Consider the following 55509-nt stretch of genomic DNA (forward strand, 5'->3'; position numbering starts at 1 on the left):
ACGGTCGTGACGACAAAGCGGCGCGCGCTCGGCCGCGCCCAGTCGGGCGCCGCCGCTGCCGGCTCCGGCGAAGCTGCGATGCCCCGGCCACCGCCCGTCCCGCCAACCCAATGCGGGACCGCTCCGGCGGTTGCGGCCAGGACGATGATCAGCGGAAACGGGATTTTCAGGAAAGCGATGCCGACGAAGGCGGCGAGCGCGATCAGCGCCATCAGCGGCCCCTTGATGGCGCGTCTCGACACTCTGATCAGCGCTTCCAGAACCACGGCGAGCACCGCCGCCTTGAGGCCGAACAGCAGTCCCTGGACGAGCGGCACGTCGCCGGCGACGAGATAGGCCGCCGACAGGGCGGTGATGACCAGCGCGCCGGGCAGAACGAACAGGATACCGGCGATCAGCCCGCCCCGCACCCCGTGCCCCAGCCAGCCGGCATAGGTGGCAAGCTGCATCGCCTCGGGGCCCGGCAGCAGCATGCAATAGTTGAGCGCGTGCAGGAACCGCGCCTCGTCGAGCCATTTCTTCTCCTCGACCAGGATGCGATGCATCAGCGCGATCTGGCCGGCCGGCCCGCCGAAGGACAACAGGCCGATGCGCGCGAAGGTCGCGGTCGCCTCGGCAAGGGAAGGCTCATTGTCAGGCCGCGTGGGTTCTTGTGTGCTCATGCGGATATCACCGGCCCGCCGTGCATGTCGGCGCCGGGACGGCGACACCGGCCGCTACGCGCATCGTAAGCATCAAGCGTCTTTCAGGTTGCGAATGCTCGTCGCCCTCGACAACCGAAAGACGCCGCGACAGGGCCGCACCTCGACGCCGCGCCCTTTGAGCGGACCAGATCGAGTCGGCACCCGCACAATGGCCACGAGTTATGACGGCGCCAAGTCGTGGACGTGAAAATTCTCGATCGGCGCATGGCGGAAAGGCCTGGCCGTCCCTGCGGCATCGTTTTCCGGTCCGGTTCGTCGTCCCGGCACGCGTCAGAAGGTCGGCTCCACATCCCGGAACGCCTCGCGCACGGCCTCCACCATGCCGTCGACCGCGGCCCCGTTGGAGCGCGGATTGCGGTAGAGCACCACGCGCGAGGTGTCGATGTCGCAGAACCCATCAGCCGGGCCGAGTTCACGGCAATCCGGCGGGATGTTGCTGCGCGAGATGGGCGCGATCGCCAGTCCCGAGGCGACGGCCAGCTTCAGCCCGCCGCTGGTGTCGCTGCGATAGGCGACACGATAGTCGAACCGGTTCTGCTGCAGCGAGCGCATGGCGAACTCGGTGCACCAGCCGCTGGATTCATAAAGCGCGATCGGCAGCGGCCGTTCCAGATGCTGATTATGCTCGTCCGAGGTCACCCACACGGTCGGATCGATCCGCAACGTCTCGCCGCTCGGATTGTCTTCCCATTCGAAGACGATGGCCAGATCGAGCTGATTGGCCTTGAGCGCGGTCAGATTGCGGGCGGACGGTCCGTAATGGGCGGTGATGTCCACTTTCTGGTGAATGCGGGCGAAACTTCCGAGCGCCTGCGACAGAACCGAATATCCGTATTCCTCCGGCACGCCGATACGCACCAGGCCGCTCAGCGACGGCGCGCGGAACGAGGCCTCAGTCTCCTCCAGCAAAGCAACGACCCGGCGCGCATAAGGCAGAAGCTGTTCGCCCTTGCGGGTCATCGCAACGCCGCGCGAACCGCGTTCGAACAATTGCTCCCCGACGGTTTCCTCGAGCCGCTTGACCTGCATGCTCACTGCCGATTGAGTCCGGCCGATACGGTCCGCCGCATAGGTGAAATTGCCGGTATCGGCCACCGCCACGAATGTGCGCAACTGATCGCTGTCGAGTTGGATCGGACATCTCCACCATCAGATTTTCTGATGCCAGACATAACTGCAATTCGTTTGAAACATGTCAAGCGCGGACCTATCTCATGGCCAATCCAACGCATGAGGTGGTCGCCATGGCCCTCGCACTCGAACTGCCGACAAGAACCAGCTGGTTCGCCCGACTGAGAACAACCCTAACCGCGCCGGCCACCCCCGCGCTCGACGCGCCGACGCGCGCGCTGCTGGCAAAACGCGACGACCGGCTGTTGCGCGATATCGGCCTCAGCCGCGCCGCGCTTGAAGGCCAGGACGCGGTTGTTTTCGACGACCTGGCGCGGCAGCGCCGGCTCTGGCAGCTTTGACGCCCGTCTACCGCCAAACGATGCCGGCCCTCGCAAGCGAACATGCCGGTCGTGAAGAACGGTTCTCGATGGCGGCGTAAGCAAACGCCTGAAGGAACTGCGGATCGGACAGTTTCGGGAGACCTCACTCTCCTCGCTTCCCGCCGGCTTTCGGGCCGGCGGGTCTTTTTTTTGTCCGCTCAGGGATCGTAGTCGGCATCGGTCACAGGCTCCTGCCACGCCACCGTCTCGCCATCGAGCGCTTCCTGCATGGCGATATGCGTCATGCCGGTCTTCGGAGAGGCGCCATGCCAGTGCCGCTCGCCGGGCGGGATCCATAAGGTGTCGCCGGGCCGCAGCTCCACGATCGGACCGTCCTGGCTCTGCGCGCGGCCGAACCCCGACACGACGTAGAGCGTCTGGCCGAGCGGATGCGTGTGCCAGTTGGTGCGCGCCCCGGGCTCGAAATGCACGGCGAGCGCGCGCAGGCGCGCAGGCGCCTCCGCCTCCACGATCGGATCCTGCCACACCGTGCCGGTGAACCAGTCGCCGGGCGCGCGTCGGGACGGCCGCGTGCCGCCGGAAAAATGTTTCATCGCCGCTCTCTTTCTTCTCGCGTTCGGTTCTGTCGGATTTGGACCCTCAAGCACGGTGCGCGTCAAGCCGCGCCGTCTCAACGAGGGTTCCGCCGATCGAGACCGCGCCGGATGCCTCCCGCGGTGCCCGCAGGCTTCTTGCCTTTTCCGGCATGTTCGCCTATAGCACCGCCACCCGCGTAGACACCCTTGGAGGCAACGCGGCGGAAGGCCGCCCGACCGGCGGCTTTCGACGTTTACGGCACTGGCCCAGCCACCCGTGGACGCTCCAGCAACGCGAAAGGAAAAGCCATGAGCGAGAGCTATGAGCTCACGGCCGAGGCGCGCGAACGGGTCGGTAAGGGGTCCGCCCGCGAAATTCGGCGCAACGGTAAGATTCCCGCCGTCATCTACGGCGAAAAGCAGCCCCCGCTGCCCATCACCCTGCCCTACAAGGACGTGCATCTGCGCATTGCCGCCGGCGGGTTCATGACCACGCTGGTCACGATCAATATCGACGGCAAGAAGGTTCAGGTCCTGCCCAAGGACTACCAGCTCGATCCGGTGCGCGATTTCACCATGCATGTCGACTTCCTGCGCGTCGGCAAGGGCACGATCGTCACGGTCAACATCCCCGTTCATTTCGAGAACGAGGAGGAGTGCCCCGGTCTCAAGCGCGGCGGCGTGCTCAACATCGTGCGGCACGACATCGAATTCACCTGTCCGGCGAACGCGATCCCCGACGCCATCACCGTCGACCTGACCGGTCTCGAGCTCGGCGATTCGATCCATATTTCGGCCGTCAAGCTGCCGGAAGGCGTGAAGCCGACGATTACCGATCGCGATTTCACCATCGCCACGATCGCGGCTCCGGCCGGCCTGAAGTCGGAAGAGGACGCGGAAGCGCCCGAGGCGCCCGAGACCGAGATCGTCGGCGAAGAGAGCACCGACGGCGAAGGCGAGAACGAGGCGGAATAGGCCCGGCCTGCCGGGAGTGTGCGAGCAGTGCTGATTTTTGCTGGCCTCGGCAATCCCGGCCCAAAATACGAGAACAACCGGCACAATGTCGGCTACATGGCGGCGGACGCGATAGCCCGCCGCCATTCCTTTTCGCCCTGGTCGAAGAAGTTCAAGGCCGAGATCGCCGAGGGCCGGCTGGCCGGGGAAAAGGTGCTGCTCGTCAAGCCGCAGACCTTCATGAACCTGTCCGGCCAGGCGATTGGCGAAGCGTTGCGCTTCTACAAACTTTCGCCCGCCGATCTGGTCGTGTTCTACGACGAACTCGATCTTGCCGCCGGCAAGGTCAGGATCAAGACCGGCGGCGGGTCGGGCGGCCATAACGGCATCAAGTCGATCGACGCCCATTGCGGCAAGGACTATCGGCGCGTGCGCATCGGCATCGGCCACCCCGGCGACAAGGCGCTGGTCCACAACCACGTGCTCGGCGATTTCGCAAAGGCCGACCAAACCTGGCTCGAGCCGCTGCTCGACGCCACCGCCGACAGCGCCGCCCTGCTTGCCAAGGGCGACGACAACGGCTTCATGAACAAGGTGAGCCTGGCCGTGCCCGGCGCGGCAAAACCGGCGCGCCCGGCGGACGCGACGGCCAAGACGCCCCAGGCCAAGGGCCAGAGCCATATCCGTCAGGCCCGCCCCCAAACCCCGACAACGCCACTGCCCGAAAGCGGGCCGATGGCGGCGATGTTGAAAAAACTGTTCGGCAAATAGGACGACCGGCACATAGCCTGCGCGGCGCAGTTTCGGCACCACCGGCGGGTGCTGCGCCCGCCAGGCGGAAAGACCTTGACGATCATCAATCCTTTCGCCCATACGCCGGGGCGATTTCTGGCACAGGACCTCTGCACCATGGGTTTCAAATGCGGTATTGTCGGGCTGCCCAATGTGGGCAAGTCGACACTTTTCAACGCCCTGACCAAGACCGCGGCCGCGCAGGCGGCGAACTATCCGTTCTGCACGATCGAGCCGAATACCGGCGAGGTGGCGGTGCCCGATCCGCGCATGGCCCCGATCGCCCGGGTGGCCGGCTCCAAGGAACTGATTCCGACCCGGATCTCCTTCGTCGACATTGCCGGCCTGGTGCGCGGCGCGTCGAAGGGCGAAGGGCTCGGCAACCAGTTCCTGGCCAATATTCGCGAGGTCGACGCCATCGTGCATGTGCTGCGCTGCTTCGAGGACGACGACATCACCCATGTCGAAGGCCGCATCGATCCGGTTGCCGATGCCGAGACGGTCGAGACCGAACTGATGCTCGCCGACCTGGACAGCCTGGAACGGCGCATCGTCCAGACCCGCAAACGCGCCACCGGCAAGGAGAAGGAAGCCATCGCGGCACTGCCGATGATGGAAAAGGCGCTCGCGCTCCTGCAGGACGGCAAGCCGGCGCGTCTGCTTTTGTCCGGCATCGCGGCGGAGGATTTGCGCATCCTCCAGACCTTGAACCTTCTGACCTCGAAGCCCGTGCTTTACGTATGCAACGTCGCCGAAGGCGACGCGGCGACGGGCAATGCGGCCAGCGCCGCGGTCGAGGCGATGGCCGCGGCGCAGGGCGCCCGCACCGTCGTCATCTCGGCCGAGATCGAGGCCGAGGTCGCCCAGCTGCCGGACGCGGAAGCAGCGGAATATCTCCAGGCGATGGGGCTCGAGGAGCCCGGCCTCGACCGGTTGATCCGCGAGGGTTATGCGCTGCTCGACCTGATCACCTTCTTCACCGCCGGCCCGAAGGAAACCCGGGCCTGGACCGTGATGAAGGGCGCGAAGGCGCCGCAGGCCGCCGGCGTCATCCACACCGATTTCGAGCGCGGTTTCATCCGCGCCCAGACGATCGCCTATGACGATTATGTCGGCCTCGGCGGCGAGACCGCCGCCAAGGAAGCCGGCAAGGCCCGCGACGAGGGCAAGGAATATGTCGTCCAGGACGGCGATGTGATGCTGTTCAAATTCAACACGTGAGCGTCCGCCCACTTTACGATGCCCGGCCGCCGGTTCATTTTGGCCGGCCATGAACACCCAGTCCCATATTCTGATGGGCGCCGCGTTTTTCGGCCGTCCCCTGCCCCGCCTGGCCTGGGCGGGGGCCGCCGGCGGCATCCTGCCCGACCTGCCGATGTACACGTTCGTGGCCGTGCTCGGCCTGCTCGGCTATTCGGTTTCCGACATTTTCGATCGCCTTTACTGGGAACCATGGTGGCAGATCGCCAATGCGATCGGGCATAATTTTCTGCTCTGGGGCACGCTCACGATCGTCGCCGCGCTTGCGGTTGCCCGGTCGCGCACCGGCCAGCCCCCGGCGCCCTCTCCCGCGCCCGATAGCGAAACGGCCGGCGCCGCGGCGCTCGTCTTCGCGTTTTCGGCCTCCGCCCTGCTGCATTCGCTGATCGATTTCCTCACCCATCGCGCCGACGCGCACATGCATCTCTGGCCGCTGTCGGACTGGCGCTTCCGTTCGCCGGTGTCGTATTGGGATCCGGACTACTACGGCAACTGGTTCGGCCTGTTCGAGGCCGCGCTCGGCGTCGCGCTGATTGTCGTGCTTTTCCGCCGCTACCGCGCGCTGCCGCTGCGTGCCGGATTGCTGGTCGTGCTCGGACTTTATGTCGCCGTACCGGCCTTTTTCTACCTCACCCATCACGGATGACGCCGGCGCCCGCTCTGGCCCCACCGAACGCGCCGCGATAGCGCTTGCGCAGCGGCCGCAAACCGGCGAAAACCCGTTCGCACTTGAACAGGTTTTGCGATGACGGACACAAAGATCGCCTATGAGGATTTCGAGGTCGGCGGCACGATCGAATTCGGTCCGCGCGCCGTGCTGGCCGAGGAGATGATCGATTTCGCGACGCAGTACGATCCCCAGCCCATGCATCTCGACCAGGCTGCCGGCGAGGCCAGCCTGCTCGGCGGGCTCGCAGCCTCCGGCCTGTTCACCGCCTCGATCTTCATGCGCATGATGTGCGACGGCTACCTGCTCAATTCCACGTCCCAGGGTTCGCCCGGGCTCGACTATGTCAATTTTCGCCGTCCGCTGATGGCCGGCGACACGGTGCGCGGCCGCACGACGGTCCTGTCCAAACGCGAATCGGCCTCCCGGCCCGGCCTGGGTTTCGTGTCCGTCAAACACGAGCTGTTCAACCAGAACGACGAACTGGTCTGCGAGATGGCCAATACCGGCATGTTCTTGATGCGCGACGGCGGGGCGGCGGCATGACCCTCGACGCGGCACTGGCCATCGGCGAAACCATCACGCTCGGCCGTCACACCTTCGAAGCCGACGAAATCAAGGCGTTCGCGTCGAAATACGACCCGCAGCGTTTTCACGTCGACGAGGAGGCGGCCAAGGCGAGCGTGTTCGGCAGATTATGCGCCTCGGGCTGGCATACGGCCGCCATGTGGATGAAACACAACGTCGCCTCTTTTCCGGCCACGGCCGAACGGGCGCGGGCACGCGGCGCGACCCTTACCTTCGGTCCGGCCGCCGGGCTGCGCGAGTTGAAATGGCTGAAGCCGGTCTATGTCGGCGACACCATCACCTTCACCCGCACCGCCGAAAGCCACCGCGCGCTGGTGTCGAAACCCGGCTGGCGGCGGCTGTCGAGCCGCTGCGAGGCCCACAACCAGAACGGTGAACCGGTGATGCGTTTCGTGTCGCTGACGCTGGTGAAGGCCGAGTAGGCTCAGCCGCCGTCGACGCGCCGGCGCGTTTCGGCGTCGACCAAGGCGCGCAACCGGCTGAGCAGCGGATCGCGGCTGGTCTGCGCCACGCCGTAATCGAGATTGAACGCGTAATCGAAATCCGGCGCGTTGCGGCCGATCAGGTGCTGAAGCATCGTCTCCAGCTTGTCGAATCCCTTGGCCAAGACCGCCTCCGGCGACGTGGCGGCATTGTACTCGTCCCAGAGCGCCAGCATCTCGGCGCGCAAATCCTCCGGCAGCGGCGCGCACAACGTTTCCAGATCGGCGCGTTCGCGTTCGGCCCGGCCGTCGTCGCCGGCCTGGTGGATGGCCGGCACGTCGCCGGAAATCGCCTCGCCGAGATCGTGGACGATGCACAGCTTGAGCAGCCGCAGCAAGTCGCGACCGGCCAGCTCGCGCTCGAACAGAAGCGCCAGCAGGCACAGCCGCCAACTGTGCTCGGCCGTGCTTTCGGCACGCCCCTTGCTGGTCACGCCGCTGCGCAGCGTATCCTTCAGCCGCTCCGCCGCCTGGACGAAGGCGATGATCCCGGCAAGGCGTTCGGTGTCGGCGGGCGCAGGTGATTCCATCGCTTCAGGCTAAGACCGATGGAGCCGAAAGGAAATCGGCGGCGCGCGAAGATGTCTGCACTGGCGGAAGCGCAGGCGCTGAGCGCCGATACGCTCAATGTCCCTCGTACGAGATCAATGTGCGGACCGGAACGTCGAGCGCCTCGAGCTTCGCCCGTCCGCCGAGCTCCGGCAGGTCGATGACAAAACAGGCCGCCACGATGTCCGCCCCCATCTGCCGCAACAGCTTGGTCGCGCCCTCGGCCGTCCCGCCGGTCGCGATCAGGTCGTCGACCAGGATCACCTTTTCCCCCGCCTCGACCGCGTCGCGATGCATCTCCATCTCGTCGATGCCGTATTCGAGGCTGTAGGCGACCCGCACGGTCTCGTGCGGCAGCTTGCCCTTCTTGCGGATTGGAATGAAGCCGGCCGAAAGCTGGTGCGCGATCGCGCCGCCGAGGATGAACCCCCGCGCCTCGATGCCGGCGATCTTGTCGATCTTCGTGCCGGCATAGGGATGGACGAGTTCGTCGACGGCGCGGCGGAAGGCGCGCGCATTGCCGAGCAGTGTGGTGATGTCGCGAAACTTGATGCCCGGCTTCGGATAATCGGGAATCGTGCGGATCGCGTCGCGAAGCGTATTTTCCAAACTGGTCTTCATGGCCCCTGCCCCGTTGCAGGACAGTTTTGACGGCAGCGGCGGCAAAAGAAAAGGGCGCACGCGGCGCCCTTTTCTGAAATCAACGGATAAGTCGCCCGCTCAATGCTCGATCTGCGACCAGATCTTGCGCTTGGTGAGATAGACCAGGCCGGCGAACAAGAGCAGGAAGACCATCACGCGGAAGCCGGTCTTCTTGCGTTCCTCCATATGCGGCTCGGCCGCCCACATCAGGAAAGCCGACACGTCCTTGGCATACTGATCGACGGTCTGCGGCGAGCCGTCGTCATAGGTCACCATGTCGTCGAACAGCGGCTGCGCCATGGCCAGCGACGCACTGCCGAGGAAATAGGGATTGTAGTAGGTGCCTTCCGGGACGTTCAAACCCTCCGGCGGGGTCTCTTCGTAACCGGTCAGCAGGGCATGGATATAATCCGGGCCGGCCTCGGCGTACTGGGTGAAGACGTCGAACACGAAGGTCGGGAAACCGCGTTCCACAGCCCGCGCCTTGGCGATCAGCGAAAAGTCGGGCGGGGCCGCCCCGCCATTGGAGGCCGCGGCGGCTTCCGCGTTCGGGAACGGCGCGGGAAAATAATCGGCGGGAATGGCCGGGCGGTCGAACATATCGCCGTTTGAATCCGGGCCGGCCTGCACGGTGTACTCGGCCGCGAAAGCCTTCACCTGCGCTTCGGAATAACCGAGATCGTGCAGCGTGCGGAACGAGACCAGATCAAGCGAATGACAGGCCGCGCAGACTTCCTTGTAGACTTTCAGGCCGCGCTGGAGCTGCGCCTTGTCGTAGGTGCCGAACGGGCCGGCAAACGACCAGTCGAGCTCTTTCGGCTTCTTGATTGGGTAATGGGCCGGCTCCGCCTCGTTGCCGGCGTCCTCGGCCGCGAGCGTCGGCCCGGCCAGTCCGGCGAAGACGAAGGCGAGCGCCGCGAAACCGCTCAGGATGGTCTTCATGCGGGAATTCCTTTCAAGCTTCACGGTCCTCGCCTCAGGCATTCTTGTCCGGCGCCGCATTGGCGCCTTCCGGCAGCGCGGCCGCGCTTCCGGCATTGCGCGCCAGTACGGCCTCGGTGATCGATCCGGGCAGCTTGCGCGGCGTTTCAAGCAGGCCGAGCACCGGCATGATGACGATGAAGAAGGCGAAGTAGTAGAGCGTCGCCAACTGCGCCATCACGACATAGGCCCCTTCGGCCGGACGCGAGCCGAGCCAGCCCAGGAAGATCGAGTCGAGCACGAACACCCAGAAGAACAGCCGGTACCAGGGCCGGTAGGCGGCCGAACGCACCTTCGAGGTATCGAGCCACGGCACCACGAACAAGACCGCGATCGCGCCGAACATGGCCAGCACGCCGCCGAGCTTGGAATCGATCGGGCCGATATTGAAGGTGATCGCCCTGAGGATGGCGTAGAACGGCAGGAAATACCATTCCGGCACGATATGGGCCGGCGTCTTCAGCGGGTCGGCCTGGATGTAGTTGTCCGGATGGCCCAGGAAGTTGGGAATGTAGAAGACGAAATAGGCGAACACGATGAAGAACACCACCATCGCGAACGAATCCTTGATGGTCGCGTAGGGCGTGAAGGCCACCGTGTCGGTCTTCGACTTGACCTCGATGCCGGTCGGGTTGGTCTGGCCGGTCACGTGCAGAGCCCACACATGCAAAACGACCACGCCGGCGATCATGAAGGGCAGCAGGTAATGCAGCGAGAAGAAGCGGTTGAGCGTCGGGTTGTCGACCGCGAAACCGCCCAGCAGAAGCTGCTGGATCCACTCGCCGACCAGCGGGATGGCGGTGAAGAAGCCGGTGATGACGGTCGCGCCCCAGAAGCTCATCTGGCCCCACGGCAGCACGTAGCCCATGAAGGCGGTCGCCATCATCAAGAGATAGATGATGCAGCCCAGGATCCACAGCAACTCGCGCGGCGCCTTGTAGGAGCCGTAATAGAGCCCGCGGAAAATATGGATATAGACGGCGACGAAGAACATCGACGCGCCGTTGGCGTGCAGATAGCGCAAGAGCCAGCCGGAATTGACGTCGCGCATGATCTTCTCGACCGACGCGAAGGCGAGCCCGGTGTCCGACGCATAGTGCATGGCCAGCACGACGCCGGTCAGGATCTGCGCGACCAGCATGATCGAGAGAATGCCGCCGAACGTGTAGGCGTAATTCAGGTTGCGCGGCACCGGATAGGCGACGAAGGAATCGTACATCAGCCGCGGCAGCGGCAGACGCTTGTCGATCCAGCGTTCGAATGCGGTGTTGGGTTTGTAGGTGGAATGTCCGCCGGCCATAATGCTCTTCCCCAGGTCCTCAGCCGATCCGAATGGTGGTGTCGGAAATGAATTCGAAGATCGGCACGGCCAGGTTTTCCGGCGCCGGGCCTTTGCGGATACGTCCGGCCGTATCGTAGTGCGACCCGTGGCACGGGCAGAACCAGCCCCCGAACTCGCCGGCCTGGCCGAGCGGCACGCAGCCGAGATGGGTGCACACGCCGACCATGACGATCCAGTTCTCCTTGCCCTCGCCGGCGGAGCGGTCGATATCCGTCGCCGGCGCGTCAGCCGAGATGTTTGCGTTGCGGGCGACGGGGTCCTTGAGATCCTCAAGCGCAACGCCCCTGGCGGCCTCGACCTCTTCGGCCGTGCGGTTGCGGATGAAGACCGGCCTGCCGCGCCATTTGGCGGCAACCGACATGCCCGGCTCGATCGCCGACACGTCGACCTCGATCGTCGACAGGGCAAGGGTGGAGGCGTCCGGACGCATCTGGTCGATAAACGGCCAGGCCACGGCACCGGCGCCGATCACGGCCGCCGTTCCGGTCGCCACATAAAGAAAATCCCTGCGATTGGGATCGTGGGTTTCGTTGACGCTCACAGGTCCTGTTCCTCTCGCGATTGTGAGCCGCACCCCGCACCCCGGCATCCCGGATCGGGGTTGCCCGTGCGCATGCGCACGGACGGGCTGGAATCCCGGCAATTGGCGATGGTTTCTAGGCGCGATGGTTTCGCTTGTCCATATGATTGCCGAACAGGTGGGCAGTTTGTCGCGGGCTTTTTTGGCGCAAGCCGAACGATCGCCGGCGTGACGCCGGACCGCGCGCGCCCGCGCGGCTTTTTCCACAGCGGCAACCGGCTATCGCGCACCAAGTCGCGCCAGCACCTCGCGCGGAATGGCGTATTCGCGGATCACGTCCTCATGCCGGCGCAGGCCGCACAATTCGCGCTGGATGAAATAGCCGTGGACGGCATCGGCCGCCGCCTTCAAGGCCTGCCGGCGCTCGGGCGCCGCCCCGCCGACGCCGCGCAGCCTTTCGAGCGCCTTTTCCACCTTGTCGCCGGCTCGACCGAGCGCGGAGGCCTTTTCGGCCAGAATATCGACGTCGAGCGCAAGCAGCGGCGAATTGCCGGCGATCAGGTGGCCATCGGGGGAACGCCGGACCAAGCCCGCCTACTCCGCCGCGACACGGCCCGGCAGGAAGCCGCCCGACTGGCGTTTCCACAACTGCGCATAAAGACCGCCTTTGGCCACGAGTTCGGCATGGCTGCCGTCCTCCACGATGCGGCCTTCGTCGAGCACGACCAGCCGGTCGAGCGCGGCGATGGTCGACAGCCGGTGCGCCACCGCGATCACCGTCTTGCCCTCCATCATGCGCTCCAGATTGTCCTGGATCGCCGCCTCGACCTCCGAATCGAGCGCCGACGTCGCCTCGTCGAGGATCAGGATCGGCGCGTCCTTCAACATCATCCGCGCGATCGCGATTCGCTGGCGCTGGCCGCCCGACAGCTTCACCCCGCGCTCGCCGACATGGGCGTCGTAGCCCGTGCGCCCCTTCTGGTCGGCGACATCGACGATGAAGTCGTGCGCGGCGGCGCGTTTGGCCGCCTCGACGATCTCGGCCTCGCTGGCGCCCGGCCGGCCATAGGCGATATTGTCGCGGATCGAGCGATGCATCAGCATCGGCTCCTGGCTGACCACCCCGAACTGGGCCCTGAGCGAGCCCTGGGTCAGGGTGCGGATATCCTGGCCGTCGAGCAGGATGCGCCCGCCCTCGACGTCGAACAGCCTGAGCATCAAATTGACGATGGTCGTCTTGCCCGCGCCCGACGGCCCGACCAGCGCCATGCGCTCGCCCGGCCTGACATGCAGGTCGAAGCCGTCGATCACGCCCGCCCCCTTGCCGTAGTGGAAGGTGACGTCTTCGAAACGGATATCGCCCTTTGCGCGCGCCATCGTCGCCGCGTCGTCGGCGTCGCGGATCGCCGGCAGCACGGAAATCGTGCCGGTCGCGTCCTGGATGGTGGCGTAGGAGCGGATCAGGCCGTTGATGTTGAACATCATCCAGCCCGACATGTTGTTGAGCCGGAAGACCAGCCCGAGCGCGGCGGCGATCGCGCCGGTCGAGATCGTGCCTTGCGTCCAGTTCCAGATCGCGATCGTACCGACCGAGGCCATCATCGCGCCGTTGAGGAAATTCACCGCCGCGCGCACCGTGGTGATGGCGCGGGTGAGCCGCACCACCGCGTTGAAGAAACCCTCGAGCCCGTCGCGCACGAAGGCGTGCTCGCGCCGGCCCGAATCGAACAGCTTGACCGCCACGATATTGGTGAAGGCGTCGACCAGCCTGCCGTTGAAGATCGAGCGCTGGTCGGCCGTCGCGCGTCCGGCGCGCCGCAGCCTGGGCAACAAATAACGGATGATCAGCAGATAACCGCAGAACCACACCGCCACCACCAGACCCATCAGCGGATCGAGCGCCACCAGCAGCGACGTCGCCAGGATGACGAAGGTGAGGAACGACCAGATCGACTGCAGCACGGAGACGATGAAATCGCCGACCGCCTCGCCGCCCTGCATGATCTTGGTGGCGATGCGTCCGGCGAAATCGTTCTGGTAGAATTCGTAAGGCTGCTCGATCACGCGACGAAAGGCCTGCCAGCGCACCATGGCGAAAAAGCCCGGTACGATGACCTGCTGCTCCACGATCGCGGCACCGACCATCACCGAGGCGCGGATGACGAAGACGAGCAGAAGAAGCCCGACAAGTTCCGGCCAATGCTGGGCGAACAAGGTGGCCGGCTCCGCCCTGTCGAGCAGGTCGACCAGCCAGCCGATCGACCAGTAGAGCCCGGCGTCGACCGCGCCCACCAGCCCGCCGGTGATCAAAAGCAGCACGAACGGCCACTTCGCCTGGCGGGCGAAATACAGGATGAAACGCCAGGCGTCCTTGGGCAGGACCTCCTGTTCGGTATCGTGAAACGGATCGATCACGCCTTCGATCCGCCGCCAGAAGCGGTCGGGCTTGTCGTCCTGCGAGGCGGGATGCCTATCCGTCGATGCCGTCATTGGCCTTGTTTATCCGAGCCCTTGTCTATCCGATTGCGTCTCCATCCGTCCCGCCCGAGGGAGCGGGGACGGATGGAGTTCGACCGCGTTTCACTCCGCGGCCTGCGCCGCTTCCAGATCGAGGAAGCCGCCGGACTGTCGTTCCCACAATTGGGCGTAGAGCCCGCCCTGCGCAAGCAACGCCTCATGCGTGCCCTCCTCGATCACGCGCCCCTTGTCCATCACCACCAGCCGGTCCATGGCCGCGATGGTGGACAGCCTGTGCGCGATCGCGATCACCGTCTTGCCCTCCATCAGCCGATAGAGGTTTTCCTGGATCGCCGCCTCGACCTCCGAATCGAGCGCCGAGGTGGCCTCGTCGAGAATCAGGATCGGCGCGTCCTTGAGCATGACACGCGCGATCGCGATGCGCTGACGCTGGCCGCCCGACAGTTTCACGCCGCGCTCGCCAACATGGGCGTCGAAGCCTTTACGCCCTTTCGGGTCGGTCAGATCGGCGACGAAATGCAGCGTCTCCGCCTTCGCCGCCGCGTCCAGCATCATGTCCTCGGTCGCGTCCGGCCGGCCATAAAGGATGTTGTCGCGCACCGAGCGGTGCAGCAGCGAGGTGTCCTGCGTGACCATGCCGATATTGGCCCGAAGCGAATCCTGGGTGACCTCGGCAATATCCTGGCCGTCGATCAGGATGCGTCCGGCCTCGATGTCGTAGAACCGCAACACGAGATTGACCAGGGTCGACTTGCCCGCGCCCGAGCGGCCGACAATGCCGACCTTCTCGCCTGGACGGATCGCAAGCGACAACTGCTCGATGACGCCCTTTTCCTTGCCGTAATGGAACCGGACATTGTCGAACACGATGCTCCCTTGCGAAACCTCGAGCGGGCGGGCGTCCGGCTTGTCCTCCACCAGCCGCGGCAGCGAGATCGAGTTGATGCCGTCGCGCACCGTGCCGATATTTTCAAACAGCGCCGACAATTCCCACATGATCCATTGCGACATGCCCCACAGCCTGAGCACCAGGCCGAGCGCGACGGCGATAGCGCCGACCGTCACAGCCTCGGCGAGCCACAGCCAGATGCCTAGCGCACCGACCGCAAACAGGCACAGCGAGTTCAGGACGTAGAGCACGCCGTAAAGCCCGGTCACCAGCCGCATCTGCCGGTAGACCGCGTCGAGGAAGCTGGCCATGCCGTCGCGGGCGTAGCTCGCCTCGCGATTGGCGTGCGAAAACAGCTTCACCGTCTGGATATTGGTGTAGCTGTCGACGACGCGGCCGGTCATCAGCGAGCGGGCATCGGCCTGCACTTCCGCAACGCGACCGAGCCGCGGCACGAAATAGCGCATCAGGAAGATGTAGGCGACCAGCCACGCCGCGATCGGGGCCGCCAGCCGCCAGTCGGCCACCGCCACGATGAACAGCATGCCGGCGAAATAGACGGTGACGTAGTTCAGCACATCAAACAGCTTGATGACGCATTCGCGCACGGCGAGCGCGGTCTGCATCAGCTTGGTTGCGATGCGCCCGGCGAACTCGTCCTGGTAGAAGGTCATCGACTGCTTGAGCAGGTAGCGGTGCACCTGCCAGCGGATGCGCATGGGATAGTTGCCCATCAGCGATTGCTGGCTGACCAGCGAGTGGAACCACACCATCAAGGGCAGCGCAAACAGCACGACGGCGCCCATGCCGGCGAGCTTCCAGCCCTCCTCGTCGAGAAAGGTGGCGCGGTCCTTTTCCGCCAGCCAGTCGACGATGTTGCCAAGGAAGGAAAACAGCCATACCTCGGCGATCGCGATCAGCGCCATCAGGATCGCGGCCGGCACGAGAGAAGGCCAGGCGCCACGCGTATAATGCAGGCAAAACGCCATCAGCGTGCGCGGCGGCTCTTCCGGCTCGTCCGGCGGAAACGGATTCAGTCTTTGTTCAAACCAGTGAAACATGGTTGGCCTCGAAAAAATCAATATAGGTCGAAAGAACGCCGGCAGGTGCGGTCGAAACCCCCGTGCTGCCAGCACGTGTCAGGAGACGCTTCGGTGCTCGACAACAGATCCGGCTCGCGCGCCGCACCCCACGGTGCCGCCGCCGCGATCGCAAGTGCGAGCGCCACAAGGCTCGCGGCGACAAGCGTACCAGCCAGCAGCGCCGACAAATTCGCGCCTGTGCGGTCGCGCGGGATCAGATGGGAGGCAAACGGCAATGACATGGATCGAATCCTTCGAGGTCGGGAACGGGACCCGGCGGGATTCGAAACGTGGCAGCTCTACATCTTAGGAAGCGTCGACCCGAAATCCGCCGTCAGGCGTGATATCCGCCCATGGGGCAGACTGTGGATAGCAACATCATGATCGCCATATCTGCCTCCGCGGTTCGGGTTGACGAGGACGGTCATATAGCCTTTTTCGACCATGGAAACCAGCGTCATATTTTAGTGTTCTCTCATCCGCCGGCCGCTGTTGCCGATCTGCCACGCCTTTCGCGGAGCACGCCATGAACGATACCGACCGCGGGCCGCGTCTCGCCCTCTACCAGCCCGACATTCCCGGCAATACCGGCGCGATCCTGCGGCTCGGCGCCTGCATGGGCATGGCCGTCGATGTGATCGGCCCGGCCGGCTTCGACCTGTCGGACCGGGCGCTGAAGCGCGCCGGCATGGACTACCTTGCCATGGCCGCGCTCACCCGGCACGACGACTGGCCGGCCTTCGCGGCCTGGCGCGAAGCCGAGGGTCGGCGTCTGGTGCTGTTTACCACCCGCGCCACCCTGCTCTATACGCAGCTGGCGTTTGGACCCGGCGATATATTGCTGTTCGGGCGCGAAACGGCTGGCGTTCCCGATGCCGTGCAGGCGGCGGCCGACGAGCGCGTGCTTGTCCCCATGCCCGGCGGCGGACGCAGCCTCAATCTGGCCATGACGGCGGCGATGGCGGCGGGCGAGGTCCTGCGGCAGATCACGGCGAACTGAAGAACGGGGACGCGCCGTTACCCAATCACGGTCGCTGCTAATCGGCCGTCGGCAGGCGGCGCATGGTGAATTCGATCACGTCGCGCGGACGCTCGCACCAGCTTTCGATCGCGGTCCAGTAGGCCTGCTTCGGCCAGCGGTCGAACCATTCGCGCGCTTTCGCCCGCGCATCCGCGCGCGGCAGCACGAAGGTTTCGCGCAAAAACCCGTCGCGCGGCAGGCGTTCGCCGTGGCTGCGATGTTTGTCGAGCCTCTTCTTAAGCCCGTCGAGGGGCGGTCTCGGCGGTGTCCGCACGCAAAGCCTCTCCCAAGATCGGCCTCAAGCCTAGGATCGAATCCGCGCCAAGGCGAGTCTTTTCGTGTCGCCGGGCGTCGTGCGGCGATCGGCGGGCTGGCCTCCGGGCGCGCATGGCTCTATGGGCTTGGCAGGATCGAGGACCAGCGAGGACGCGCCATGCAACGCCCGGAGATTCCCGCCGACATGCCGGACGGCATCGAAGACAAGAAGGAGGCAGCCAGAAACTGGTTCGAAAGCCTGCGCGACCGCATCTGCGCCGATTTCGAGGCGCTGGAGGACGCGCTGACGGGCCCGCTTCGCGAACGCCCGGCCGGCCGCTTCGAACGCAAGCCCTGGCAGCGCGATGGCGGCAAGGGCGGCGGCGGCGTGATGTCGATGATGCACGGCCGCGTCTTCGAAAAGGTCGGCGTGCACACCTCGACCGTTCATGGCGAGTTCTCGCCGGAATTCCGCAAGCAGATCCCAGGCAGCGACGAGGATCCGCGCTTCTGGGCCTCCGGCATTTCGCTGATCGCGCATCCGCACAATCCCAACGTGCCGGCCGTGCACATGAACACCCGCATGGTGGTGACGGCCAGGCAATGGTTCGGCGGCGGCGCCGACCTGACCCCGGTGCTCAACCGGCGCCGCACCCAGGAGGATGCCGACGCGCGCGACTTTCACGCCGCCATGCAGGCCGCCTGCGCCCGCCACGAGGTCGCCGATTATCCGCGCTACAAGAAGTGGTGCGACGAGTATTTCTTTCTGCCGCATCGCAACGAGCCGCGCGGCATTGGCGGGATTTTTTTCGACTGGCTGCATTCCGCCCCGCAGGCTGGCGGCTGGGAGGCCGATTTCGCCTTTACCCGCGAGGTCGGCTCCGCCTTCGCGACGATCTATCCCGAGCTCGTGGCCCGCAATGTCGACACGCCCTGGAGCGAGGCCGACCGCGAGGAACAGCTTGTGCGGCGCGGCCGCTATGTCGAGTTCAACCTGCTTTACGATCGCGGCACCACGTTCGGCCTGAAGACCGGCGGCAATGTCGACTCGATCCTGTCCTCCATGCCGCCAATGGTGAAATGGCCGTAAGATCCGGGCCCCACCGCCAATCGTGATCGCGCCGGGGGCAACGATTGGCCCGATTTCGTGTTATTGTGGACGAACCCGCACGCAGAACGGATCCAGGAGGAAAACCATGAAGGAATATCATTGCGGATCGCTCGTTCCCGGCTGCGAATGGCATACCAGGCACGAGGACGAGGCGGAGATCATGCGCCGGGTCGTCGAGCATATGCGGCTCGACCATGGCGAGGAGGTCATCCGCGAAACGATGGTCGAGGCCATCCGCTCGCGCATCGAAAAGACGCGCAACGCCGCCTGACGCAATTCAGCGCGTGCGCCGCCGCGCCCGGCAATGAAGTTGCCGGGCGCCGTCAGGACAGGATGGTCTGTTTCATGTCCGCCGCGCGGGCAAGCAGCGCGTCGCGATCCAGAACAAATCCCGAATCGATCCAGATTTCTTCCAGATCGCGCAGCGCATTGCCCATTTTCGGGCCGGCGGGAATGCCGATCGCGATCAGATCGGCGCCGCCGAGCGGAAAGTCAGGCATCGTCCAGCCGTCGAGGAATTTTTTCAGCCGGTAATAGCCGCCGGCCTCGATCATCGCCGTGTCGTCGGTGACGGCGCGCGCCCGCGCCGAGGCGAGCGCCAGCCGCAGCCGGTCATCGAACCCGGCGCGGCCGGCCCGGTAGGCGAGCCGCGCCAGTTCGGTTTCGCTCGCCGTGTGGTCGATCTGCGGCGTTGCCGCCCAGGCAACCAGCCGGTCGCGCTCGGCATTCGCGAGTTTCAGCCGCTGCGCCAACGCGGCCATGCGCGGCGCGTCCGGCGGTACGATCGCTGCCAGGCGCATCAGCGGTTCGGCCGGCCAGCCAAGGTCGCGCTCGGCCCGGACAAGGCCGTGAATGGCGTCGATGCCCCATTTTTCGCTCTCGGGAAGGATGGCCGTCAGAACGCCGGCCTGGCGCATCCACAACAGCGCGCGGGAAGGGTCTTCGGCCGCCAGCAGGCTCTTCAGCTCCGACCACACCCGTTCGGCCGAAAGCGTGTCGAGCCCCTGCTTGAGCCGCGCACAGGCTTTTAGCCCCGCCGCGTCGGGCCGGCCCGAGCCGTAGCGCGCGAAAAACCGGAAAAACCGCAGGATGCGCAGATAGTCCTCGCGGATGCGGGCCTCGGCGTCGCCGATGAAGCGCACAGCGCGGCTGTCGATGTCCGTAAGCCCGCCGACCAGGTCGACGATACGTCCGTCCGCTTCGGCGTAAAGCGCGTTGATGGTAAAATCGCGCCGCTCGGCGTCGGCCTGCCAGTCGCGCCCGAAGCGGACCCTGGCGCGGCGTCCGTCGGTTTCGATGTCGGCCCGGAGCGTGGTGACCTCGTAGGCGGCGCCGTCGGCGATGACGGTGATCGTGCCGTGCTCGTAACCGGTCGGCACGGCCTTGTAGCCGCCGCGTTCGGCGCGCGCCACGGTCTCGTCGGGCAGGCAGGTGGTGGCGATGTCGACATCGCCGACCGCCTCGCCCAAAAGCGTGTTGCGGATCGCCCCGCCGGCAATCCGCGCCTCCTCGCCGCCCTCCGACAACAGGGCCAAGAGACGCTGCAGGGCCGGCGCCGCAAGCCAGGGCGCGGTGTCTGCGATCGAAACCGGTGTCACGCGTAGAGCCTTTCGTAAACCGTGCGGATGATCCCGGCGGTAATGCCCCAAATATACCGCTCGCCATGCGGCATGGTGTAGAAAAACCGTTCGCGGCCGTTCCACACCCGGCTTTCGCGGCGATGATTGGCCGGGTCCATCAGGAAGCGCAGCGGCACCTCGAAGGCGTCGTCGACCTCGGCGGGATTGATGGTCATGTCGAAGCCGGGGCTGACCGTGGCCAGCACCGGCGCGATCCGATAGCCGCTGCCAGTGACGTAATCGGGCAGGCGCCCGACAATGTCGACATGGCCGGGGTCGAGACCGATCTCCTCGCGCGCCTCGCGCAGGGCGGCAAACTCCGCCGTGGCGTCGTCGGGATCGATGCGCCCGCCCGGAAAGGCGACCTGGCCGGAATGGTTGCGCAGCGCTGCCGTGCGCGTGGTCAACAACAGCGTCGCCTCCGCGCCGCGGTCGATCACCGGCACCAGGACCGCAGCGTCGCGCAGCCTGTTGCCCAGGATCATGTCCTTGAGCGCGGGGTTGAGCACGTGATCGCCCAGTTCGACGGTATGCGGCGCCTTTTCGCGAACCGCGCGGCGGCTGAATTCGGCCGCCGTATATTCGGTGGCGTGACACAGGTCCATCGCTACGCGCTCAGCCGTTCGAGCTCGGCCGCCGGCATGATCGGGAAGACGACGCCGCCGGAGCGCACCGCAAACATCGTCTCGCCGTCGACCTCGATCTCCTCGCCGATCTCGACCAATTCGTACATCACCGCCCGCGCCACCAGCGCTTCCAGCCGCCCGCGCACCAGCAGATAGGGCTTGAGCCCGCCGGTCTCGTCTTCCAGCACGAAACGCAGCGGGTGGGCTTTTCCGGCTTCCACCACATCGCCGACATTGGTGCGGAAGGTGAGCGTGCGGTCGTCGCCCGTGCCCGACGCGGCCAGTTCGACCGCCAGGAACGGCGCGTCCTCGACCTTGATCTCGACCTTTTCCACCGGAGTGACGAGATAGGTCTTGCCGTCGTCGTCCTTGCGCAGAACGGTGGAAAAAAGCTGCACAAGCGGCATGCGCCCGATCGGCGTGCCCATGTAGAACCAGGTGCCGTCGGCACGGATCTCCATGTCGATGTCGCCGCAATTGGCGGGGTTCCAGCGCTCGACCGGCGCAGCCCCCTTGCCGGCCCGCGTGGCGCGCGACACCAGCGCGGCGAGCGACGCGGCGTCGCCGGCCTCGTTCAACCCCTTGCCTTTTTCCCCGGATTGATCGGTCATGGTCACGAAATAGTCACTGTCGTTCCGCTTGTCAGCCACTTTGGCCGTTTTAAGTTTAAGGTGCATATACCGAAGCGGCGCGAATCGGGAGATCATGCCGCCAGTGACGGTCGATCAGCGAAGGGAAAACGGATGGGCGTCACGGTGAAGCAACAGGCGATCGACGAAAAACAGATGATCGCCGCGGCGGAAGGCGCGCTGGCCGATATTTCGCGCACGCGAGAGGCGGTCGGCCGGGTCGTTTTCGGCCAGGAGACGGTGGTCGAACGGACCATGGTCGCGATCCTGGCAGGCGGACACGCGCTGCTTGTCGGCGTGCCCGGACTTGCCAAGACCAAGCTGGTCGAGACACTGGGCACGGTGCTGGGGCTCGATTCCCGCCGCATCCAGTTCACGCCCGACCTGATGCCGTCCGATATTCTCGGCTCCGAGGTGATGGAGCAGGACGACAACGGCAAACGCTATTTCCGCTTCATCCCCGGCCCGGTCTTCTCCCAGCTCCTGATGGCCGACGAGATCAACCGCGCCAGCCCGCGCACCCAATCGGCGCTGTTGCAGTCGATGCAGGAATATCATGTCACCGTGGCCGGCGCGCGACACGACCTGCCCGCCCCCTTCCACGTGCTCGCGACCCAGAACCCGCTCGAGCAGGAAGGCACCTACCCGCTTCCCGAGGCCCAGCTCGACCGCTTCCTGATGCAGGTCGACATTCTTTATCCCGATATCGAAGCCGAGCGCCGCATCCTTCTGGAAACCACCGGCGTCGAGGAGGCGAAGGCCGAAAACGTGCTGTCGTCGCAGCGCCTGCGCGAAATCCAGGCGCTCATCCGCCGCATGCCGGTGCCCGAAAGCGTCGTCGAGGCGATCCTCGATCTGGTGCGCTCGGCGCGCCCGGGCAATGGCGATGCCGCGACCGACAAGCATGTCGCCTGGGGTCCGGGGCCCCGCGCCAGCCAGGCTCTGACCCTGTGCGCGCGGGCGCGGGCGCTCTATGACGGGCGGCTTGCCCCGTCGGTCGACGACGTGCACGCGCTGGCCGAGCCGGTGCTGCAGCACCGCATGGCGCTGACCTTTTCGGCGCGCGCCGAGGGCATGAACGTGCGCGACGTGATCGCGAGGCTGGTGAAAGAAGGCAGTTGATGGCGGCGCCGATAGGCCAGGCGGCCACCCCGGTCGCACCAAGCGATGCACTGGCCCGGGGACGGTCGCGCGCCGCCCTGATTCCCGATCTGCTGGTCGACGCGCGCCGTATCGTCAACACGGTGATCGCCGGCTGGCACGGCCGGCGCCGGCGCGGCATCGGCGAGAATTTCTGGCAGTTCCGGCCCTATGTCGAGGGCGAGGCGACCGCGCGCATAGACTGGCGCCGCTCCGCGCGCGACGATCAGCACATTTTCGTGCGCGACCGCGAATGGGAAGCCGCCCATACGGTGTGGCTGTGGGCCGATCCCTCGCCCTCGATGCTCTTCCGCTCCGCCAGCGCCTCGGTGTCGAAGGATTCGCGCGCGCTGGTCCTGGTGCTGGCGCTGGCCGAATTGCTGTCGCGCGGCGGCGAACGCATCGCCTGGCCCGGCCTGTCCGACCCGTTCGTGGCCCGCAACGGCGCCGAGCGCCTCGCCTCCAGCCTGCTGCAGGCCAAGACCGTGCCCGACCGGCCCGAGCTTGCCGCCATCCGCCGCTTTTCCGACATCGTCATCGCCAGCGATTTTCTCGATCCCGTCGAGGAAACCATGGCATGGCTCGACGTGCTGGCGCGCCGCGGCGTACGCGCGCATCTGATCGAGATCGCCGATCCGGCCGAGGAAAACTTTCCTTATGCCGGACGCACCGAGTTTCGCGATCCCGAAACCGGCGAAAAACTGACCGCCGGGCGGGCCGAAACGCTGGCTGAGGACTATCGCCACGCCTATCTGGCGCGCCGCGAGGCCCTGGCGGCCTGGTGCAAGCGCCTGTCGTGGAGCTACACGGTCAATCACACCGACAGGCTGGCCTCGGAGGCGCTGGTGCAGGTCCATCTGGCGCTGAGCGCGGGTTTCGCCCGCTCGGCGGGGGGGCTGCGATGAGTTTCCTGGCGTTCGGCCAGCCTCTGGTGCTGCTCGGCCTGCTGACGCTGCCGGTCATCTGGTGGCTGCTGCGCTTGACCCCGCCCAAGCCCCAGGCCGAGATCTTTCCGCCGCTGCGCATCCTGGCGCGGGTGCTGAAAAAGGAGGAGACGCCGCATCAAAGCCCGTGGTGGCTGACCCTGCTGCGGCTCGTGATGGCCGCGCTTGTGATTGTCGCGCTCGCCGAACCGCTCTTCCGGCCGCGCGAAAAACTGCAGACCGCCGGCGAGGCGCTGGCGCTGGTGATCGACAATGGCTGGGCGGCGGCGACCGACTGGGACCTGCGCGTGGCCACCGCCGAACGGCTGATCGCCGACGCCGCTGCAAGCGGCGCGCCCGTGGTGCTGGCGCTGACGGCCGAAAAACCGAATGCCGACATCGGTCCGTTCGACGCCGAGGAGGCCCGCAACCGGCTGCGCGCGGCCGAACCCAGACCGGTGCCGGTCGACCGCGCCGCGATTTTCGGCCGCGTGGCCGGCGCTTTGGACGCCCTGCCCGCCGCGACGGTCGCCGTGCTGTCGGACGGGCTGGCCAGTGCCGGCGACGAGGCCGCCTTCGCGCAATTGCTGGGCGGAACGGCCAGCGAACTCATCTGGATCACGCCGGAGCGGCTGGCCATGATCGGCCTGACCGCGACCGAAAACCGCCCCGACCATTTCGCGGTCACCGCGACGCGGGCGGCAGCCGATACCGGTCCGCGCCAGGTGACGGCCGGCGCCTTCGACGATCGCGGGCGCCGCATCGCCGACACGACCTTCGCTTTCGCCCCGGGCGAGACCGTCGCAACGGCCGAATTGCTTGTGCCGTTCGAACTGCGCAACGATTTCGCCGCCATCCGTGTCGACGGCGAGAACCAGGCCGCCGCCGTCAGGGTCCTGGACGAAAACGCCAAGCGCCGCCGGGTCGGACTGGTCTCGCAGGCCGAGGGCGACCAGGCCCAGCCGCTGCTGTCGCCGCTCTATTACATCGAACGCGCGCTGGCGCCGTTTGCGGACCTGGTCGAGGCGCCGACCTTTGACCTCGCCGAGGCGATCCCCGACCTGCTCGATCAAAAGCCTGCCCTGATTGTCATGGCCGATGTCGGCACCCTGCCGGACACGGCCCATCGGGCGCTGATCGAATGGGTCGAGGGCGGCGGAACGCTGGTGCGTTTTGCCGGCTCCCGGCTGGCCGCGGCCGACAAGGACGACGAACTGCTACCGGTCCGCCTGCGGCTCGGCGAACGCGCGCTCGGCGGCTCGCTGACCTGGACCGAACCACAGCCGGTGGCCGAATTTCCACCCAACGGACCGTTTGCCGACCTGACGCCGCCGCGCGACGTCACCGTCACCCGCCAGGTGCTGGCCGAACCGACGCCGGACCTTTTCGACAAAACCTGGGCCAATCTCGCCGACGGCACGCCGCTGGTCACCGGCGCGGCGCGCGGCGAGGGAACGATCGCGCTGTTTCACGTCACTCCCGAGGCGACCTGGTCCAGCCTGCCGATCTCCGGCAGCTTCGTCGACATGTTGCGGCGCCTGGTGCAGATGTCGCGCAACCAGGGCGCGATCGAGGCCGCCACCGGCGGCAATCCGCAGACGCTGGCGCCGTTTCGCATGATCGCCGCCGACGGCACGCTGGCGCCGCCGCCCCCCGACGCCAGGCCGCTCGCGACCGGCGGCGCACAGGCGGTGACGATCGAAAACCCGCCCGGCCTCTACGGCACCGAGGAAGGGCTTCTTGCCCACAATCTGCTTGGCGCCGAGGCCAAGCTCGTCGCAATCGCCCCCCCGGCGACGGATCTGCCCGTCTCGACCTCCGCCTATGCGCTCGACCAGTCGCGCGACCTGCGCGGCCCGCTAATCGGGCTGGCGCTGGCGCTGATGGCGCTGGACACGCTGGCCGTGTTCTGGATCGGCGGCATGTTTGCCCGCCGGCGGCGCGCCCTATCCAAGGTGGCGGGCGCGGCGTTTCTGGCCGTCGCGCTCGGCGCCGGTCTTTTGGCCGGTGGCGGCGGCGAGGCCGCAGCGCAGGACGCCAGGCCGGGCGATGCCGAGGCGATCGCCGCGATCTCGACCACCCGTATCGCCTATGTGCTGACCGGCGACGCCGCGATCGACGCCGTCAGCCGCGCCGGCATCGCCGGGCTCTCCCGCTTCCTGATCGACAAGACCGCGCTCGAGCCCGGTCCGCCGGCCGGCGTCGACATCGCCAATGACGAGCTGGCGTTTTATCCGCTGATCTACTGGCCGGTCGATCCGGCCGCGCCGATGCCCTCGCAGGCCGCCATCGCCCGCATCGACGCCTATATGCGCCAGGGCGGTTCGGTGCTGTTCGATACGCGCGACCAATATGCGACCGGCTTCGATCTGTCGGGCGCGGCAAGCCCGGCCACGCGGCGGCTGCGCGATATTCTTTCCGACCTGAACGTGCCGCCGCTCGAGCCGGTGCCGGAGGACCACGTGCTGACCAAGTCCTTCTATATCCTGCACGACTTCCCCGGCCGCTACGCCGGCGGTCCGCTGTGGGTGGAGGCCTCGCTCAACGCGCAAAGCAGCGACGGCCGGCCGGTGCGGACCGGCGACGGCGTCTCGCCGATCCTGATCACCGCCAACGATCTGGCCGGCGCCTGGGCGATCGACGCCAACGGCGATCCGCTGTTGCCGACGGTGCCGGCCGATCCGATGCAGCGCGTCTACGCGCTTCGCACCGGCGTCAACATCATGATGTACATGCTGACCGGAAACTATAAGTCGGACCAGGTGCACGTGCCGGTCCTGCTCGAACGGCTCGGGCAGTAGGAGCGGCTGATGAACTGGTCCCTCGCCTTCGAACCGCTCCTGTCCTGGCCGCTTATGGCGGCCCTCGCCGTGCCGATGGCACTGCTTGCCCTTGCCGCGCTCTATTTTCGCCAGCGCGGCGCGCTGTTGCGCGTCGCCGCCTTTGCCGCCCTGGCGCTCGCGCTCCTCAATCCGGTCCTGCTCGACGAGGAACGCGACCCGCTGCAAAGCGTGGTCGCCGTCGTCGTCGACCGCAGCCAGAGCCAGGATATCGGCGCGCGCCAGGCCACCACCGACCAGGCGGTGGAGGCGTTGAAGGCGCGCCTCGGCCGCTTCAGTCAGTTCGACGTGCGCGTGGTGGAAGCCGGCCGGGCGAGCGAGGCCGACGACCGCACCCAGACCCGGCTGTTTTCGGCGCTGGAAAGCGCGTTCCGCGACGTGCCGCCCTCGCGCATCGGCGGCGCGGTGATGGTCACCGACGGCCAGGTGCACGATGTGCCGGGCGCCTTCGACGGCCTGCCGGGCCCGCTGCATGCGCTGATCACCGGCGACCAGGGCGAGCGCGACCGTCGCGTGCATTTCGTCAACGCGCCGCGTTTCGGCATTGTCGGCAAGCCGCTGACGATGTCCTACCGCGTCATCGGCACCGGCGAGGATGGAACCCCCGTCGACGTCCGGGTGTCGATCAACGGCGAACAGGTTGCGCTGGAGCGCGCCATCTTCGGCTCGGAAATGCCGCTTGAGATCACCGTGCCGGGGGCCGGGCGCAACATCGTGGAACTGTCGGTCGAACGTGCCGACGGCGAGATCACCGACACCAACAATCGTGCGATCGCGATCGTCGACGGCATTCGCGAGAACCTGCGCGTTCTGCTGGTATCGGGCGAACCGCATGCCGGCGAGCGCACCTGGCGCAACCTTTTGAAATCGGACGCGGCGGTGGACCTGGTACACTTCACCATTCTGCGCCCCCCCGAAAAACAGGACGGCACGCCGATCAACGATCTGTCGCTGATCGCCTTTCCCACTCGCGAATTGTTCGTGGAGAAGATCAACGATTTCGACCTGATCATCTTCGACCGCTATCAGCACCGCGACGTGCTGCCGATCCTGTATTACGACTACATCGCGGAATATGTCGAACGCGGCGGCGCGCTCTTGATCGCCGCCGGCCCCGAATATGCGGGCGAGCAGTCGATCTCGCGCACGCCGCTGATGTCGGCCCTGCCGGCCCTGCCGACGGGAACCGTGATCGAGGAGGCGTTTTATCCGCGCCTGACGGAAACCGGCGCCCGCCACCCGGTGACGCGCGGGCTGGAAGGCTCCGGCCAGGAACCGCCAAACTGGAGCCGCTGGTTCCGTCTGGTCGGCATTTCGCGCCCGCTGGGCGACATCGTCATGAAGGGACCGCGCGAGGAACCGTTGCTTTTGCTCAACCGCAATGGCGAGGGCCGGGTCGGCATGTTCCTGTCGGACCAGGGCTGGTTGTGGGCGCGCGGCTTCGAGGGCGGCGGCCCGCATGTCTCGCTCTACCGCCGCATCGCCCACTGGCTGATGAAGGAACCGGAGCTGGAAGAGGAGCGCCTGACGGCGGCCGGGCGTGGCATGACGCTGGAAGTGAACCGGCAGACGATGAGCGAGGAGGCCGGCGCGGCGCGGATCATCACCCCGTCTGGCGCGACGATGGACCTGCCGCTGGTCGCCGGCAAGCCGGGGCTTTTCTCCGGCAGCGCCACGGTCGAGGAAATCGGCCTTTACCAGGTCGCCAATGGCGATCTGACCGCGCTCGCCCATGTCGGCCCGGTCAACGCGCCGGAATTCGCCGAAACCGTATCGACCCCGGACGTGCTGCGGCCGGCGGCCGAGGCGACCGGCGGCGGCGTCCGCCGCCTTGCCGGCCTCGGCGGGCGGCTGGCGATGCCCGGCATCGTTCCCGTGCGCGCCGGCGCCGAAGCGTCCGGACGCGACTGGATTGGCCTGCGCACGACCCGCGACAGCGTGCTCAAATCGGTCAACCGCGTGCCGTTGTTCGCCGGCTTTTTCGGCCTGGCGCTGCTGCTGTTCGCCTTTAGCGCCATGTGGTATCGCGAGGGACGCTGACGCACGAGGGCCAGCCCACGCACGGGATCAGCCCTGGCGCGGATCGCGCCCACACACGCTACGCCAGAACCGCGTGATCGGCGTGAACCATCACGCCTTGCAGCGCATCGAGCGCGCCCTCGGAAATCTCGTGGATCAAAAGCCGGTTCGGATCGACCGGGCGCGGCATGACGATGCGCCGGGCCGGAATGCGCCGGAAGCCGAGCGGGCCGTAATAGGGTTCGTCGCCGACCAGGATCACCGCTGGCGCCCCCGCCGCGCGGGCCGCCTCGATGGCGACGCGCACGAGCGCGCGTCCGATCCCCCTGTCCTTGAAGGCCGGCTTCACGGCCAGCGGACCGAGCAGCAACGCCCGTCCCGAACCGGCCGCCACCCGGGTCAGCCGAACGGTAGCGACCACCTGCCCGTCGTGGACTGCGACAAACGACAAGGCCCGCTCATGCGGACCGCCTTCGCGGATCTTGTAGGCCGCGCGGGCATAACGACCGGGCCCGAAAGCTTCCGCGTTGATGTCTTCGATGGCGTGATCGTGTTCGGCCGTCTCGGCCAGATAGGCAATGTCGAGCATGATAATCCGTATCGCAAAGCGGTGACGACAGCCGCCCGTGGGCGGAAAGCGAACGCGGCTAGCCGCGCGGGCGTGGTCGTCGTCGCTGGATACGGTTCATGGCTGATTTTTGCCCCCTTGGAAAAATCCAGCTAGCACCAATTCGCCCACCCGTCCACGCGAAAATCGGCCCGTTGCGGGCGACGTCGCCGCTGCGGTGACGATCCGTTCAAGCCCGAACGGGCTGTGAAATCTGGAACCGACGCCTAAATTGGTCTCCAACAAGGGAGTTGCGACATGGGTTTGCTCGTCGACGGACAATGGTCCGACAAGGGATACGACACCAAAAAATCGGGCGGACGGTTCGTGCGTTCCCAATCCCGGTTTCGCGACTGGGTGACACGGGACGGCGCGCCGGCCGAAGGCCGCGAACGCGGTTTCAAGGCCGAGGCGGGACGCTATCATCTTTACGTGTCGCTGGCCTGTCCCTGGGCGCACCGCACCTTGATCGTTCGCGCGCTCAAGAAGCTCGACGACGTGATCTCGGTCGCCGTGGTCGACCACTTCATGGGCGAGAACGGCTGGACCTTCCGCAAGCGCGACGGCGCCACCGGCGACCCGCTCTACGACGCGGATTTCCTGCACCAGATCTACACCAGGGCCGATCCTGCCTATTCGGGACGCGTGACCGTGCCGGTGTTGTGGGACCGGAAGGAAGAGACCATCGTCTCGAACGAATCCTCCGAGATCATCCGTATGCTCAACGCCGCCTTCGACGCTTGGGGCGACGCCAGCGTCGATCTCTACCCGGCCCGACTGCGCGCCGAAATCGACCGGTGGAACGAACGCATTTACGAGCCGGTCAACAATGGCGTCTATCGCTGCGGCTTCGCGACCACGCAGAAAGCCTACGAAGAAGCCTTCGCCGAGCTTTTTTCAGCACTCGACGAGATCGAGGCGCATCTGCAGCACCATCGCTACCTGGCCGGCGAGCGCCTGACCGAGGCCGACTGGCGGCTTTTCACCACGCTGGTGCGGTTCGACCCGGTCTATGTGGGGCACTTCAAGTGCAATCTGCGGCGGATCGCCGACTATCCCAACCTGTCGAACTATCTGCGCGAACTCTACCAATTGCCGGGCATTGCCGACACGGTCGATCTCTTCCATATCAAGCAGCATTATTATTCCAGCCACGAGAGCGTGAACCCGACCCGCATCGTGCCGGTCGGCCCTGCGCTCGACTATGACGCCCCGCATGACCGCGCGCGGCTGCGCGCCGCCGCCTGAGCGCGGGCGTGACGGTTACCAGTAAGGGGAAACCGGCGCGCCGCCAAGAATCTCGTCGATGCGCCGGCGCGTGGCCGGAGTCGTTTCTGCCGGCAGGTCTTCGAGGCTGAAAAAACGCGCTTCGACGATCTCGCGGTCCGGCGTCTTCTTCGCTGTCTGGTGAAATCCGGTGACGAGATAAAGCGCGACGTGATCGCGCCGGCTGGCGTTGCGGTTGAAATAGACCGCCTTCAGCGCCGCCGGCGCGGTAAGTTCGACATTGGCCTCCTCGCGCAATTCGCGCGCCAACGCCTCCTCCAGCGTCTCGCCCGGTTCGACGCCGCCGCCGGGAAACTGCCAGCCCGGCACGTAGCTGTGCCGGACCAGGAGCACGGACCGCTGCTGTTTGCCAACCACGACCGCGCGGGTGCCGAGCGTCATCGGCCTGCCGAGCAGAAATGCGACATGCATCAACCGGGCACGCAACCGCGACCAGCCCGACGATGACGCGCCGGCCGCGCTCACGGCCGCACCCAAGCCGACCGGGATACGCACGCAGGCCGTTTCATTCGCCGTCGAACCGCTTTAGGTTCGCTCCCGTAACCGCAGCCTCAGATCGAACCGCATGTTTCGCCTCGCGCATATTTCCGACATCCATCTCGGCCCCCTGCCAGACCTATCCTACCGCGAGCTCGCCTCCAAGCGCATCACCGGCTACGTCAACTGGAAGCGCAATCGCAAGCATCTGCTGAACCCCGGCGTGACCGAGGCACTGATGGCCGGACTTGCCCAGGCCGACCCCGATCATCTCGCGGTGACCGGTGACCTGGTCAACCTGGCGCTCGATGCCGAGATCGAACTGGCCCGCGAATGGCTGACAGCCCTGGGCCGGCCGCACGACGTCTCGGTCGTGCCGGGCAATCACGACGCCTATGTGCCGGGCGCGCTCGCCAAGAGCTGCCGGGCGTGGCGTCCCTGGATTACCGGCGAGAAGACCGGGGTCGGGCTATCGGAATACGGCTTTCCCTATCTGCGGGTGCGCGGCGACGTGGCGCTGATCGGCGTGTCGTCGGCCCGCGCCACCGGCCCGTTCATGGCGCTCGGCCATTTCGGCGCGACCCAGGCCGCGCGCCTCGGCCATCTGCTGCGCCTTGCCGAACAGCGCGGCCTGTTCCGGGTGATCATGATCCATCACCCGCCCGTCCGCGGGGCCACCTCCGCCCATAAGCGGCTGTACGGCATCGGCCTGTTCCAGCGTGTCGTGCGCCGTCACGGCGTCGAACTGGTGCTGCACGGCCATACCCATCTGCCGACGCTCCATCATATTCCCGCGCGCGACGGTCCCGCCCCGGTCGTCGGCGTCACCTCGGCCAGCCAGGGCCTCGGCGGCAAGAAGCCGGCGGCCCAGTTCAACCTGTTCGAAATCGGCGGCCGGCCCGGCGCCTGGACTCTCGACCTGACGCGCAAGGGCGTAACGGGCGCCGCCCTGGCGCTGCGCGAGATCGAACGAACCGCGTTGCTGCGACCGCTTCAGCCGGCGGCGAAATAGGCCGCCACCCGCTCCCAGTAGATCGCCGCGGCGACCGCGAAGGCGACCGCCGCGCCGGCAAGCACGATGACCAGCCCCGACAGGAACGCCCTGAGCCCCTGTCCGGCCCGGCGCGCCCGGCCGGCACGCAGATCTGCCCCGGCCGAAGACGGTGTTGCCGCGGTCCCGACGCCAGGCTCGTCCTGCGCAGTCCGATCGGCGGTTGCGGCCGTCTCCGCGGCGGGCGAACGCAAGGACTCGACCGTGCCGTCGAGCCAGCGCTGGCGCTCGATCATGCGCTCGGCGATATAGCGCGTGACCTGCTCGGCAACCGGTTTGATCTCGCTCGATTCAGCAAGCACGGTACGGCCGAGCCGCGTGTCGCGGATGAGCCGATAGGTACGCCGGTCGCGTCCGAGCGCGACATGGGTGACGGCGTCGATCCACAGCCGCGGCTGGACGCCGGAGGAGATGGCGAAGTCGAACTGGATTTCCTCGACCGGCACGTCGGCAAACACCGGCTCCAGTTCCTGCGCCAGAAGTTCGAGGCGCATGCGCGCCGCCTCGCGCAGTTCCACGACCACGTCCTCGCGATCGGCCGAGGCCGTCCTGACCTCGCGCAGCGCCTGCGCGAGCTTTCCCTGCGACGGTTCCGCCGCGAAATTCTGTCTGTCGTTCATGACCGATACCTGCGCCGATCGTGGAGGTTAACATTTCCTTAACACAGTGTTCGCCCCGGCCACAAAAAGTATCGGCAGGAATGGGCAGCTATGTCGGCCAGAAATACCCCCCGCCCTTTGGTAATCGCCGCCCGGTCAATTATGTGTGGGGCGGAAGATTCGCGCGGGAAGAACGACATGGCGGTTGCGGAACGGTTCGGATTGGCCCTGCGGAGCCGCGCCCGGCGCAAGCCGACAACGTTTCCGGCACTTCTCGACGAGACGTTCGACCGTCATGAGCGCGAAGGCCGGCGGCTGCAATTGCGTGGACGCGTGGCCGCGCTGGTGGCGATCTATGTTCTGGTCGCCGCCGTCGCCCCCTATCCGGAGACCTTCTATTATCAGTCCCTCGTCATCGTCTTCCTGCTGACGGGGTTCATCCCGGCGGTGATCGACCGGCTGGGCTGGCTCAGGAACTGGCACCTCTACCTGTTCGTCACGCTCGATTTCGCGTTGATGACGGTGATGATGCTGTATCCGAATCCGTTTTCGCCCACCGACTATCCGCCGCAACTCGCATTGCGTTTCGAGGCCTTCGGCTATTTTTTCGTGCTGATCGCGGGTCTTGCCTTTTCCGACCAGCCCAGATTGGTGCTGTGGGGCGGCTTCGTCGGCATTGTGAGCTGGGTCGTCGGTCTTTCCTGGCTCGCCTCTCTGCCCGACAGCGTCATCTATTCGCCGTTCGCCCCGGGGTCGTCGTCGCTGGACCAGGCGGAACGGATCGCGCTGATCGCCAATCCCGGTCTGATCAATCTCTCGGTCGAGACCCAGACCATGGTCGTGTTCGGCATCGTCGCGATGATCCTGGCCGGCGGGGTGGCGCGGTCGCGCCGGCTGGTGTGGCGCTACGCGGCGATCGAGCGCCAGCGGCTCAATCTCGCGCGCTATTTCCCCCCGGCGACCGTCGACGAACTGGCGCGCGACGACCTGCCTTTCGCCGAGATCCGCGAGTTGAACGCCGCCGTCCTGTTTGCCGACGTGGTCGGCTTTACCCGCTGGTCGGAGCGCCATACGCCCGTCGAGACGATAAGCCTGCTGCGTGAGGTGCACGGGCTCTTGGAAGAAGCGATATTCCGCCATGGCGGCACGCTCGACAAGTTCATCGGCGACGGCGTGATGGCCACGTTCGGCACGCCCGAGCCGGTGCCGCAGGATTCGCTCAACGCCGTAGCCTGCGTCAACGCGATCCTTGAGGACGTCGCCGGGCTCAACGAGCGCCGCCGCGCCCGGGGCGCCGAACCGGTCCAGATTGCCGTCGGCCTGCATTACGGCCCGGTCGTGGTCGGCAATATCGGCACGGAAAGGCGATTGGAACTCGCCGTCATCGGCGACACGGTCAATGCGGCAAGCCGGCTGGAGGAACTGACCCGTATCGTCGGCCGGGCCGCCGTAATCAGCGACGACGTCGTTGCCGACATCCGCCAGCGCGATTCCCAGGCCGCCGACAGGCTTATGGCGGGTTTCGAGTTTCTCGGTGACAACCAGCTCGAGGGACGGCGCCAGGAACTTGCGGTCTGGGCGAGCCGGGCGCCACTGGCAGCGCATGAGAGCCGCCGTCCCAAGCGGCCGCAGCGCCCCTGAGCCCGGTCGCCGCCGTCAGCGCATGTTCTGGCAAATCAGATGGAGGACGTCGGCCGCGCATTCGTCGACCAGCATGTGGCCGGCGCCGGCGAAGGCGTGCAGCGCCATGCGGGGCGGCAGCCCCTCTGTGTGGGAAAACGGCAGGATCCGGTCCTCGCGCCCCCACAACACCTTGACCGGCATCGCCAGGCCGGCCCGCAAGCTGTAGGGAATGACGCCCTGGCGCTCGCCGCGGAACAACGACGCGGCGATCTCGACCAGCTTGTCCGTCTGACCCGGACGGGCGATCGCTTCGGCGTAGGGCGCCACCAGTTCCCGGACGAGCACGAAGTCGGGCGCGTACATGCCGCGCAGCGCCGCATCGAGCGCCTCGGGCGTATCGGCCGCGGCATAGCGGCGAAGATGCGCGGCATCGATGGTCTCGCCGTAGCCGCCCGGCGCCAGCACCGTCAGCGAGGCGATCCGCTCGGGCGTGCCGGCCGCGATCAGGGTCGCGATCGCGCCGCCCATCGAATGGCCGACGAGATGAAAGCGGCCGATGCCGCGCGCGTCGAGATCGGCAAGCACGGCCCTTGCCGCCACCTTGGGCGGGCCGGCCTCGGCGAAGGTCAGCGACCCGCCATGCCCGGGAAGATCATAGGCGATGGTAAAACGGGACGCGGCGACAGCCGGCTGGATGTCGCGCCACACGAAATGACCGGCGCCGAACCCGTGCAGAAACACCGCCGGCTCGCCGCCGGCGCCGATTTCACGGGCAAAAAGCGTATCCGACATGCGACCTCCTCCCGTCCCGACCTCAAAATCCCGTCATGCGGCAAGACCGGAAATCATCCGCGGCCGGACCGGCCGGCCACGGATATGCATCGATCAGGGCGCCTGCCGCCTAACGCCCCACAATGCGGTTTGCCGCCGACACCACGGCCTCGAGCGAGGCGGCGACGATATTGGTGTTGATGCCGACGCCGAACAGGCGTCCTTGCGGATACTCCACCTCGACATAGCTGATCGCGGCCGCGTTGGAGCCACGCTGCAGGGAATGCTCGGAATAGTCCAGCACCGACAGCTCGACCCCGATATGGCGCGAGAGCGCGTCGACGAAGCCGTCGATCGGCCCGGTCCCCGTGCCCCGGATCTCGATTTCCTCGCCCTTGTCGAGGATCACCGCCTCCACCACCCGCCGGCCCTTGGCGCCGCTGTCGGGATAGGTGTGGTGATCGACATAACCCAGGCGCGCGCCCGGCTGATCGACATAGGCCTCCATGAAGCTGTCGTGAATTCGCTTCGATGGCAGCTCCTTGCCTTCGGCATCGGTGATCTGCTGGACGTGCCGGGAGAACTCGACCTGCAGGTTACGCGGCATGTTGATGCCGTAGTCGGCCTGCAACACATAGGCGATGCCGCCCTTGCCGGACTGCGAGTTGATGCGGATGATCGCCTCATAGGTACGGCCGACATCGGCCGGGTCGATCGGCAGATAGGGCACTTCCCACAACTCTTTGTTGGCCTTCTTGATCGCCTTCATGCCCTTGTTGATGGCGTCCTGGTGTGAGCCGGAAAAGGCGGTGTAGACCAGTTCCCCGACATAGGGATGGCGCTCGGGGATCTTCATCTGGTTCGAATACTCGAACACGTCGCGCATGCGCGTGATGTCGCGGCAGTCGAGCAGCGGATCGACGCCCTGGGTGTACATGTTGAGCGCCAGCGTGACGAGATCGACATTGCCGGTGCGCTCGCCATTGCCGAACAAGGTGCCCTCGACCCGGTCGGCGCCGGCCATCAGCCCGAACTCGGTCGCCGCGATCCCGGTACCGCGGTCGTTGTGGGGATGCAGCGAGACGATGACGCTGTCGCGCCGGTCGATATTGCGGCACATCCATTCGATCTGGTCGGCGTGAATGTTGGGCGTCGACATCTCCACCGTCGCCGGCAGGTTGATGATCAACCGGTCCTGCGGCGTGGGATCGACGATCTCGATCACCGCGTTGCAGATCTCCAGCGCCACCTCCAGCTCGGTGCCGGTAAAACTTTCCGGCGAATACTGGAACCGGAACCCGCCGCCCGCCTTGGCCGCCATGTCGGTGATCATCTTGGCCGCGTCGGTGGCGATCTGCTTGATGCCGGCGACATCCTTCTCGAACACCACCCGGCGCTGCAACTCGCTGGTCGAATTGTAGAAATGCACGATCGGCGTGCGCGCGCCCTCAAGCGCCTCGAAGGTGCGGGCGATCAGCTCCGGCCGGCACTGCACCAGGACCTGCAGATCGACGTCATCGGGCACGCCGCCCTGCTCGATCGCCCAGCGCGCGAAGTCGAAATCGGTCTGCGAGGCGGACGGAAAGCCGATCTCGATTTCCTTGAAACCCATATCGACCAGGAGCTGGAACATGCGCGCCTTACGCTCGTGCCCCATCGGGTCGACCAGCGCCTGGTTGCCGTCGCGCAGGTCGACGGAGCACCAGATCGGCGCCTGTTCGATCCGTTTTTCGGGCCAGGTCCGGTCGTGCAGCCCGACAGCCGGATAAGGCTGGTATTTTCTGGCCGCGTCCGGCATGCCGGCCGGCATGGTCTTGATCGGGGATTGTTCGTTCATCGTCTTGTCTCCGGCGTCTCCACCCTTCGGGCCAGGACCCGAAAGGGAGCGCGATCATCGCTATCATGGTGCTGGTTGTGCGAGGAGCAGCAGGCCCGGTCAGGCATATCGACCGCCGGGCGCTCCTTCAGCGGACCCGGCGATCGCCGATAAGACCGAGCAGAAGAAGGGTCGAGGAAAGCGCACGCGAAACCGCCGGCGCAAAAAACCGGCGCGAGGCTGAACGCATATCTGTGCGTGCGGTCGACATAGATCGTCCTATACCGGCACTGCCGCGCCGTGGCAAGCATCCTTCGCCCGGCGCGGCGATCTGTGCGCCGCACACCGGCAAAGCGCTTGCATTCGGCGCCCAAGAATCCGATTCAAGTCCAATTGATTGGTTGAAAAACGCGCAACATACTCAGTAGTATGTCGCGAAAACGGAGAGGAGACCGCATGGCGTTCGTCCGTGCCAACGGCATTGTTCTGCATTACGAGGACCGGGGCGACCCGGCCAAACCCGCGCTGGTCTTCGCCAATTCGCTCGGCACCGATTTCCGCATCTGGGATGCGGTCGTGGCGCGGCTGGGAGACGGCTTCCGCCATATCCGCTACGACAAGCGCGGCCACGGCCTGTCGGCGGCACCGCCGCCACCCTACCGGCTCGACGACCATGTCGACGATCTCGAGGCGCTGCTTGCCCATTGCGGGGTGGACACCTGCGCCGTTGTCGGCCTGTCGGTCGGCGGCATGATCGCACAGGGCCTGGCGGCCAGACGGCCGGATCTGGTCAAGGCGCTGGTACTGATGGACACCGCCCACAAGATCGGCACCGCCGAGATGTGGAACCAGCGCATCGACGGCGTGACGAAAAACGGCATCGCCTCGCTGGCCGACGCGATCATGGAACGCTGGTTCACCCCGGCCTATCGCAGCCCCGACAATCCCGACTATGCCGGCTATGTCGCCATGCTCACGCGCACCCCGGCGGACGGCTACGCCGGCACCTGCGCCGCACTCCGCGACGCCGACCTGACCGCCGGCACCGCGGCGCTGACGCTGCCCACGCTGTGCGTGGTCGGCGACCAGGACGGCTCGACGCCGCCCGATCTGGTGCGGTCGACGGCGGACCTGATCGCCGGCGCCCGCTTCGAGGTCGTCCAGGATGCGGGACATCTTCCCTGTATCGAACAACCGGACGCGGTCGCAGCGCTGCTTTCCGATTTCCTGAAACAGGCCCGCCTGCCATAATTGCGCGATAGTGGTGCCGCGTGATCGGTGCCGGCCAAGGGAGAGATTTGATGACTGAAGCCGTGACCGTCACCCGAGACGGCGACATTGCGATCGTGACGCTCGACAATCCGCCCGTCAACGCGCTCAGCCTGCATTTGCGCAAGCCGTTGCACGAGGCGCTCGAGGCCCTGCGCGACGACGATGGCGTACGCGGCCTGGTGCTGGCCTGCGCCGGCCGCACCTTCGTCTCCGGCGCCGACATCACGGAATTCGGCACCCCGAAGGCGCTGGAGCGCCCCAACCTTCCCGACCTGATCGCCGCGCTGGAATTGTTTGCCAAGCCGACCGTGGCCGCCATTCACGGCACCGCGCTCGGCGGCGGGCTTGAGCTGGCGATGGGCTGTCACTTCCGCGTCGCGGATGCCGGCGCCAGATTCGGCCTGCCCGAGGTCAAGCTCGGCCTCCTGCCCGGCGCCGGCGGCACGCAGCGGCTGCCGAGGCTGATCGGCCCCATGCAGGCGCTGACCTTGATCGTATCGGGCAATCCGATCGGCTCCGGCGATGCGCTTGCCGCCGGGCTGGTCGAGGCGGTCCATGACGACGCATTGCTGGCCAACGCCGTCGCCTTCGCCCGCGCCAAGGCCGATGAAGGCGCGGCCCTGGTGCCAGTGAGCCGGCGCGAGGACAAGCTGGCGGAAGCCAAGAACGATCTCGACGGCTTCGACGCCGCGGTTGCCGCCCTCTTGAAGAAGAAACGCGGGCTCGACGCGCCGGCACGCTGCGCGCAATCGGTCCGCAATGGCCTGGTCATGCCGTTTGAGGAAGCGCTCGCCACCGAACGGAATTATTTCGTCGAGCTCGTTCAGGGCGAGCAGTCGCGCGCCCAGCGCCATTTGTTCTTCGCCGAACGCGAGGCGGCCAAGGTCGACGGCGTCGGCAAGGATGTCGCCCCGCGCGCCGTCAAGCGCGTCGGCGTGATCGGCGCGGGCACGATGGGCGGCGGCATCGCCATGTCCTTCCTCAATGGCAGCGTCCCCGTCACCATTTTGGAGGTAAACCGGGAGGCGCTCGACCGCGGCATCGCCACAATCGGCAAGAACTACGACATTTCGGTCAAGCGCGGTTCGCTGACGGAGGAGGCCCGCGCCAAGCGTCTCGATTGTCTGACCGGTACCACCGACTATGCCGATCTCGCCGAATGCGATCTGATCATCGAGGCCGTTTTCGAGGAGATGGCGATCAAGAAGGAGGTGTTCGCCAAGATCGAGGCCGTCGCGCGGCCGGGTACGGTGCTCGCCTCCAACACGTCCTATCTCGACATCGACGAGATCGCCGCCTCCACCGGCCGCCCGCAGGACGTGGTCGGGCTGCATTTCTTCTCGCCGGCCAACATCATGCGGCTGCTGGAAATCGTGCGCGGCGCCAAGACGGCGCCCGCCGTGCTCGCCACCGCACTGTCGCTTGCGCGCCGGATCGGCAAGGTGCCGGTCGTGGTCGGCGTCTGTCACGGCTTCGTCGGCAACCGCATGCTCGCCGCCCGTTCGGCTGAACTCGAGGACCTGCTGCTGGAAGGCGCCACCCCGCAGCAGGTCGACAAGGTTTTCACCGATTTCGGCTGGCCGATGGGACCGTTCGCGATGGGCGACCTCGCCGGCCTCGATATCGGCTGGCGCAACCGCAAGGCGCTCGGCAAGACCGCCGCGATCGCCGACGCGCTGTGCGAGCAAGGCCGCTTCGGCCAGAAGACCGGCAAAGGGTTTTACATCTACGAGGCCGGCGCGCGCACGCCCACGCCCGACCCCGAGGTCGAGGCCCTGATCGCGGAAAAGGCGGCCGAGCGCGGCATCGAGCGCCGGGAAATTCCGGCCGATGAAATCACCGAACGCACGCTCTACCCGCTGATCAACGAGGGCGCGAAGATCCTGCAGGAAGGCATCGCCGCCCGGGCCTCCGACATCGACATCGTCTGGGTCAACGGCTACGGCTTTCCGATCGGCAAAGGTGGGCCGATGTATTGGGCCGAGAGCGAGGGACTAGCCAAAATCGTCGAGCGCCTGGAATTCTGGCACGCGCGCACCGGCAAGGAGGTGTTCGAGCCTGCCGCCCTGCTGAAGGAGGCGGCGGCATCCGGCACCAGCCTGGCTGCGCTCCGCAAGGGCAAGGCCGCCTGACCATGGACCTCGCCTCCGCTCCCTGGAAGGCGAACTATCCGCCGGGCCTGGCGCCCGACACGGCGCTCGAGGGCTGGCCGGTCCACAGCATTGTCGACCGGGCCGCCCAGCGCTGGCCCGACAAGGAAGCGGTGCGTTTTCGCGCGGCGCGGCTAAGCTTCGCGACGCTCAGCCGCGAGACCGACCGGGCGGCGCGCGCGTTTCTGGCAGCCGGCGCCGGCCCGGGCACAAGGGTAGCGCTGCTCCTGCCCAACACGATCTACCATCCGCTCGCCTTTTTCGGCGCGCTCAAGGCCGGCGCCACCGTGGTGCACCTCAGCCCCCTCGACAGCCGGCGCGTTCTTTGCCACAAGCTCGCCGACTCGGGCGCACGGCTGCTGGTGACCACCAATATCGGCGAGCTGGCGTTGCGCGCGGCCGAACTCGCCGCGGACGGACTGATCGATCTCCTGGTGGTCGGCCAGGATGCGAAATTCGGCCCCTCCCCGCTTACGGGACCGCTGCCGGACACCAATGATTTCAAGACGTTCGACGAGTTTCTGGACTCAGGCCGACAACAGGCTGACTCAAGCCCTCAAGGCGTTGAATCACTGCCTGAAGTCGAGCTCGCCGATCTGGCGCTGGTGCAATATACCGGCGGCACGACGGGCATGCCCAAGGGCGCACTGCTGACGCACGAAAATCTGTCGACGGCGGTCGAGAGTTACGATCTGTGGTTCGACGGCTGGGGCCTGATGCGCCCGGCGCAGGAGCGGGTGCTGCTGTTCCTGCCGCTGTTTCACATCTATGCGCTGACCGCGGTGATGCTGCGCTGCGTGAAGAACGGCCACACGCTGCTCGTTCACACCCGCTTCGACCCGCTGACCGCGCTCGACGAGATCGAGGCCGGCGCGACCAGCTTTCCCGGCGTGCCAACCATGTGGATCGCGATCTGCGCCACCCCCGGCTTCGAAAGACGCGACTTCTCCTCGCTGCATTACTGCGCCTCCGGCGGCGCGCCGCTGCCCGTCGAAGTCGCCCGCCGGCTGAAAGACGCGACCGGGCACGACCTGCTCGGCGGCTGGGGCATGACCGAGACCGCGCCGGCCGGCACCAACATCCCCCTCGACCGGCCCGACAAGGTCGGCACGATCGGCGTGCCGCTGCCGGGCATCTGGATCGACGTGGTCGCGCTCGACGCGCCCGATCGCGTTCTGCCGCGGGGCGAGACCGGCGAGTTGCGCGTTTTCGGGCCGAACGTGACCGCAGGCTACCTCAACCGCCCCGAAGAGACGGCGGCCGCCTTCGCCCGCGGCGGCTTCCTGACCGGCGATATCGGTTTCATGGACGCGGAAGGTTTTTTCACCATTGTCGACCGCAAGAAGGACATGATCCTGTCCGGCGGCTACAATGTCTATCCGCAATTGATCGAGCAGATGATCTATGAGCACCCGGGCGTCGAGGAGGTGCTGGTGATCGGCGTCGCCGACGCCTATCGCGGCGAGGCCGCCAAGGCCTTCGTCAAGCTGCGGCCCGGCGCGCCCGCGCTGGTGCTGGAGGACTTGCGCGCCTTCCTCAAGACCCGGCTCGGTCCGCACGAAATGCCAAGCGCGCTCGAACTGCGCGACGCGCTGCCGCGCACCCCGGTCGGCAAGCTGTCGAAACTGGAACTCAAGCAGGAAGAGGCGGCGCGGCGCAAGGCCGCCCGCGCCTCGTAGGAACAGGTCCAAGGAGAATTGCCATGGCCGAAGCCGTCATCGTTTCCACCGCACGCACGCCGATCGGCAAGGCCTATCGCGGCGCGCTCAACGACACGCCCGGCGCCACGCTCGGCGGCCACGCCATCGAATACGCGCTCAAGCGCTCCGGACTGGAGGGCGGCGAGATCGAGGACGTGGTCATGGGCTGCGCCATGCAGGAGGGCGCGACCGGCCTTAACGTCGCCCGGCGGGCGTTGTTGGCGGCGGGCCTGCCGGTCACGGTCGCCGGCACCACGATCGACCGGCAATGCTCCTCCGGCCTGCAGTCGATGGCGCTTCTGGCCAACGCCATCCGCAATGACGGCGTGAAGGCCGGGATCGCCGGCGGGCTGGAATCTATCAGCCTGGTGCAGAACGACCACCGCAATACGTTCCGGCTGATGGACGATAAGCTGATGGCGATCAAGCCGGAGGTCTACCTGCCGATGATCGACACCGCCGAGATCGTCGCCAAACGCTACGACATCTCGCGCGAGCGCCAGGACGCATACGGCCTGCAATCGCAACAACGCGTCGCGGCGGCGCGCGAGGCCGGCCGCTTCGACGCCGAGATCGCGCCGATTGCCGTACGTATGGCCGTCGTCGACAAGCAGACCAAGGAGGTCTCGCACCAAGAGGTCACGCTGGAGCATGACGAGGGGCCGCGCCCCGACACCTCCGCCGAGGGGCTGGCCGGGCTGAAACCGGTGCGCGAGAATGGCGTCATCACCGCCGGCAACGCCAGCCAGCTCTCCGACGGCGCGGCGGCCTGCGTGTTGATGGAGGCCAAGCAAGCCGAGCGGCGCGGCCTTGCCCCGCTCGGGATATTCCGCGGCTTCGCCGTTGCCGGCTGCGAGCCCGACGAAATGGGCATCGGCCCGGTCTTCGCCGTGCCCCGCCTGCTCGAACGGCACGGGCTCAAGGTCGACGACATCGGCCTGTGGGAACTGAACGAGGCGTTCGCCGTGCAGGTGATCTATTGCCGCGACAAGCTCGGCATCGATCCTGAAAAGCTCAATGTCGACGGCGGCGCGATCGCGGTCGGCCACCCCTACGGCATGTCGGGCACCCGCCTCGCCGGCCACGCCCTGATCGAGGGCAAGCGCCGCGGCGTCAAATACGCCGTCGTCACCATGTGCATCGGCGGCGGCATGGGCGCGGCGGGATTGCTGGAAATCAACTGAACACGGCCCGCGCCGGTTCGCCCGCCAGCAGCCTGCCCGGCATCGGGCAAGACGGCGGCCAGGCGGGCGGGGCGGGATCAACGACCAGGAGCTTCACATGGACCTTCGCTACACTGACGAGGAACTCGCCTTTCGCGAGGAGGTACGCGCCTTCTTCCGCGACACGCTGCCCGCCGACATCCACGAGAAGATGATCGACGCCGAACATGTCGGCAAGGACGACTTCGTGCGCTGGACCCGCATTCTCAACGAAAAGGGCTGGGCGGTGCCGCACTGGCCGGTCGAGCATGGCGGCACCGGCTGGGGACCGATGAAGCAATATATCTATCTGGAAGAGTCGCAGAAATATCCGGCGCCGCAACCGCTTGCCTTCGGCGTCAACATGGTTGGCCCGGTGATCTACACGTTCGGCAACGACGATCAGAAGGCCCGCTTCCTGCCACGCATCGCCAATCTCGACGACTGGTGGTGCCAGGGCTTTTCCGAACCGGGCTCCGGCTCCGATCTCGCCTCGCTGAAGACCCGCGCCGTGCGCGAGGGCGATCATTACATCGTCAACGGCCAGAAGACCTGGACGACGCTGGCCCAATATGCCGACTGGATTTTCTGTCTGGTGCGAACCGATCCGGCGGCGAAGAAGCAGCAGGGCATTTCCTTCCTGCTGATCGACATGACATCGCCGGGCGTCGAGGTCCGCCCCATCGTCACCATCGACGGCGGCCGCGAGATCAACGAGGTGTTTTTGACCGACGTCAAGGTGCCGGTCGAGAATCTGGTCGGCGAGGAAAACAAGGGCTGGGACTACGCGAAATTCCTGCTCGGCAACGAGCGCACCAACATCGCGCGCATCGGCGTCTCCAAGCAGCGCGTGGCGCGCATTCGCGAGCTGGCGGCCAAGGAAATGTCGTCGGGACGGCCGCTGATCGAGGACGAACGCTTCCGCGAGAAGCTCGCCTCGATCGAGATCGACCTGAAGGCGCTGGAGATGACGCAGCTGCGCGTGGTCGCCGCCGACGCCAAACGCGGCAGCACCGGCCGCCCCGACCCCGCCTCCTCGATCCTGAAGATCAAGGGATCGGAAATCCAGCAGGCGACCACCCATCTGCTGATGGAAGTCATGGGACCCTACGCCGCGCCCTACCTGCCCGAGGGCGACGATCGCTGGAACGAACCCTCCAATGTGCCGGACTACGCGCACTTCGCCGCGCCGTCCTATTTCAACAACCGCAAGGTGTCGATCTATGGCGGCTCGAACGAGATCCAGAAAAACATCATCGCCAAGGCGGTGCTTGGGCTTTGAATGCGGACCGGGTCGCGCCACGGGTACGCGCGGCCGCAATATCCTTCATCCGCCGCGTCGGCCCAGGCGGCCGGCATTCCACGATGGCGCCAAACTGACAGGGATCAGGACAGACGATGGATTTTGACCTTTCCGAGGAACAATCGATCCTGAAGGATTCGCTCGACCGGCTTCTGGCCGACAAATACGGGTTCGAGGAGCGCAACCGCATCCTGAAATCGGACGCGGGCTGGAGCGCTGCCATGTGGGGCCACTATGCCGAGATGGGGCTGATGGCGCTGCCGTTTGCGGAGGAAGACGGCGGCATCGGTGGTGGGGCCGTCGAAACGATGATCGTGATGGAATCGCTTGGCCGGGTGCTGGCGCTGGAACCCTATTTCGCCACCGTGATCCTGGGCGGCGGCTTCCTGCGGCTCGGCGGCTCGGCCGAGCAGCGCGCCGAATGGGTGCCGCAGATCGCAGAGGGAGCGCTCAAGCTCGCCTTCGCCCATACCGAGCGCGATGCGCGTTTCGACCTCAACCATGTCGAGACGACGGCCCGCAAGGACGGCGGTTCATACGTGCTGTCGGGCGCAAAGAGCGTCGTGCTGCACGGCGACTGCGCCGATCGCCTCGTGGTCTCCGCCCGCACGGCCGGCGGCGCGCGCGAGGAAGGCGGTGTCGGCGTCTTCCTGATCGACGCCAACGCCGATGGGGTCTCGCGGCGCGGCTATGCCACCCAGGACGGTCTGCGAGCGGCCGAAATCACCCTCGACGGCGTGAAGGTCCCGGCCAACGCCGTTCTGGGCGACCCCGAAAACGGCCTGCCGCTGGTGCGCCATGTCGTCGACCAGGCGATCGCCGCGCTGTGCGGGGAAGCGGTCGGCGTCATGGCGGCCATGCATGCGCTGACCGTCGACTACATGAAGGTCAGAAAACAGTTCGGCGTGCCGATCGGCTCTTTCCAGGCGCTGCAGCACAAAGCCGTCGACATGTTCGTGGCATTGGAGCAGGCGCGCTCGATCACCATGTTCGCCACGATGATGGCGGACGAAACCGACGCCGCCGAGCGCGCCCGCGCCATGCACGCGGCCAAGGCCGAGATCGGGCGCGGCGGGCGGTCGACCGGCGAAAACGCCATCCAGATTCACGGCGGCGTCGGCATGACGATGGAATATGCGGTCGGGCACTACTTCAAGCGCATGACCATGATCGACGTCGCCTTCGGCAATGCCGATCATCATCTGCGCGCGCTCGCGCGGGCCGGCGGGCTTTTTGCCGATACGGCCGCAGAAGCCGCCATCGCATAGAATAGAACCGGCAACGCGCTTCCGCGACGACCGGTCGCGGCGCGCCCCCGTCGATCGGGGGGCTTCGCACTGCCCGGATCACACGGCAGCCGCAATTTCGTCGCGGGTCTCAGTCTCCTGCGCCGGGTCGCAATAGAGGCGGTAAAGTGTTGCCAGCACCTCGGAGACCTGCGGCGAGGCGACCCGATAATAGACCTCCCGCCCGGCGCGACGCGTGGCCACGAGGCGCTGCAGGCGCAGCTTGGCGAGCTGCTGGGACAGCGCCGACTGGCTCATGCCGACCGCTTCGGCGAGCGGATGAACCGCCATTTCGCCATTGAGCAGGTTGCACAAGATCATCAGCCTGTTCTTATTGGCGAGCGCCGAAAGAAGCTCCGCCGCGCTTTCGGCGGAACGATCGAGCAGATCGATATCCATGCGCATATTTTTTTCCTTGAACATATGAATACATAGTCATATATAGCGAGCGAACGGCAATCGCAACCCCAACCCAATCCGGTAGCGTTCTCATGACAGAATTCACACCTTACCTATCCCTTTTCGGCGGCGTCCTGATCGGACTGGCCGCCATCGCACTGATGGCCGTGCACGGCCGCGTGGCCGGCATGACCGGCATCCTGAGCGGCGTCATCCCTCCCGCGACACCCGACTGGGCCTGGCGGGCGGCCTTTCTTGCCGGCGCGGTCGCGGCACCGCTCGTGTTCATCGCGGCGGGTGGCAGCGTTGCCTTTTCTGTGCCCGTGTCGACGGCAGCGCTCATCGTCGGCGGCTTGATCGTCGGCATCGGCGCCACCTACGGCGCCGGCTGCACCAGCGGCCACGGCGTATGTGGGATGGCGCGGCTGTCGCCGCGCTCGATCGTCGCCACCATCGTTTTCATGATCGCGGCCTTCGCGACCGTGTATGTTGTCCGTCATGTGATCGGAGCCTGAAAATGAAAATCTTTTCCGCATTCCTGATCGGCGGCCTGTTCGGCATCGGCATTGCCCTCTCGGGCATGGCAAACCCGTCCAAGGTTCTGAATTTCTTCGATATCGCCGGCACTTGGGACCCCAGCCTGATCTTCGTGATGGGCGGGGCACTGATCACCACCGCGATCGGCTATCGCCTGGTCTTCGGCGCCCGTGAACGCCCGCTCTTCAGCGCCCAGTACTCCCTGCCGACCGCCCGCGACATCGACATGCCGCTTGTCGGCGGCTCGGCCCTGTTCGGCATCGGCTGGGGCATTGCCGGCTTTTGCCCGGGCGGCGCGGTTCCCGCGCTCGGCCTCGGCCATCCGCAAACCCCGATCTTCCTTGCCGCGATGATCGCCGGCATTGTCGTGGCGCGATGGGTCAAGACCCGCATGGCCAAGCCCGCAATCGCCTGAACACATATTTCGACGAAGGAGAGCACCTATGACCTCCCCCTTGCCCTTTACGCCCGACCTGTCGGTCAAGCCGGACGTCACGGCCTTTTTCGACGAGGCCACCAACACCGTTACCTACGTGGTCAAGGACCCGCAGTCCAAGGCCTGTGCCGTGGTCGATTCGGTGATGGATATCGATTACGCGGCCGGCCGCATCACCTATGATCACGCCGATCAGATCATCGAGCATATCCGCAAGAACGATCTGAAGCTGGAATGGATCATCGAGACCCACGTCCATGCCGATCATTTGTCGGCCGCGCCCTATATCCAGGAAAAGCTCGGCGGCAAGCTGGGCATCGGCGACAGGATCACCATCGTGCAGGACACGTTCGGCAAGGTCTTCAACGAAGGCACCGAATTCCAGCGCGACGGCTCGCAGTTCGACCGGCTGTTCAAGGACGGCGACAGCTACACGATCGGCTCCATGACCGCCTACGCCATGCATACGCCCGGCCATACGCCGGCCTGCATGACGCACGTGATCGGCGACGCCGCCTTCGTCGGCGACACGCTGTTCATGCCCGATGGCGGCTCGGCCCGCGCGGACTTTCCCGGCGGCGACGCCCGCGAGCTCTATCGCTCGATCAAGCGGGTGCTGGCCCTGCCCGACGAAACCCGGCTGTTCATCTGCCACGATTACGGCCCGAACGGCCGCGACATCAAATGGGAAACGACGGTCGCGGAGGAGCGCAAGCACAATATCCATGTGCGTGACGGCATCTCGGAGGACGAGTTCGTCGCCATGCGCGAAGCGCGCGACGCCACGCTCGACATGCCGAAGCTGATCATTCCATCGCTGCAGGTCAATATGCGCGCCGGACACTTGCCTCCTGAGGAGGATGACGGCAAAACCTATCTGAAAGTGCCGGTGAACGGGCTTTGAAGCACCCCGGCAGCCAGTTTCATCACGCAGTACCGCAAGAGGTTCAAGACATGGAAATCCGCCAGATCGACCAGGATTTCGCCGTCGCCGGCCAGATCGGCGCCGAGCACGTTCAGGCCATCGCCGACGCGGGCTTCAGAAGCGTGGTCTGCAACCGGCCCGACAGCGAGGAAGGCGCGGTGCCGCACGACCAAATCGAGGCGGCGGTCCGCGCGGCGGGACTGGAGTTCCGCTTCATCCCCGTCGTGTCCGGCGCGGTGACGCAGGACGACGTGTCGGACATGGCGGCGGCCCTCGCCGCACTGCCCAAGCCTGTGCTTGCCTATTGCCGCACCGGCGGACGCTGCACGAACCTTTACGGCCTGGTGCAGCAGACGGCCGGCTGAGGCAGCGGGGCGGCCCGGGCCGCCCGTTCCCTCGACCCTGAAACCCGACAAGACCACGCGCCGGCGCATGCCGCCGGCCGAAGGCGGCGTGCGCGCCGAAGGAACCTGTGGCATGAACAAGACTCGCGCCAACAAGACCGGCCTCCTGCGCCGATACCTGCCGGTTCTCGACTGGGGACGGGATTATGGCCGTGGCGTGCTGACCGACGACCTGCTGGCGGCGGTGATCGTGACGATCATGCTGATCCCGCAATCGCTCGCCTACGCGCTGCTGGCCGGCCTGCCGCCGGAGATGGGTCTCTACGCCTCCATCCTGCCGCTGTTGGCTTATGCGTTGTTCGGCACCAGCCGCGCGCTGGCGGTCGGGCCGGTCGCGGTCGTGTCCTTGATGACCGCGACGGCAGTCGGAAGGATCGCCGAACAGGGCAGCACCGACTATTTGACGGCGGCGATCGCGCTCGCCTTCATGTCCGGCGTCATCCTTTTGGCGATGGGCCTGTTCAGGCTCGGCTTCCTCGCCAATCTGCTGTCGCACCCGATCGTGTCCGGTTTCATCACCGCATCCGGTCTGCTGATCGCCGCCAGCCAGCTCAAACATGTGCTGGGCATCGACGCCGGCGGTCACAACCTCCTCGAAATCGTCACATCGCTCGCGCAGAACCTTTCCGCCATCAACCCGGTCACCGCCACCATCGGCGTGCTGTCGGCCGCCTTCCTGTTCTGGGTGCGCAAAGGCCTGAAACCGCTGCTCATACGCGCCGGGCTCGGCGCGCGAACGGCCGACGTGATCGCCAAGGCGGGCCCGGTCGCCGCCGTCGCCGCGACCACCCTGGCGGCCTGGGGCTTCGGGTTGAAAGAGGCCGGCGTCAAGCTTGTCGGCGCCGTGCCACAGGGATTGCCGCCGCTCACCATGCCCGACCTTTCGCCCGACCTGTGGACCAGCCTGTTCGGCTCGGCGGCGCTGATTTCCATCATCGGCTTCGTGGAATCGGTCTCCGTGGCGCAGACGCTGGCGGCCAAGAAGCGTCAGCACATCGAGCCCGACCAGGAACTGATCGGGCTTGGCGCCGCCAATATCGCGGCCAGCGTCACCGGCGGCTATCCCGTCACCGGCGGCTTCGCCCGCTCGGTCGTCAATTTCGACGCCGGGGCCAGAACGCCGGCGGCCGGCGCCTTCGCCGCCGTCGGTCTGGCGCTCGCAACGCTGTTCTTGACGCCGCTTTTGTTCTTCCTGCCGCAGGCAACGCTCGCCGCGACCATCATCGTGGCCGTGCTCTCCCTGGTCGACTTTTCGATCCTGCGCCGCGCCTGGACCTATTCCAAGGCCGATTTCGCCGCTGTCGCCGTGACGATCCTGGCAACGTTGCTGGTCGGGGTCGAGGCCGGCATTTCCGCCGGCGTGGCGCTGTCGGTGCTGATCTATCTCTACAACACCTCGAAGCCGCATATGGCCGTGGTCGGCCGTGTGCCCGGCACCGAGCATTTCCGCAATGTCTGCCGCCACACGGTCGAAACCCAGCCCGGCATCCTGTCATTGCGCGTCGACGAAAGCCTCTATTTCGCCAATACGCGCTATCTCGAGGACAGGGTCTACGATCTCGTCGCCCAGACGCCGGACATCCGTCACGTCATCCTGATGTGCCCGGCCGTCAACCATATCGACATGAGCGCGCTGGAATTGCTCGAGGCGATCAATCACCGCCTGGCCGACATGAACGTCACGCTGCACCTGTCCGAGGTCAAGGGTCCGGTCATGGATCGGCTCCAGCGCACCGACTTTCTCGAGCACATGACCGGAGAGGTCTTCCTGTCCCAGCACATGGCGATCGCCAAGCTGGCGCCCGCCGCGACGGCTCAATAAAGCCAGCGCAGCAGGAACAGCGAGATCGACGGGAACAGAACCAGGATCACCGTACGGGTCAGATCAGCGGCCACGAACGGCGCGACACCGCGATAGGTGTGCGAGATCGGCGTGTCCTTGGCCATCGAGTTGATGACGAACAGGTTCATGCCGACCGGTGGCGTGATCAGCCCCACCTCCACCACGATCAGCACCAGAATGCCGAACCAGATGGCGAACTCCTCCGCCGTCAGCCCGTAATCGAGCGCCGTGACGATCGGAAAGAAGATTGGAATGGTCAGCAGGATCATCGACAGCGAATCCATCACGCAGCCGAGGATCAGGTAAAGCAGCAGGATGAAGATGAGCACGATCCAGGGATTGAAACCCTGGCCCGAAATATAGGCCGCGATCTCCTGCGGCACCTGCGACAGCGCCAGAAAGCCGTTATAGATCGAGGCGCCGAACACGATGAAGAAGATCATCGCCGTGGCGGTCGCCGTCGCCAGGACCGAATCGATGAAGGTCTTGCGTGTCAGCCCGCCATTGACGAAGGCGATCAGCCCCGTGCCGGCCGCGCCGATCGCCGCGCCTTCCGTCGGCGTGAACCAGCCGAAATAGATGCCGCCGACCACGGCGAAGAACACCATCAACACCGGCCATACGTCGACAAGCGCGCGGAACCGTTCCTTGTAGGGCGCGCGCGGGCTGGCGCCGGCGGAATCCGGGAACACGCGCACATAGATCGAGATCGCGATCATGTAACCGATCGCCGCCAGGACGCCGGGCACGAAGGCCGACAAGAACAGCTTGGCGATGTTCTGCTCGGCCAGGATGGCGTAGATCACCAGCACGATCGACGGTGGGATGAGGATGCCGAGCGTGCCGCCGGCAGCCAGCGTCCCTGTGGCCAGCGCGCCGGAATAACCGTAGCGGCGCAGCTCCGGCAGGGCCACCTGGGCCATGGTTGCGGCGGTGGCCAGCGACGAGCCGCAGATCGCGCCAAAGCCCGCGCAAGCCCCGATCGCCGCCATCGCGACACCGCCGCGGCGATGGCCGAGCCAGGTTTCGGCCGACTTGAACAAGGCGCGCGACATGCCGCCCAGGCCCGCGAACTGGCCCATCAGCAGGAAAAGCGGGATGATGGACAGCGAGTGGTTGGAAAAGGTCGAATAGGTTTCCAGCTTCAGCTTGCCCAGCATCGGTTTCCACGTGCCGGTGACCAGATAGGTGCCGACGATGCCGCACAACAGCATCGACAGGCCGATCGGTAGCCGCAGGAAGATCATGAGCAGCAGGACGGGAAAGGACCAGACGCCAATTTCGAGATTGCTCAATGCCCGCCCCCGTGGCGCTGCGCAAAAAGCGTCCGGCCTGTCGCCACTTCCCGCACGCGCATGGCCGTCATGTAGATGGAGATGGTCACGGCGACCACCGCCCCGATCATCGCGGCGGCAAACCCCCACCAGATCGGAAACTGCAGGATGAAGGTCGTCTCCCCATAGCGAAGCTTGTCCGCCAGTCCGTAGGCAAGGCGCCAGGTCAAGGCGATCAGCGTGAGCGTCATCAGGATTTCAGCGACCAGGTCGATCCAGCGATTGGCGCCGGCCGACAAATAGCTGGTGAACAGATCCACCGTCGCATGGCCGCGGTTGAGCTGGCACCAGGGCAGGAAGGCGAAGACGGCAAACGCCGTTCCCGCCTCGACCAGTTCGAAATCGCCCGGCACCGGCGCCAGGCCGAACGGCACCAGCGAACGCCCGGTGATGCTGACGACCGTCAGCACGGTGATCGCGGCCAGGACGATACCCCCGGCAATCGCCATCATCCGGGCGAGCGCGTATATGATGCCGGAAATCGTTTCCATGATCCTCCCCGCTCGCAACCTCCTGGCTGCGGTCGCCCCGTCGATCGGCACAGGGTCGTTTTAGCTATGCCCTATAACAATTAAATCTCGCCGACAAGCCTTGATGCCACGACATCGTTTGATGCGCAACGATCCGGGATGCAGGCGGCCTTCGCGACGCATCACGTCTGCGTGGCCGCATGGGCGTCACGGGCCGGAACAGGGCCGGGGCGGGCTGGAAAGCCCGCCCCGCCGTCGGCCTGACGGATCACATATTGGTGTACTTGTCGATCAGCATGCGGGCTTCGTCGATCAGCGCCTGACCGTCGATCCCTTTGGCCTTCATCTCCTCGATCCATTTTTCATAGACCGGCTGGGCGGCCTCTTTCCAGCGGGCGACTTCGTCCTCGTCAAGCGTGATGATATTGTTGCCGCGGTCGACGGCGGCCTGCTTGCTCGGCCCGTCAGCCGACGCCTGGGTCCGTCCGGCGAAAGCGGAGAATTCGCGGCCCGAATTGTCGTCGATCACCTTCTTCAGGTCGTCCGGCAGGCTTTCGTAGCGTTCTTTGTTCATCGCCAGGACGAAGGCGGTGGTATAAAGGGCGTGGTCGCCGCCGAACTCGGTATGGTTGTTGACCAGTTCCGGCACTTTCAGCGCCGCCGTCACCTCCCAGGGAATGACCGCCCCGTCGATGACGCCTTTCGACAGCGCCTCGGTGACCGCGGGCACCGGCATGCCGACCGCCGTCGCGCCGAGCTCGCCGAGCAGGCCGGTGATGATGCGGGTCGGTGCGCGCAGCTTCAGGCCCTTCATGTCGGCGAGCCCGTTGACCGGCTTGCTGGAATGGATCATGCCCGGTCCGTGCACCCAGGTGCCGATGATGTGGACGTCCTTGAAGTCGGTGTCCTTCATCTCCTTGTCGAACAGATCCCAATAGGCCCGCGACGTCGCATCGGCATTGGTCATCATGAAGGGCAGTTCGAACACTTCAACGCGCGGGAACCGGCCGGGCGTGTAACCGACCACGGTCCAGATCACGTCGACCGTGCCGTCGATCGCCTGGTCCATGAGCTGCGGCGGCGTACCGCCGAGCTGCATCGACGGATAGTGCTCGACCTTGATGCGACCGCCCGAGGCCTCCTCGACATCCTTGGCCCACACATCGAGCACCAGCTTGGGCACATTCGCCTGCGCGGGCAGGAACTGGTGCATTTTCAGCGTCACTTCCTGTGCGAAGGCAACGCCTCCGGCCAGGAACGTGGAGGCGGTGACCGCGCCGGCGAGCGCCAGCGATTTCAAGGATTTCATTTTCATTCTGTTCCTCCCAATTGATCCGGATCCGGAGCCTGGCGACTGAAGGCGACGACGAGCGTCCGGTCGGAATCTATCCTTAGCGGAAAAAGTGTAACAATAAAGCGGGAACCGGCGATTTTATCGTAACATTATTGCGCGCGATTGCGCACGGGGCCTTGTTTCGCGCCGCGCGGCAAGCCGCATTCACCGCACCGGCAACCCGCCGGCCTCCTTGAGCGTTTCAAGCACGATCGCGGTCTTCACATGCTGCACGGACTCGTGCGGCAGCAGCACGCCGTTGACGAATTCCGACAGCGAGCGCAGGTCCGGCGTGACGACCTTGAGCACATAGTCCATTTCACCGGTCAAGGCGTGCGCCTCCTGCACTTCCGGCAGGCGCGACAGGAGTTCGGCGAAGCGGCGCGCATTGTCGCGATTATGCGTGGCAAGCGTAACGGAGATGATGTTGACCAGCGAATAGCCGAGCTTGTCGCGGTCGAGCACGGCGCGATAGCCGCGTATGTAACCGTCCTCCTCCAGCCGCTGCCGACGCCTGGAACACTGTGACGGCGACAGGTTCACCCGCTCGGCGATATCGTTGTTGGTCAGGCGCGCATCCTCCTGCAAATGCGCGAGTATCTTGCGGTCGAATTGATCGATCTGCGTCACGATTCCCTCATAAGACCTATTCAGCGCACGATTTGTGCATAGAAAGACCATTTCGCCGCCCAGATTGCAAGCCCCGTGCGGCGCCGTCGCGCTAGACTGTGAAAAATCGCAAACGCGCCTTTCCCGCGCCGCCGATACGATGGAGGACAGCATGGGACCGTTTCCGCACGACGCGCCACCGGCCGAAATCACCGAAGACAATCCGGCCGGAACGGACGGCTTCGAGTTCGTTGAATTCGCCCACCCCGAGCCGCAAAGGCTCGACGAGCTGTTTACCCGGATGGGGTACAGCGCGGTCGCCCGGCACAAGACCAAGGCGATCACCGTCTGGCGCCAGGGCGACATCAACTACATCGTCAATGCCGAGCCCGGCTCGCACGCGATGCGCTTCGTCGACCAGCACGGCCCCTGCGCGCCCGCAATGGCCTGGCGGGTCGTCGATGCCAGGCATGCTTTTGAACACGCCGTGTCGAAGGGCGCCACGCCCTATGAAGGCGACGACAAGGCGCTCGACGTGCCGGCGATCGTCGGCATCGGCGGATCGCTGCTTTATTTCGTCGAAAAATACGGCGACAAGGGATCCGCCTACGAGGCCGAATTCGACTGGATCGGCGCGCGCGACACGAAACCCGAAGGGGTCGGCTTTTATTATCTCGACCACCTCACCCACAATGTCTATCGCGGCAATATGGACAAATGGTGGGACTTCTACCGCGAGCTGTTCGGGTTTTCGCAGATCCATTTCTTCGACATTGACGGCCGCATCACCGGGCTGGTCAGCCGGGCCATCACCTCGCCCTGCGGCAAGATCCGCATTCCGCTGAACGAGTCCAAGGACGACACCAGCCAGATTGAGGAATATCTGAAAAAATACCGCGGCGAAGGCATCCAGCACATTGCCGTCGGCACGGACGGCATCTACGACGCCACCGACAGGCTGGCCGAAAACGGTCTGAAATTCATGCCCGGGCCGCCGCCGACCTATTACGAGCGCAGCCACGAGCGCGTCAGCGGCCACGACGAGCCGGTCGAGCGGATGAAGAAACACGGCATTCTGATCGACGGCGAAGGCGTGGTGAACGGCGGCATGACCAAGATCCTGCTACAGATCTTCTCCAAGACCGTGATCGGGCCGATCTTCTTCGAATTCATCCAGAGAAAGGGCGACGAAGGTTTTGGCGAGGGCAATTTCCGCGCCCTGTTCGAATCGATCGAGGAGGACCAGCTTCGCCGCGGCGTGATCGGCACGCAGGCCGCCGAATAGGCTACGCCCCGGGCGAGACAAAACGAAAAGCGGCGCTCACCCCGCCGCTTTTTGCTGCCTTTGTCCATTTGCCGCCGCCTTATGCCGGCCGGCTCGCAAGCACCCAGCCGGCCATCAGCACGAAGCCGACCGCGACCAGCCCCAGATAGGCAAGCATGCGCCGCCGCAATGCCTGGGTCTCGGGATCGCGGGCGACCTTGTAATTCGTCGCCGTGAACGGCATCGCGGCATAGCGCGGCAATCCGCTGCGATTGCGCAGGCCATCGGAACGGGCCTCGATGCGATAGCTAAGGCGGATCGCCTGGACGAAAAGCAGCAGCATCGTCACTGCCCACAAGCCGCTGACCACGAAAAACAGGCCGTTCATTCCCCACGCACTCCCCGACGAGACCATGCCTCCTGAAACCGGGCCCGGTTTCGGAATAAAGGCACACGATCAAAAAAACTGCGGCGCCCGCCACGCCGAAACCGCGCGACACGCTTGCCGGCCGGCACGATAGCCGAAGCCGCCGCCATTACAATCTCTCGCCCGCCGCCCGGTTCAGGGCCGGTATTTCTCCACCGTCTGTTCGATCGCGCCGAAAATCGAATGGCCGGCCGCATCCTTCATCTCGATGCGCACCGTATCGCCGAAGCGCATGAAGGGCG

Annotated in this window: 57 protein-coding genes (2 of these 57 running past the window's edge); 29 read left to right on the forward strand and 28 right to left on the reverse strand. The window is 65.9% G+C overall.

All coding sequences use genetic code 11. From position 1 onward, the window contains the following. Both chrA and ACT2B0_RS13110 read right to left on the reverse strand, forming a co-directional pair. Nucleotides 1-662: the beginning of a chromate efflux transporter gene (gene chrA / locus ACT2B0_RS13105; protein ID WP_473465575.1), read on the reverse strand. It extends 685 nt beyond the left edge of the window; the window shows 662 of its 1347 coding nt (coding positions 1-662); the start codon lies at nucleotides 660-662; its stop codon lies off the left edge, out of view. Nucleotides 663-974: 312 nt separating this feature from the next. After that, a complete protein-coding gene (locus ACT2B0_RS13110; protein WP_473465578.1) occupies nucleotides 975-1817 on the reverse strand; it encodes a LysR family transcriptional regulator in 843 nt (280 codons plus the stop codon). 101 nt (nucleotides 1818-1918) lie between these two features. Between ACT2B0_RS13110 and ACT2B0_RS13115 the strand changes: the two genes are divergently transcribed. Continuing rightward, the gene (locus ACT2B0_RS13115) at nucleotides 1919-2176 is read left to right on the forward strand and encodes a YjiS-like domain-containing protein (protein ID WP_348117640.1); all 258 of its coding nucleotides are present in this window, start codon (nucleotides 1919-1921) and stop codon (nucleotides 2174-2176) included. 179 nt (nucleotides 2177-2355) lie between these two features. On the opposite strand, the gene ACT2B0_RS13120 is transcribed toward ACT2B0_RS13115, so the two are convergent. After that, the gene (locus ACT2B0_RS13120) at nucleotides 2356-2751 is read right to left on the reverse strand and encodes a (R)-mandelonitrile lyase (protein ID WP_473465580.1); all 396 of its coding nucleotides are present in this window, start codon (nucleotides 2749-2751) and stop codon (nucleotides 2356-2358) included. A 291-nt stretch (nucleotides 2752-3042) separates the two neighbouring features. Between ACT2B0_RS13120 and ACT2B0_RS13125 the strand changes: the two genes are divergently transcribed. From ACT2B0_RS13125 to ACT2B0_RS13150, 6 genes are all read left to right on the forward strand, one after another. Continuing rightward, entirely contained in the window at nucleotides 3043-3708 is a 666-nt protein-coding gene (locus tag ACT2B0_RS13125) for a 50S ribosomal protein L25/general stress protein Ctc (protein WP_348117645.1), read from the forward strand. A gap of 27 nt (nucleotides 3709-3735) precedes the next feature. After that, on the forward strand, nucleotides 3736-4458 hold the full coding sequence (pth, locus tag ACT2B0_RS13130) for an aminoacyl-tRNA hydrolase (RefSeq protein ID WP_473465583.1): 723 nt from the start codon (nucleotides 3736-3738) through the stop codon (nucleotides 4456-4458). Nucleotides 4459-4596: 138 nt separating this feature from the next. Beyond that, a complete protein-coding gene (ychF, locus tag ACT2B0_RS13135) occupies nucleotides 4597-5700 on the forward strand; it encodes a redox-regulated ATPase YchF (protein ID WP_473465978.1) in 1104 nt (367 codons plus the stop codon). 49 nt (nucleotides 5701-5749) lie between these two features. Then, nucleotides 5750-6385, forward strand: a complete 636-nt coding sequence (locus ACT2B0_RS13140; protein WP_348117650.1) for a hypothetical protein — start codon at nucleotides 5750-5752, stop codon at nucleotides 6383-6385. Between the two features lie 99 nt (nucleotides 6386-6484). Then, complete coding sequence (locus ACT2B0_RS13145) at nucleotides 6485-6952, forward strand: MaoC family dehydratase (protein WP_348117652.1); 468 nt, start codon at nucleotides 6485-6487, stop codon at nucleotides 6950-6952. Beyond that, complete coding sequence (locus ACT2B0_RS13150) at nucleotides 6949-7416, forward strand: MaoC family dehydratase (protein WP_473465586.1); 468 nt, start codon at nucleotides 6949-6951, stop codon at nucleotides 7414-7416. Before ACT2B0_RS13145 ends, ACT2B0_RS13150 begins: the two co-directional genes overlap by 4 nt. Nucleotides 7417-7418: 2 nt before the next feature. Here ACT2B0_RS13150 and ACT2B0_RS13155 read toward each other — a convergent pair whose 3' ends face one another. From ACT2B0_RS13155 to ACT2B0_RS13195, 9 genes are all read right to left on the reverse strand, one after another. Next, nucleotides 7419-8006: an HD domain-containing protein gene (locus tag ACT2B0_RS13155; protein WP_348117657.1), complete on the reverse strand. Its 588-nt coding sequence runs from the start codon at nucleotides 8004-8006 to the stop codon at nucleotides 7419-7421. Between the two features lie 94 nt (nucleotides 8007-8100). Then, nucleotides 8101-8646 carry an adenine phosphoribosyltransferase gene (locus ACT2B0_RS13160; RefSeq protein WP_473465589.1) on the reverse strand — a complete coding sequence of 182 codons (546 nt, stop codon included), beginning with the start codon at nucleotides 8644-8646 and terminating at the stop codon, nucleotides 8101-8103. Between the two features lie 99 nt (nucleotides 8647-8745). Continuing rightward, nucleotides 8746-9609 (reverse strand): cytochrome c1, encoded by an 864-nt coding sequence (locus tag ACT2B0_RS13165; protein ID WP_473465592.1) that lies wholly within the window; start codon nucleotides 9607-9609, stop codon nucleotides 8746-8748. Nucleotides 9610-9643: 34 nt separating this feature from the next. Further along, nucleotides 9644-10948, reverse strand: a complete 1305-nt coding sequence (locus ACT2B0_RS13170) for a cytochrome b (protein WP_473465595.1) — start codon at nucleotides 10946-10948, stop codon at nucleotides 9644-9646. Nucleotides 10949-10967: 19 nt separating this feature from the next. Next, the gene (gene petA / locus ACT2B0_RS13175) at nucleotides 10968-11531 is read right to left on the reverse strand and encodes a ubiquinol-cytochrome c reductase iron-sulfur subunit (RefSeq protein WP_164749890.1); all 564 of its coding nucleotides are present in this window, start codon (nucleotides 11529-11531) and stop codon (nucleotides 10968-10970) included. Nucleotides 11532-11789: 258 nt separating this feature from the next. Then, nucleotides 11790-12098, reverse strand: a complete 309-nt coding sequence (locus ACT2B0_RS13180; RefSeq protein WP_473465598.1) for a DUF6665 family protein — start codon at nucleotides 12096-12098, stop codon at nucleotides 11790-11792. A 6-nt stretch (nucleotides 12099-12104) separates the two neighbouring features. Next, nucleotides 12105-14000 (reverse strand): ABC transporter ATP-binding protein, encoded by a 1896-nt coding sequence (locus ACT2B0_RS13185; protein ID WP_473465601.1) that lies wholly within the window; start codon nucleotides 13998-14000, stop codon nucleotides 12105-12107. A 90-nt stretch (nucleotides 14001-14090) separates the two neighbouring features. After that, complete coding sequence (locus tag ACT2B0_RS13190) at nucleotides 14091-15938, reverse strand: ABC transporter ATP-binding protein (protein ID WP_473465604.1); 1848 nt, start codon at nucleotides 15936-15938, stop codon at nucleotides 14091-14093. Between the two features lie 17 nt (nucleotides 15939-15955). Next, nucleotides 15956-16201, reverse strand: a complete 246-nt coding sequence (locus tag ACT2B0_RS13195) for a hypothetical protein (protein ID WP_473465607.1) — start codon at nucleotides 16199-16201, stop codon at nucleotides 15956-15958. 284 nt (nucleotides 16202-16485) lie between these two features. Between ACT2B0_RS13195 and ACT2B0_RS13200 the strand changes: the two genes are divergently transcribed. Then, on the forward strand, nucleotides 16486-16959 hold the full coding sequence (locus tag ACT2B0_RS13200; protein WP_473465609.1) for a tRNA (cytidine(34)-2'-O)-methyltransferase: 474 nt from the start codon (nucleotides 16486-16488) through the stop codon (nucleotides 16957-16959). A gap of 37 nt (nucleotides 16960-16996) precedes the next feature. On the opposite strand, the gene ACT2B0_RS13205 is transcribed toward ACT2B0_RS13200, so the two are convergent. After that, nucleotides 16997-17254, reverse strand: a complete 258-nt coding sequence (locus tag ACT2B0_RS13205) for a hypothetical protein (protein WP_348117683.1) — start codon at nucleotides 17252-17254, stop codon at nucleotides 16997-16999. Nucleotides 17255-17413: 159 nt separating this feature from the next. Between ACT2B0_RS13205 and hemF the strand changes: the two genes are divergently transcribed. Further along, a complete protein-coding gene (gene hemF, locus ACT2B0_RS13210) occupies nucleotides 17414-18325 on the forward strand; it encodes an oxygen-dependent coproporphyrinogen oxidase (protein WP_473465613.1) in 912 nt (303 codons plus the stop codon). Nucleotides 18326-18431: 106 nt separating this feature from the next. Beyond that, entirely contained in the window at nucleotides 18432-18617 is a 186-nt protein-coding gene (locus ACT2B0_RS13215; RefSeq protein WP_348117687.1) for a DUF1059 domain-containing protein, read from the forward strand. Between the two features lie 52 nt (nucleotides 18618-18669). Here ACT2B0_RS13215 and ACT2B0_RS13220 read toward each other — a convergent pair whose 3' ends face one another. Genes ACT2B0_RS13220 through ACT2B0_RS13230 form a run of 3 tightly spaced genes read right to left on the reverse strand, consistent with a single transcriptional unit; the run spans nucleotide 18670 to nucleotide 21202 of the window. Next, nucleotides 18670-19944, reverse strand: coding sequence for a CCA tRNA nucleotidyltransferase (locus ACT2B0_RS13220; protein ID WP_473465616.1), 1275 nt, complete (start codon nucleotides 19942-19944; stop codon nucleotides 18670-18672). Then, entirely contained in the window at nucleotides 19941-20570 is a 630-nt protein-coding gene (locus ACT2B0_RS13225) for a CoA pyrophosphatase (protein ID WP_348117691.1), read from the reverse strand. Before ACT2B0_RS13225 ends, ACT2B0_RS13220 begins: the two co-directional genes overlap by 4 nt. 2 nt (nucleotides 20571-20572) lie before the next feature. Continuing rightward, nucleotides 20573-21202 (reverse strand): DUF1285 domain-containing protein, encoded by a 630-nt coding sequence (locus ACT2B0_RS13230; protein WP_473465980.1) that lies wholly within the window; start codon nucleotides 21200-21202, stop codon nucleotides 20573-20575. Nucleotides 21203-21334: 132 nt separating this feature from the next. Between ACT2B0_RS13230 and ACT2B0_RS13235 the strand changes: the two genes are divergently transcribed. From ACT2B0_RS13235 to ACT2B0_RS13250, 4 genes are read left to right on the forward strand one after another with little or no spacing between them, the layout of a single operon-like run. Next, nucleotides 21335-22342, forward strand: a complete 1008-nt coding sequence (locus ACT2B0_RS13235; RefSeq protein ID WP_473465618.1) for an AAA family ATPase — start codon at nucleotides 21335-21337, stop codon at nucleotides 22340-22342. Continuing rightward, nucleotides 22342-23265, forward strand: a complete 924-nt coding sequence (locus tag ACT2B0_RS13240) for a DUF58 domain-containing protein (RefSeq protein ID WP_473465621.1) — start codon at nucleotides 22342-22344, stop codon at nucleotides 23263-23265. Before ACT2B0_RS13235 ends, ACT2B0_RS13240 begins: the two co-directional genes overlap by 1 nt. Further along, entirely contained in the window at nucleotides 23262-26084 is a 2823-nt protein-coding gene (locus tag ACT2B0_RS13245) for a DUF4159 domain-containing protein (protein ID WP_473465623.1), read from the forward strand. The genes ACT2B0_RS13240 and ACT2B0_RS13245 overlap by 4 nt, the downstream gene beginning before the upstream one ends. Before the next feature lie 9 nt (nucleotides 26085-26093). After that, nucleotides 26094-28163: a hypothetical protein gene (locus ACT2B0_RS13250; protein WP_473465625.1), complete on the forward strand. Its 2070-nt coding sequence runs from the start codon at nucleotides 26094-26096 to the stop codon at nucleotides 28161-28163. A 58-nt stretch (nucleotides 28164-28221) separates the two neighbouring features. Here ACT2B0_RS13250 and ACT2B0_RS13255 read toward each other — a convergent pair whose 3' ends face one another. Continuing rightward, nucleotides 28222-28737 (reverse strand): GNAT family N-acetyltransferase, encoded by a 516-nt coding sequence (locus tag ACT2B0_RS13255; RefSeq protein WP_473465982.1) that lies wholly within the window; start codon nucleotides 28735-28737, stop codon nucleotides 28222-28224. Between the two features lie 270 nt (nucleotides 28738-29007). Here ACT2B0_RS13255 and ACT2B0_RS13260 point away from each other — a divergent pair, with 270 nt between their 5' ends. Continuing rightward, complete coding sequence (locus ACT2B0_RS13260) at nucleotides 29008-29997, forward strand: glutathione S-transferase family protein (protein WP_473465627.1); 990 nt, start codon at nucleotides 29008-29010, stop codon at nucleotides 29995-29997. Between the two features lie 15 nt (nucleotides 29998-30012). Here ACT2B0_RS13260 and ACT2B0_RS13265 read toward each other — a convergent pair whose 3' ends face one another. Further along, complete coding sequence (locus tag ACT2B0_RS13265) at nucleotides 30013-30447, reverse strand: NUDIX domain-containing protein (RefSeq protein WP_473465985.1); 435 nt, start codon at nucleotides 30445-30447, stop codon at nucleotides 30013-30015. 154 nt (nucleotides 30448-30601) lie between these two features. On the opposite strand from ACT2B0_RS13265, the gene ACT2B0_RS13270 reads away from it, so the two are divergent. Continuing rightward, a complete protein-coding gene (locus ACT2B0_RS13270) occupies nucleotides 30602-31525 on the forward strand; it encodes a metallophosphoesterase family protein (protein ID WP_473465630.1) in 924 nt (307 codons plus the stop codon). On the opposite strand, the gene ACT2B0_RS13275 is transcribed toward ACT2B0_RS13270, so the two are convergent. Continuing rightward, nucleotides 31507-32184 (reverse strand): hypothetical protein, encoded by a 678-nt coding sequence (locus ACT2B0_RS13275; RefSeq protein ID WP_473465633.1) that lies wholly within the window; start codon nucleotides 32182-32184, stop codon nucleotides 31507-31509. The genes ACT2B0_RS13270 and ACT2B0_RS13275 overlap by 19 nt on opposite strands. Before the next feature lie 177 nt (nucleotides 32185-32361). Here ACT2B0_RS13275 and ACT2B0_RS13280 point away from each other — a divergent pair, with 177 nt between their 5' ends. After that, on the forward strand, nucleotides 32362-33804 hold the full coding sequence (locus ACT2B0_RS13280) for an adenylate/guanylate cyclase domain-containing protein (RefSeq protein WP_473465635.1): 1443 nt from the start codon (nucleotides 32362-32364) through the stop codon (nucleotides 33802-33804). Between the two features lie 15 nt (nucleotides 33805-33819). On the opposite strand, the gene ACT2B0_RS13285 is transcribed toward ACT2B0_RS13280, so the two are convergent. Then, entirely contained in the window at nucleotides 33820-34578 is a 759-nt protein-coding gene (locus ACT2B0_RS13285) for an alpha/beta fold hydrolase (RefSeq protein ID WP_473465638.1), read from the reverse strand. Nucleotides 34579-34687: 109 nt separating this feature from the next. After that, nucleotides 34688-36355: a 2-isopropylmalate synthase gene (gene leuA, locus ACT2B0_RS13290; protein WP_473465988.1), complete on the reverse strand. Its 1668-nt coding sequence runs from the start codon at nucleotides 36353-36355 to the stop codon at nucleotides 34688-34690. A 474-nt stretch (nucleotides 36356-36829) separates the two neighbouring features. On the opposite strand from leuA, the gene pcaD reads away from it, so the two are divergent. From pcaD to ACT2B0_RS13320, 6 genes are all read left to right on the forward strand, one after another. After that, nucleotides 36830-37624, forward strand: a complete 795-nt coding sequence (pcaD, locus tag ACT2B0_RS13295; protein WP_473465641.1) for a 3-oxoadipate enol-lactonase — start codon at nucleotides 36830-36832, stop codon at nucleotides 37622-37624. Nucleotides 37625-37674: 50 nt separating this feature from the next. Further along, nucleotides 37675-39777 (forward strand): 3-hydroxyacyl-CoA dehydrogenase NAD-binding domain-containing protein, encoded by a 2103-nt coding sequence (locus ACT2B0_RS13300; protein WP_473465643.1) that lies wholly within the window; start codon nucleotides 37675-37677, stop codon nucleotides 39775-39777. Between the two features lie 2 nt (nucleotides 39778-39779). Beyond that, nucleotides 39780-41474 (forward strand): AMP-binding protein, encoded by a 1695-nt coding sequence (locus ACT2B0_RS13305; RefSeq protein WP_473465645.1) that lies wholly within the window; start codon nucleotides 39780-39782, stop codon nucleotides 41472-41474. A gap of 23 nt (nucleotides 41475-41497) precedes the next feature. Further along, the gene (locus ACT2B0_RS13310; protein WP_473465648.1) at nucleotides 41498-42679 is read left to right on the forward strand and encodes an acetyl-CoA C-acyltransferase; all 1182 of its coding nucleotides are present in this window, start codon (nucleotides 41498-41500) and stop codon (nucleotides 42677-42679) included. A 97-nt stretch (nucleotides 42680-42776) separates the two neighbouring features. Next, nucleotides 42777-43979: a pimeloyl-CoA dehydrogenase large subunit gene (pimC, locus tag ACT2B0_RS13315; protein ID WP_473465650.1), complete on the forward strand. Its 1203-nt coding sequence runs from the start codon at nucleotides 42777-42779 to the stop codon at nucleotides 43977-43979. A 116-nt stretch (nucleotides 43980-44095) separates the two neighbouring features. After that, on the forward strand, nucleotides 44096-45268 hold the full coding sequence (locus tag ACT2B0_RS13320) for an acyl-CoA dehydrogenase family protein (protein WP_473465651.1): 1173 nt from the start codon (nucleotides 44096-44098) through the stop codon (nucleotides 45266-45268). Nucleotides 45269-45346: 78 nt separating this feature from the next. Here the strand turns inward: ACT2B0_RS13320 and ACT2B0_RS13325 are convergent, their stop codons facing one another. Next, nucleotides 45347-45685 carry an ArsR/SmtB family transcription factor gene (locus tag ACT2B0_RS13325; protein ID WP_433963051.1) on the reverse strand — a complete coding sequence of 113 codons (339 nt, stop codon included), beginning with the start codon at nucleotides 45683-45685 and terminating at the stop codon, nucleotides 45347-45349. A gap of 92 nt (nucleotides 45686-45777) precedes the next feature. Between ACT2B0_RS13325 and ACT2B0_RS13330 the strand changes: the two genes are divergently transcribed. The 5 genes from ACT2B0_RS13330 to ACT2B0_RS13350 all read left to right on the forward strand — a co-directional run bounded on the left by ACT2B0_RS13330 (nucleotide 45778) and on the right by ACT2B0_RS13350 (nucleotide 49809). Then, nucleotides 45778-46200, forward strand: coding sequence for a YeeE/YedE family protein (locus tag ACT2B0_RS13330; protein ID WP_473465654.1), 423 nt, complete (start codon nucleotides 45778-45780; stop codon nucleotides 46198-46200). Nucleotides 46201-46202: 2 nt separating this feature from the next. Beyond that, the gene (locus ACT2B0_RS13335; RefSeq protein WP_473465656.1) at nucleotides 46203-46637 is read left to right on the forward strand and encodes a DUF6691 family protein; all 435 of its coding nucleotides are present in this window, start codon (nucleotides 46203-46205) and stop codon (nucleotides 46635-46637) included. A 28-nt stretch (nucleotides 46638-46665) separates the two neighbouring features. Next, the gene (locus ACT2B0_RS13340) at nucleotides 46666-47562 is read left to right on the forward strand and encodes an MBL fold metallo-hydrolase (RefSeq protein WP_473465659.1); all 897 of its coding nucleotides are present in this window, start codon (nucleotides 46666-46668) and stop codon (nucleotides 47560-47562) included. Nucleotides 47563-47612: 50 nt separating this feature from the next. After that, the gene (locus ACT2B0_RS13345) at nucleotides 47613-47948 is read left to right on the forward strand and encodes a protein tyrosine phosphatase family protein (RefSeq protein ID WP_473465661.1); all 336 of its coding nucleotides are present in this window, start codon (nucleotides 47613-47615) and stop codon (nucleotides 47946-47948) included. A gap of 112 nt (nucleotides 47949-48060) precedes the next feature. Further along, complete coding sequence (locus ACT2B0_RS13350) at nucleotides 48061-49809, forward strand: SulP family inorganic anion transporter (protein ID WP_481658399.1); 1749 nt, start codon at nucleotides 48061-48063, stop codon at nucleotides 49807-49809. Here the strand turns inward: ACT2B0_RS13350 and ACT2B0_RS13355 are convergent. From ACT2B0_RS13355 to ACT2B0_RS13370, 4 genes are all read right to left on the reverse strand, one after another. Next, nucleotides 49803-51125: a TRAP transporter large permease gene (locus ACT2B0_RS13355; RefSeq protein ID WP_350155224.1), complete on the reverse strand. Its 1323-nt coding sequence runs from the start codon at nucleotides 51123-51125 to the stop codon at nucleotides 49803-49805. The genes ACT2B0_RS13350 and ACT2B0_RS13355 overlap by 7 nt on opposite strands. Continuing rightward, entirely contained in the window at nucleotides 51122-51655 is a 534-nt protein-coding gene (locus tag ACT2B0_RS13360) for a TRAP transporter small permease (protein ID WP_350155222.1), read from the reverse strand. The genes ACT2B0_RS13355 and ACT2B0_RS13360 overlap by 4 nt, the downstream gene beginning before the upstream one ends. Before the next feature lie 247 nt (nucleotides 51656-51902). Beyond that, complete coding sequence (locus ACT2B0_RS13365; RefSeq protein WP_350155220.1) at nucleotides 51903-52949, reverse strand: TRAP transporter substrate-binding protein; 1047 nt, start codon at nucleotides 52947-52949, stop codon at nucleotides 51903-51905. A gap of 183 nt (nucleotides 52950-53132) precedes the next feature. Further along, entirely contained in the window at nucleotides 53133-53597 is a 465-nt protein-coding gene (locus ACT2B0_RS13370) for an Lrp/AsnC family transcriptional regulator (protein WP_473465668.1), read from the reverse strand. A gap of 151 nt (nucleotides 53598-53748) precedes the next feature. On the opposite strand from ACT2B0_RS13370, the gene hppD reads away from it, so the two are divergent. Next, on the forward strand, nucleotides 53749-54861 hold the full coding sequence (gene hppD, locus ACT2B0_RS13375) for a 4-hydroxyphenylpyruvate dioxygenase (protein ID WP_473465670.1): 1113 nt from the start codon (nucleotides 53749-53751) through the stop codon (nucleotides 54859-54861). 79 nt (nucleotides 54862-54940) lie between these two features. Here the strand turns inward: hppD and ACT2B0_RS13380 are convergent, their stop codons facing one another. Together ACT2B0_RS13380 and ACT2B0_RS13385 are read right to left on the reverse strand one after the other, a co-directional pair. Beyond that, a complete protein-coding gene (locus ACT2B0_RS13380) occupies nucleotides 54941-55228 on the reverse strand; it encodes a hypothetical protein (RefSeq protein ID WP_473465673.1) in 288 nt (95 codons plus the stop codon). A gap of 174 nt (nucleotides 55229-55402) precedes the next feature. Continuing rightward, nucleotides 55403-55509, reverse strand: partial view of a fumarylacetoacetate hydrolase family protein gene (locus ACT2B0_RS13385; RefSeq protein WP_473465675.1) — the end only. Its footprint extends 907 nt past the window's final position; 107 of the gene's 1014 nt are visible here — the last part of the coding sequence; its start codon lies beyond the right edge, outside the window; the stop codon is at nucleotides 55403-55405.

The organism is Nitratireductor sp. J20-h4 (assembly GCF_056780505.1).

Bases quoted from the DNA above. Each gene is read 5' to 3' on its own strand.
- ACT2B0_RS13225 (WP_348117691.1), bottom strand. From the start codon at position 20,570: ATGGACCTGTGTCACGCCACCGAATATACGGCGGCCGAATTCAGCCGC.
- ACT2B0_RS13360 (WP_350155222.1), bottom strand. From the start codon at position 51,655: ATGGAAACGATTTCCGGCATCATATACGCGCTCGCCCGGATGATGGCG.
- ACT2B0_RS13240 (WP_473465621.1), top strand. From the start codon at position 22,342: ATGGCGGCGCCGATAGGCCAGGCGGCCACCCCGGTCGCACCAAGCGAT.
- ACT2B0_RS13115 (WP_348117640.1), top strand. From the start codon at position 1,919: ATGGCCAATCCAACGCATGAGGTGGTCGCCATGGCCCTCGCACTCGAA.
- ACT2B0_RS13195 (WP_473465607.1), bottom strand. From the start codon at position 16,201: ATGTCATTGCCGTTTGCCTCCCATCTGATCCCGCGCGACCGCACAGGC.
- ACT2B0_RS13265 (WP_473465985.1), bottom strand. From the start codon at position 30,447: ATGCATGTCGCATTTCTGCTCGGCAGGCCGATGACGCTCGGCACCCGC.
- ACT2B0_RS13190 (WP_473465604.1), bottom strand. From the start codon at position 15,938: ATGTTTCACTGGTTTGAACAAAGACTGAATCCGTTTCCGCCGGACGAG.
- ACT2B0_RS13155 (WP_348117657.1), bottom strand. From the start codon at position 8,006: ATGGAATCACCTGCGCCCGCCGACACCGAACGCCTTGCCGGGATCATC.
- ACT2B0_RS13160 (WP_473465589.1), bottom strand. From the start codon at position 8,646: ATGAAGACCAGTTTGGAAAATACGCTTCGCGACGCGATCCGCACGATT.
- ACT2B0_RS13275 (WP_473465633.1), bottom strand. From the start codon at position 32,184: ATGAACGACAGACAGAATTTCGCGGCGGAACCGTCGCAGGGAAAGCTC.
- ACT2B0_RS13150 (WP_473465586.1), top strand. From the start codon at position 6,949: ATGACCCTCGACGCGGCACTGGCCATCGGCGAAACCATCACGCTCGGC.
- hppD (WP_473465670.1), top strand. From the start codon at position 53,749: ATGGGACCGTTTCCGCACGACGCGCCACCGGCCGAAATCACCGAAGAC.
- ACT2B0_RS13380 (WP_473465673.1), bottom strand. From the start codon at position 55,228: ATGAACGGCCTGTTTTTCGTGGTCAGCGGCTTGTGGGCAGTGACGATG.
- ACT2B0_RS13330 (WP_473465654.1), top strand. From the start codon at position 45,778: ATGACAGAATTCACACCTTACCTATCCCTTTTCGGCGGCGTCCTGATC.
- ACT2B0_RS13350 (WP_481658399.1), top strand. From the start codon at position 48,061: ATGAACAAGACTCGCGCCAACAAGACCGGCCTCCTGCGCCGATACCTG.
- ACT2B0_RS13145 (WP_348117652.1), top strand. From the start codon at position 6,485: ATGACGGACACAAAGATCGCCTATGAGGATTTCGAGGTCGGCGGCACG.
- ACT2B0_RS13165 (WP_473465592.1), bottom strand. From the start codon at position 9,609: ATGAAGACCATCCTGAGCGGTTTCGCGGCGCTCGCCTTCGTCTTCGCC.
- pcaD (WP_473465641.1), top strand. From the start codon at position 36,830: ATGGCGTTCGTCCGTGCCAACGGCATTGTTCTGCATTACGAGGACCGG.
- ACT2B0_RS13260 (WP_473465627.1), top strand. From the start codon at position 29,008: ATGGGTTTGCTCGTCGACGGACAATGGTCCGACAAGGGATACGACACC.
- ACT2B0_RS13185 (WP_473465601.1), bottom strand. From the start codon at position 14,000: ATGACGGCATCGACGGATAGGCATCCCGCCTCGCAGGACGACAAGCCC.
- ACT2B0_RS13250 (WP_473465625.1), top strand. From the start codon at position 26,094: ATGAACTGGTCCCTCGCCTTCGAACCGCTCCTGTCCTGGCCGCTTATG.
- ACT2B0_RS13320 (WP_473465651.1), top strand. From the start codon at position 44,096: ATGGATTTTGACCTTTCCGAGGAACAATCGATCCTGAAGGATTCGCTC.
- ACT2B0_RS13270 (WP_473465630.1), top strand. From the start codon at position 30,602: ATGTTTCGCCTCGCGCATATTTCCGACATCCATCTCGGCCCCCTGCCA.
- ACT2B0_RS13230 (WP_473465980.1), bottom strand. From the start codon at position 21,202: ATGACCGATCAATCCGGGGAAAAAGGCAAGGGGTTGAACGAGGCCGGC.
- ACT2B0_RS13215 (WP_348117687.1), top strand. From the start codon at position 18,432: ATGAAGGAATATCATTGCGGATCGCTCGTTCCCGGCTGCGAATGGCAT.
- ACT2B0_RS13285 (WP_473465638.1), bottom strand. From the start codon at position 34,578: ATGTCGGATACGCTTTTTGCCCGTGAAATCGGCGCCGGCGGCGAGCCG.
- ACT2B0_RS13310 (WP_473465648.1), top strand. From the start codon at position 41,498: ATGGCCGAAGCCGTCATCGTTTCCACCGCACGCACGCCGATCGGCAAG.
- ACT2B0_RS13340 (WP_473465659.1), top strand. From the start codon at position 46,666: ATGACCTCCCCCTTGCCCTTTACGCCCGACCTGTCGGTCAAGCCGGAC.
- ACT2B0_RS13345 (WP_473465661.1), top strand. From the start codon at position 47,613: ATGGAAATCCGCCAGATCGACCAGGATTTCGCCGTCGCCGGCCAGATC.
- ACT2B0_RS13280 (WP_473465635.1), top strand. From the start codon at position 32,362: ATGGCGGTTGCGGAACGGTTCGGATTGGCCCTGCGGAGCCGCGCCCGG.
- ACT2B0_RS13365 (WP_350155220.1), bottom strand. From the start codon at position 52,949: ATGAAAATGAAATCCTTGAAATCGCTGGCGCTCGCCGGCGCGGTCACC.
- ychF (WP_473465978.1), top strand. From the start codon at position 4,597: ATGGGTTTCAAATGCGGTATTGTCGGGCTGCCCAATGTGGGCAAGTCG.
- leuA (WP_473465988.1), bottom strand. From the start codon at position 36,355: ATGCCGGACGCGGCCAGAAAATACCAGCCTTATCCGGCTGTCGGGCTG.
- ACT2B0_RS13125 (WP_348117645.1), top strand. From the start codon at position 3,043: ATGAGCGAGAGCTATGAGCTCACGGCCGAGGCGCGCGAACGGGTCGGT.
- ACT2B0_RS13200 (WP_473465609.1), top strand. From the start codon at position 16,486: ATGAACGATACCGACCGCGGGCCGCGTCTCGCCCTCTACCAGCCCGAC.
- ACT2B0_RS13245 (WP_473465623.1), top strand. From the start codon at position 23,262: ATGAGTTTCCTGGCGTTCGGCCAGCCTCTGGTGCTGCTCGGCCTGCTG.
- ACT2B0_RS13335 (WP_473465656.1), top strand. From the start codon at position 46,203: ATGAAAATCTTTTCCGCATTCCTGATCGGCGGCCTGTTCGGCATCGGC.
- ACT2B0_RS13325 (WP_433963051.1), bottom strand. From the start codon at position 45,685: ATGGATATCGATCTGCTCGATCGTTCCGCCGAAAGCGCGGCGGAGCTT.
- ACT2B0_RS13300 (WP_473465643.1), top strand. From the start codon at position 37,675: ATGACTGAAGCCGTGACCGTCACCCGAGACGGCGACATTGCGATCGTG.
- hemF (WP_473465613.1), top strand. From the start codon at position 17,414: ATGCAACGCCCGGAGATTCCCGCCGACATGCCGGACGGCATCGAAGAC.
- pimC (WP_473465650.1), top strand. From the start codon at position 42,777: ATGGACCTTCGCTACACTGACGAGGAACTCGCCTTTCGCGAGGAGGTA.
- ACT2B0_RS13140 (WP_348117650.1), top strand. From the start codon at position 5,750: ATGAACACCCAGTCCCATATTCTGATGGGCGCCGCGTTTTTCGGCCGT.
- ACT2B0_RS13120 (WP_473465580.1), bottom strand. From the start codon at position 2,751: ATGAAACATTTTTCCGGCGGCACGCGGCCGTCCCGACGCGCGCCCGGC.
- ACT2B0_RS13305 (WP_473465645.1), top strand. From the start codon at position 39,780: ATGGACCTCGCCTCCGCTCCCTGGAAGGCGAACTATCCGCCGGGCCTG.
- ACT2B0_RS13170 (WP_473465595.1), bottom strand. From the start codon at position 10,948: ATGGCCGGCGGACATTCCACCTACAAACCCAACACCGCATTCGAACGC.
- ACT2B0_RS13235 (WP_473465618.1), top strand. From the start codon at position 21,335: ATGGGCGTCACGGTGAAGCAACAGGCGATCGACGAAAAACAGATGATC.